Genomic DNA, 55,313 nt, shown 5'->3' with positions numbered 1-55,313 from the left:
GATGTCGTCGCCCTGATCCACGGCGGCGACGAGCTCCATGTCACTTGCCGCCTCGACGGCCCTGCACACCTCGACGCCCACCCGCCCGCGTGCGCCCAACACCCCTACTCTGATCACGTCCCTTAGCCTATCTATCTCTCTGTTACGGCAAGCCCAGCCACCGCCACCCGCCGTCGTGGGTATCCGCCGATCGTGGGGATCGCTTCTCACGTCGGACGTGGTACCCGCCGCAACGGCCCCCCTTGACCAGCCACCGTGCCCCGGCCCGGCCACCTGCCAAGGCGCCGAACCCCACCGCCCAACACCCCGCCGTCCCGGCGCCCTGCCGTTCCGGCCCACCCACCGTCCCGGCATCCGGCCGTTCAGGCACACCCCACCGTCCCGGCACCCCACCGGCCTACGCTCCCGCTGTCTCAGCCCGCCGCCGTCCCGGCACCCCGCCCTTTCGGGCGTGCGTCCCCGGGCGGGCTGTGTCCGCCTTGATGTCGGTTCCGGCGGCGTGTGCCGTACCGGCGAGGAAATGGCGGAGCCCCGCACTGCCCGGAGAGGGCCGTGCGGGGCTTCGGCGTTTGGTCAGGCGATGGCCCGGGCGAAGTCCTTGTCGCCGTACGGGCCGATGACCGCCAGTGTCAGGGGCCGCTTCAGGACGTCGGCGGTCACCGAGGAGATCTCCTCCGGGGTCACCGCGTCGATGCGCTGCAGCACCTCGTCCACCGACATGAGCTCGTCGTAGACCAGTTCGTTCTTCCCGATTCTGGACATCCGGGAGCCGGTGTCCTCCAGGCCGAGGACCAGGCCGCCGCGCATCTGGCCCTTGCCCCTGATGATCTCCTCGGGGGTCAGGCTCTCGTCGATCACGCGGGCCACCTCGTCGCGGCAGATCTGGAGCACGTCGTCGATCTTCGAGGGCAGGCAGCCCACGTAGATCCCGAACTGGCCGGTGTCGGCGTACGCCGAGGTGTAGGAGTACGCCGAATAGGCCAGCCCGCGCTTCTCCCTGATCTCCTGGAACAGGCGCGACGACATGCCGCCGCCCAGCGCGGCGTTGAGCACGCCCAGGGCGAAGCGGCGGTCGTCGGTGCGGGACATGCCCGTCGTGCCGAGGACCAGGTTGGCCTGCTCGGTCGGACGGTCGATCACGCGCACCTCGGAGCGGGTCGCCGCGCCGGGGCCGCTGGTGCGCGGCGGTGCGCACTCCAGCGAGCCGCCGAGGGCGCCGGCCCGTTCGTAGGCGCGGGCCACCAGTTCCACCACGTGCTCGTGGCGGACGTTGCCCGCCACCGAGACGACGGTGCGCATGGGGCGGTAGTAGCGCTGGTAGTACTCGAGGATGCGCTCCCGGCCCAGGGCGTTGATCGAATCGACCGTGCCCAGGATCGGGCGGCCGATCGGCGAGTCGCCGTACAGGGCGGCGGAGAACTGCTCGTGCACCACGTCCGACGGGTCGTCGTCGTGCATGGCGATCTCTTCGAGGATGACCCCGCGCTCGGACTCGACGTCGTCGGCGGTGATCAGCGAGCTGGTCACCACGTCGGAGAGCACGTCGACCGCGAGCGGCAGGTCTTCGTCGAGCACCCGCGCGTAGTAGCACGTGTACTCCTTGGCGGTGAAGGCGTTGATCTCCCCGCCGATGCCCTCGATGGACGCCGAGATCTCCATGGCGTCACGGGTGGGCGTGCCCTTGAACAGCAGGTGCTCAAGGAAGTGGGTCGCCCCGGTGTGCTCGGGGGCCTCGTCACGCGAGCCGATGCCGACCCACATGCCGACCGCGACGGAACGCACGGTCGGCATGGTCTCGGTCACCACGCGCAGCCCACCGGGGAGGACGGTGCGCTGGACAACCCCGGCACCGTCCTTACCGGGATGCAGCGTGGTCGTTGTCACGAGTTTCGGTCGTCCTCACCGCTGCGAGGGGCGGTGCGGGTCCTGGTGCGGGTACGGCGGGGCTTGTCCTCCCGGGGCCGCTCGTCGGAGTCGCCGGCCGACTCGGCGGGAGCAGCGTCGTCGGAACCGCCGCCACCCTCGGCCTTCTCCGCGGCCTCCTTCTCGATGACCTCGACCGGGACCAGGGACAGCTTGCCCCGGCCGTCGATCTCGGCGATCTCGACCTGGATCTTCTCCCCGACGCTCATGACGTCCTCGACGTTCTCGATGCGCTTGCCCCCGTGGAGCTTGCGGATCTGCGAGACGTGCAGGAGGCCGTCCTTGCCCGGCATGAGCGAGACGAACGCGCCGAAGGCGGCGATCTTGACGACCGTGCCCAGGTAGCGCTCGCCCACCTCGGGCATGTGCGGGTTGGCGATCGCGTTGATCGCGGAACGGGCGGCCTCGGCCGAGGGCCCGTCGGTGGCGCCGATGTAGATCGTGCCGTCGTCCTCGATGGTGATCTCGGCGCCCGTGTCGTCCTGGATCTGGTTGATCATCTTGCCCTTCGGGCCGATGACCTCGCCGATCTTGTCTACGGGGACCTTGATCGTGATGATGCGCGGCGCGGTGGCGTTCATCTCCGCCGGGGAGTCGATCGCCTCCTGCATCACGTCGAGGATGGCCAGGCGGGCGCCCTTGGCCTGCTTGAGCGCGGCGGCCAGCACGGAGGCGGGAATGCCGTCGAGCTTGGTGTCGAGCTGCAGGGCGGTGATGACGTCCTTGGTGCCGGCCACCTTGAAGTCCATGTCGCCCATGGCGTCTTCCGCGCCGAGGATGTCGGTCAGCGTGACGTAGGTGTCACCCTCGCCGATGAGGCCCATCGCGATGCCCGCGACCATCTCGCGCAGCGGCACACCGGCGTCGAGCAGCGACATCGTGGAGGCGCAGACCGAACCCATCGAGGTGGAGCCGTTGGAGCCCAGTGCCTCGGAGACCTGGCGGATCGCGTAGGGGAACTCCTCGCGGGCCGGCAGGACCGGGATGAGCGCCCGCTCGGCGAGCGCGCCGTGGCCGATCTCGCGGCGCTTGGGCGAGCCCACGCGGCCGGTCTCACCGGTGGAGTAGGGCGGGAAGTTGTAGTTGTGCATGTAGCGCTTGGTCCGCTCGGGGTTGAGCGTGTCGATGACCTGCTCCATGCGCAGCATGTTCAGCGTGGTGATGCCCATGATCTGGGTCTCGCCGCGCTCGAACAGCGCCGAGCCGTGCACCCGCGGGATCACGTGGACCTCGGCCGACAGCGCGCGGATGTCCTTGGTGCCGCGGCCGTCGATGCGGATGCCGTCCTTGACGACGCGCTCGCGCATGAGCTTCTTCATGAGCGAGCGGTAGGCGGCCGACAGCTCCTTCTCGCGGCCCTCGAAGGCCTCGGCGAGCTTCTCGACCATGATGCCCTTGACCCGGTCGAGTTCGAGCTCGCGCTCCTGCTTGCCGGCGATGGTGAGCGCGGAGGCCAGCTCGCTCTTGATGGCGCCCTCGACGGCGGTGTAGGCGTCTTCCTGGTAGTCGAGGAAGACGGGGTACTCCGCGGTCGCCTTGGCGGCAACCTTGGCGATCTTGTTCTGCGCCTCGCAGAGGACCTTGATGAACGGCTTGGACGCGTCCAGGCCCTGCGCGATGGTCTCCTCGTTGGGCCCGACGGCGCCTTCGGCGACCAGCTTCAGCGTGTCCTTGGTGGACTCGGCCTCGACCATCATGATCGCGACGTCGCCGTCGTCGAGCACGCGGCCCGCGACGACCATGTCGAACGTGGCCCGCTCCAGCTCGTGGTGCGTCGGGAAGCCGACCCACTGGCCGTCGATCAGCGCGACGCGCACGCCGCCGATCGGACCGGAGAAGGGCAGCCCGGCCAGCTGGGTGGACAGGGAGGCGGCGTTGATGGCGACCACGTCGTACAGGTGCTCGGGGTTGAGCGCCAGGATGGTCGCGACGACCTGGATCTCGTTGCGCAGGCCCTTGACGAACGACGGGCGCAGCGGCCGGTCGATCAGGCGGCAGGTGAGGATGGCGTCCTCGGAGGGACGGCCCTCACGCCGGAAGAACGAGCCGGGGATGCGGCCCGCGGCGTACATGCGCTCCTCGACGTCCACCGTCAGCGGGAAGAAGTCGAGATTGTCCTTGGGATTCTTCGACGCGGTGGTCGCGGACAGGACCATCGTGTCGTTGTCGAGATAAGCGACGGCGGAACCCGCCGCCTGACGCGCGAGGCGGCCGGTCTCGAACCGGATCGTGCGCGTGCCGAATGCGCCGTTGTCTATGACGGCTTCAGCGGTGTGGACACCCTCCACGGGGGACCTCCTTGGTCGGTCGGTCTCCCGCGCCCTCTTTTCTTCACCGGCACCCTCGTTAGGTGCAGCGCCGGTCTTCGATCGAAGCGCCCGGTTCTTGACCGGAAGCCACTACCGAGGACCGGCCCGCAGGCGTCGCGGGTCGCATGGTGCTTGACGGACGCGGGGGCTCTCAGTGTCTCTGATGTTCAGTTGTCCGGCCCGGCGCGACGCGCCGGGGCCGATATGAGAAGGGAGCGGCCGCTCGGCCGCTCCCTCACCATTCTATCGACGCAGGCCGAGCCGCTCGATGAGCGAACGGTAGCGCTGGATGTCGGTGTTCTGCAGGTACTTCAGCAGGCGGCGCCGGCGACCGACGAGCAGAAGCAGGCCACGACGGCTGTGGTGGTCGTGCTTGTGCGTCTTCAGGTGCTCGGTGAGCTCGCTGATGCGCTTGCTGAGCAGCGCGATCTGCACCTCGGGCGACCCGGTGTCGCCTTCAATGGTCGCGTACTCGGCGATGATTGCCTTCTTGGCAGCGGTGTCGAGGGACACGGCTCTCCTTCAATCTACGGACACGCGGTGAATGGTTCGAATGATGCGAACGACCGTGCGTGCCTACAGTCGCCGCAGCGAAGGCCTCTCAAGGCAGCGCGAGGCGCCGCCGATACAGAGCCGACACCACAGGCTACCACCAGTTGAAGGGGTGCGTACTCCGCGTGATCTCACGTGCCAAGGTCAGGCCGTGAGTCTGCGGGCTTCGTCCACGTCGGCGTGGATCTGGGCGACCAGCGCCTCGATGGAGTCGAACTTGGTGTTGCCGCGCAGCCTGGCCGCGAAGTCGACCGCGACGTGCGCGCCGTACAGCTCAAGGTCGTCGCGATCCAGCGCGTACGCCTCGACGGTACGCGGCACGCCCTCGAAGGTGGGATTGGTGCCCACCGAGATGGCGGCCGGCCAGCGGCAGCCCTCGTACAGCGCGGGCAGGTTCCCCACGGCCACGCACTGCAGCCAGCCCGCGTACACGCCGTCGGCCGGGATGGCGGTGTGCGGCGGGGTCTCCACGTTGGCGGTGGGGAAGCCGAGCTGGCGCCCGCGCTGGTACCCGCGCACCACCACGCCCTCCACCCTGTGGGGCCGCCCGAGCTCGTGGGCGGCGGTGGCGACGTCGCCGCCGGCCAGCAGTTCCCTGATCGCGGTCGAGCTGACGCCCTCCACCAGCGGCACGACTTCTACCGAAAAATCGTACTTCTCGCCGAGCGCCCGGAGCGTCTCCACATCACCCGCCGCCTTGTGACCGAACGCGAAGTTCGCCCCCACCACGACGCTCACCGCCCGCAGCCGGTCGGCCAGCACCTGCTCGGCGAAGTCGGCCGGGGTCAGCCGCGAGACGTCCAGTGAGAACTCCAGCACCTCCACCGCGTCCACGCCAAGCTCGGTCAGCAGTTCGGCGCGACGGCGCGCGCTCGTGAGCCGGGGCGGATGCGAGCCCGGCCTGACCACTTCCGCCGGGTGCGGCTCGAAGGTCAGGGCGACCGAGCGCAGGCCGCGCTCCTCAGCGACCTCGACGGCCCGTGAAACCACCCGCCGGTGCCCGCGGTGCACGCCGTCGAACACGCCGATCGTGACGACGGACCCTCCAGAACGCTGCACGCCCGGCCCCATTCGTATCCCGTGACGAGTTGGTCAGCGACAAGCCTGCCATGCCCGCCGGGACTACCGGCAATCGAGGGGTAACATCGGTCGCACCATGCCTCGATACGCACTGCTGATCCTGCCTGCCTTCAACCGGGTCTACGGTGAGGCCTCCGTCCGTCTGACCCGATCCGAGCTGGAGGTCTTCGGGCTCCGGGCGCTGGAGGGCGAGGTGTCGGGGGTGGAGGAGGCGGTCGTCGGCGGCGTGCCGTACATCTGCTTCGAGACCACCGCGCCCCTGTCCGGGGGCGACGTGGCGCTGCTGTCGAACCTGTCGTCGGCCTACGCGCTGTTCGGCATGGAGGGCGACCTGCTGCGCCCGCTGACCGTGACCCCGCTCGACCGGCTGAGCAGCGACCTGATCACCATCCAGAAGTACGCGGGCAAGACCAACGAGCACTTCACCAAGCTCCTGCTGAACGTGACCGTCCTCGCCTCCGACTTCGCGCTCGACGGGCATCTGTCGGTGTTCGACCCGATGTGCGGGCGCGGCACCACGCTCAACCAGGCGCTCATGTACGGCTACGACGCCTACGGCATGGACCTGGACGCCAAGGACTTCGAGGCGTACTCAGGGTTCCTGAAGAAGTGGCTGCGTGACCGGCGGCTCAAGCACACCGCCGAGACGGTGCCGGTCCGGCGCGAACGCGCGCTGATCGGGCGCCGGTTCAACGTCTCGTTCGCGGCGACCAAGGAGGCGTTCAAGGGCGGCGACACGCAGCGGGTGGGCGTGGTCAGCGCCGACACACTGCGCGGGCGCGACTTCTTCAAGCCCCGCACCTTCGACGTCATCGCCACGGATGCCCCGTACGGCGTGCAGCACGGCAGCCGCAGCGGTGGCAGCGCGTTGTCCAGGAGCCCGCTGGAGCTGATCCGCAAGGCGGTGCCGGTCTGGGCCGAGCTGCTGAAGCCGGGGGGCGCGATGGGCATCTCCTGGAACACCTACGGCGGAACCCGCGACGACCTGGCCGCGATCCTTGAAGCCAGCAGTCTCGAAGTCCAGAAATTCCCCGACTTTGAACACTGGGTCGACCAGGCCATCGTCCGCGACATCCTGATCGCCAAAAAGCCCGCCTAACCCAACCACCCTCCCCACCCGAGCCACACGCCACAAGCCCATGGCCCGGGGCCAGGCATACCCGGCACCCGCCTGCCCCTGCTCTGCCTCGCCCGAGCAGCCTCCTGCCGGAAGCCGGTGGCAAGGCCGCCAGGAAAACGGTGAAGGCCGCCGAGCGGTGATGAGGCTGCTGGCCGGCCGGATGGCGACCGGTTGGGTGGTTGGGAGGGGGTCAGGCGAAGACGGCGAGGGGTTTGGCGCTGTTGCCCTGCTCTTCCACGAGCGCCAGCAGTTCCCCCTCCGGCCCGAACACCCCGATAGGCCCAGCACCCAGCCCCACGGAGGCAACCCGCCCCCCATGCGAGATCACCCGAGCCTGCTCGGCCGTCACGTCCATCCGGGGAAAGGCGGCCGAAACGGCCTCCCCGATCGGCAGCACCACGCACGACTCGGCCAACTGCTCAACGGTCCGCGCGAGGGACAGGTCATACGGCCCCACCCGGGTACGCCGCAGATACGTGAGATGCCCGCCCACCCCGAGCCCGGCGCCCAGGTCCCGGGCCAGCGAGCGGATGTAGGTCCCGGACGAGCACCGCACCGTGGCGTCGACGTCCACGACGTCACCCGAGTACCGCACCCCGGTCACCTCGAAGGCGTGCACCGTCACCGGCCGCGCCTTCAGCTCCACGTCCTCACCGGCCCGCACCCGCTTGTAGGCGCGCTCGCCGTTCACCTTGATCGCGCTGACCTGCGGCGGCACCTGCATGATCGGCCCGCTCAGCGCCGCGACCCCGGCCAGCACCGCCTCCTGGGCCACTCCGGCGGCCGAGGCAGAGGTCAGCACCTCGCCCTCGGCGTCGTCGGTGTTGGTCGTGGCGCCCAGCCGGATCGTCGCCTCGTACACCTTCTCGGTCAGCGCCAGGTGCCCCAGCAGCCGGGTCGCCTTCTCCACGCCGATCACCAGCACGCCCGTCGCCATCGGGTCCAGCGTGCCCGCGTGGCCGACCCGCCGGGTGCCGGCGATCCGGCGCAGCTTGCCGACGACGTCGTGCGAGGTCCACTCGGCCGGCTTGTCCACGATGATCAAGCCGCTCTCGGCCATCAAGCCTTCCTCGGAAGTAGTGCCCGGATCCTGTTCATGGTCGTCTCGACGCTGTCGTGGGAGGTGAAGCCGGCCGCGCTGCGGTGGCCGCCGCCGCCCAGCGCCGAGCAGATCGCCGCCACGTCCACCGCGCCCTTGGAACGCGTCGACACCTGCCAGGCCCCCAGGTCATCCTCCTTGAGCACGACCGCGACCTCGGCCTCGTCGGTGCGCCTGATCACGTCGATGATGGCCTCCACCTCCTCGTACGGCAGGCCGTACGAGGCCCGGTCGAGGTGGGTGACCGACGTCCAGACCAGCCCGTCCTCCAGCGTGACCCGGTCGAGGGCGGCCGCGAGCACCTTGAGGTAGCCGAACGGCGAGCGGTCCCACAGCTCCCGCGCGATCTCGTCGGTCCGCAGCCCGGTCGCCACGAGCCTGGCCGCCATCTCGTGCGCGGCCGGGGTGGTCGAGGAGTGGCGGAAGGAGCCGGTGTCGGTCACCAGCCCGGCGTACAGGCACGTCGCCACGTCGCGGTCGAGCGTGCCGCCGAGCCGGTAGATGAGCTGCTCGGCCAGTACGGCGGTCGCCGCCACGTCAGGGTCGATGAGGCTGACCGTGCCGAACCCGGTGTTGGACGGATGATGGTCGATCACCACGACCTCGCGCGCCTTGCCCGCGTTGGCGGACAGCAGTCCGAGCCGGTCGAGCGTGGACGAGTCGAACGTGATCATCAGCTCGGGCTCGGCGGGAAAGGCGGCGGGCGGCACCAGCAGGTCCTGGCCGGGCAGGAAGCGCAGCAGCCTCGGCACCGAGAACCGCCGGTCGCCGAAGGAGGCCACGACCTTCTTGCCCAGCGAACGCAGCACGGCGCCGACGGCCAGCATCGAGCCGAGCGCGTCCCCGTCGGGCGAGACGTGGCAGGCCAGTGCCACCTCGTCGGCCTGCTCGATCAGCGTGAGCACCCGGGTCCAGGCCGTCTCCCCCACGGCCTGGTGACCGGGACGGTCCGCCGTACCGTCATCGGGAGGAGGAGCCGGGGGCGGGGCCCCCGGGCGGTCCGTCCTGTCGCGCACGTCGGGCGTCATGTCGTCGGGTGCCCTGCGCGGCCAGAGGGTTCGTCCTCTTCCTCGTCCTCCGCGTCGGGCTTCTTGTAGGGGTCGGGTTCGCCGGCGTAGGCGGCGTTCTCGGCCTGGCGGGCCAGTTCCTGGTCCTTGGCACGGGCAGCGTTGATCAGGTCGTCGAGCTGGCGGGCGCTGTCGGGCAGCGGGTCGTGCTTGAACGTCAGCGTCGGCGTGAAGCGCACGCCGGTCTGCTTGCCGACCTCCGAGCGGATGATGCCCTTGGCGCTCTCCAGCGCGGCGGCGCTGTCGGCCCGCTCGGCCTCGGAGCCGAAGACCGTGTAGAAGACCGTGGCCTCGCGCAGGTCGGCGGTGATCCGCGTGTCGGTCACGGTCACGAAGCCGAGGCGTGGGTCCTTGATCCGCCGCTCCAGCATCTCGGCGACGATCTGCTGGATGCGGTCGGCGAGCTTACGCGCTCGTGCGGCGTCGACCATGTCAGTCCCCCTTTGTCTTACTCTTCGTCGTTGTAGATCCGCTGCCGGGCGGACAGCAGCTCGATCTCAGGGCGGTAGGCCACCAGCCGTTCGCAGGCGTCCAGCACCTCTTTGCAGTTGCCGGCGGAGGCGGAGACGACGGCGATGCCGATCTCCGCGCGCCGGTGCAGATCGAGGTGGCCGGTCTCGGCCGCGGCGGCACTGGGGTAGCGCCGCAGAACCTCGGCGACCAGAGGCCGCACGACAGATCGCTTCTGCTTCAGCGAACGCACGTCGCCGAGCAGGATGTCCAGGGTCAGAGCACCCACATACATCGTTGGCAACCACCGCTTCGCTCGAGTTCAGAACGCGCGTCCGGCTCCGCTGCGGTGGAAAAGCCCGCCGGGCGCGCGAGAGGCGCCCGGCGGATGGTCCGCCGGGCGCCCGGCCGCGTGTTACGCGCGCGGCTTCTCCCGCATCTCGAACGTCTCGATGACGTCGTCGAGCTTGATGTCGTTGTAGCCGACACCGATACCGCACTCGAAGCCCTCGCGGACCTCGGTCGCGTCGTCCTTGAAGCGGCGCAGCGACGACACCGTGAGGTTGTCGGCGACCACGACACCGTCGCGGATGATCCTGGCCTTGCTGTTGCGGACGATGACGCCCGAACGGACCAGCGAACCGGCGACGTTGCCGATCTTCGGCACCTTGAAGACCTCGCGGACTTCGGCGGTGCCCATCTGCACCTCTTCGAACTCGGGCTTGAGCATGCCCTTGAGTGCCGCTTCGATCTCCTCGATCGCCTGGTAGATGACCGAGTAGTAGCGGATGTCGACGCCCTCGCGCTCGGCGAGGTCGCGCGCCCGGGGCTCAGGCCGGACGTTGAAGCCGATGATGACCGCGTTGTCGTCGGCCACGGCCAGGTTGACGTCGTACTCGGTGATGGCGCCGACGGCGCGGTGCAGGACACGGAGCCTGACCTCGTCGCCAACGTCGATCTTGAGCAGGGCGTCTTCCAGGGCCTCCACCGAACCGGACACGTCACCCTTGATGATGAGCTTGAGCTCGTCGACGCGACCCTTCTCAAGGTCACTGAAGAGCTCTTCGAGGGTACGGCGGCGCGAGGACTTGGCCATGTCGGCGCTGCGCTTGCGCGCGGCCCGCTGCTGGGCGATCTGGCGAGCCATCCGGTCGTCGGTGACCACGATGAAGTTGTCACCGGCGCTCGGCACGGCCGTCAGACCCATGACCAGGACCGGACGCGACGGGTCGGCCTCTTCGACCGGCTCCATGTTGTCGTCGAGCAGCGCCCGGACGCGGCCGAAGGCCTCGCCGCAGACGATGGAGTCGCCGACGCGCAGCGTGCCGCGCTGGACCAGGACGGTCGCCACCGGACCGCGCCCCTTGTCGAGGTGCGCTTCGATCGCGATGCCCTGAGCGTCCATCGTCGGGTTGGCGCGCAGGTCGAGCTCGGCGTCGGCGGTCAGGATGATCGCCTCCAGGAGCTGGTCGATCCCGGTGCCGTTCTTCGCGGAGATGTCCACGAACAGCGTCGAGCCGCCGTACTCCTCCGCCACCAGGCCGTACTCGGTGAGCTGGGCACGGACCTTGTTGGGGTCGGCGCCCTCCTTGTCGACCTTGTTGACCGCGACCACGATCGGCACGTCCGCCGCCTGGGCGTGGTTGAGCGCCTCGATGGTCTGCGGCTTCACACCGTCGTCGGCCGCGACCACCAGCACCGCGATGTCGGTGGCCTTGGCACCACGGGCACGCATGGCGGTGAACGCCTCGTGACCCGGGGTGTCGATGAAGGTGATCTTCCGGTCTTCGCCCTCATGCGTGGCGCCGACCTGGTAGGCACCGATGTGCTGGGTGATGCCACCGGCCTCGCGGGCCACCATGTTGGTCTTGCGGATGGCGTCGAGCAGCTTCGTCTTACCGTGGTCGACGTGACCCATGACGGTCACGACGGGCGGACGCGCGGCCAGGTCGGCCTCGTCGCCCTCGTCCTCGCCGAACTCGATGTCGAAGGCCTCGAGGATCTCGCGATCCTCCTCCTCCGGGCTGACGACCTGGATGTTGTAGTCCAGTTCCTGGCCCAGAAGCTGCAGGGCGTCCTCGTTGACCGACTGCGTCGCGGTCACCATCTCGCCCAGGTGCAGCATGATCTGCACGAGCGAGGCGGGGTTCGCGCCGATGCGGTCGGCGAAGTCGGACAGCGACGCACCGCGCGGAAGGCGGATCGTCGCACCGTTGCCACGAGCGACCTGCACGCCGCCGATCGCCGGCGCCGACATGTTGTCGAACTCCTGGCGCCTCTGCCGCTTGGACTTGCGCCCACGCGTGGGACGGCCACCGGGACGGCCGAAGGCGCCGGCGGTGCCGCCACCACGACCGCGGCCACCGCCACCGGGACGACCGGCGAAGCCGCCGCCACCGCCACCGGGACCACCGGTGCCCGTGCGCGGACCGGCGCCGCCGCCGCCACCGGGACGACCGGCGAAACCGCCGCCGCCACCGGGACGACCGCCGCCGCCACCAGGACGACCGCCACCGCCGCCACCGCCGCCGGGACGACCGCCGCCCCCACCGGGACGACCGCCACCGCCACCGCCGCCACCACCGGGACCGGCGGGACGACCCTGCGGCATCATCATCGGGTTGGGACGCGGACCGCCGGGACGCGGGCCACCGGCGCCGGGACCCGGACGCGGACCGGCCGCACCGGGCGGGCCGGGACGCGGACCCGCGGCACCCGCGGGACCGGGACGGCCCTGCGGCGGACGCGGACCGGCGCCGTCGCGCGGCGGACCGTCACGACGGTCGCGCGGGCCACCCTGACCACCGTCGCGGCCGGGGCGGTCGCCACCGGGACGCGGCGGACGGGACTGGCCCATGCCGCTGGCGTTGGACGAGAACGGGTTGTTGCCAGGACGCGGGCCGCGCGGACCCGGCTTGGGTCCACCGGGGCCCGGACGCGGGCCACCGCCGGACTGGGCGCCTGGGCGCGGGCCGGACTGACGGTCGCCGCCGGACTGACGGTCACCGCCGGAAGGACGCTCGCCACCGCGCTCGCCGCCGGATCCACCGGGACGGGACGCGGGACCGGGCTTCGGCCCGCCGGGCCCGGGACGGGCGGCGGGACCGGGGCGCGGGCCGGGAGCCGGCCGCGAGCCGGAGGGCCCGCTCGGGGTGCTCGGAGCACTCGGAGCGCTCGGGGCACTGGTGCCACTGTCGAAATGCGCCTGCGGAGCCTCGGAGCGCGGAGCTTCGGGCTGCGGCTGGTGCGGCATCGGAACCGGACCAGGGCGCGGGCCCGGCTTGGGAGCCGGACCAGGCTTGGGCCCCGGACGCGGGGCTGATGGAATCGGCGACTCAGCGCCGTTGCCGGCTTGGCTGTCAGCCGGCCGAGGAGCAGCCCTTGGCGGCTGCGGCTTGTTGGACGACGAACCGCCGCCCTTACTGGACCCACCCTTCGATGCGCCCAGAGCTTCGGTGAGCCTGCGGACCACCGGCGCCTCGATGGTGGAGGACGCCGAACGGACGAACTCCCCCATCTCCTGGAGCTTGGCCATGACGACCTTGCTCTCGACGCCGAACTCCTTAGCGAGCTCGTATACCCGGACCTTCGCCACTGCACTCCCTTACTCGGCCCGGGAGGCTGGCTGTGCCGTCCGGACCGTCGCTACCTTGACGTCTTCATCGCCGCGTGCTCATCAGGCGCTCATAGCAATCTGACTCCGCCCATCAACTCGGCGTCCTACATGACATTTCGTGGTTCTCCTCTTTCAGGTGCGCCCGCACACGCGAGACGTCAAGCGGCCCCGGCACGCGGAACGCGCGCGGAAACGCTCGGCGACGCTCGGCAAGCTCCAGACAGCTCAGGTCGGGATGCAGCGATGCACCCCGGCCGGGAAGCCGTCCTCGCAGGTCGGGGACTATGTGATCCTCAACCAGCACCAATCGGAGCAGCTCGGACTTAGCCGTGCGAACCCTGCAGCCCACACATGTTCTCTGCGGGGCTGCCAGGCCACCATATTCCAGCTTACCGTGTTGACGCATCTACGGAACCGGCGGCATCCTCTGCCTGTGCGTCGGAGCGGATGTCGATCCGCCATCCCGTGAGGCGGGCGGCGAGCCGGGCATTCTGCCCTTCCTTGCCGATGGCCAGCGAGAGCTGGTAGTCGGGCACGATGACGCGCGCGACCCTCCCCTGCAGATCCAGAACCTCGACGTTGGAAACACGGGCGGGCGACAGGGCATTCCCCACGAACTCCGCGGGGTCCTCCGACCAGTCGATGATGTCGATCTTCTCGCCGTGGAGCTCGGTCATCACGTTGCGCACCCGCGAGCCCATCGGCCCGATGCAGGCGCCCTTGGCGTTGACGCCCGGCTTGCGCGAGCGCACCGCGATCTTGGTACGGTGCCCCGCCTCCCTGGCCACGGCGGCGATCTCCACCGTGCCGTCGGCGATCTCGGGCACCTCCAGCGCGAACAGCTTCTTCACCAGCCCGGGGTGCGTGCGCGACAGCGAGACCGACGGCCCCTTGTGCCCCTTCTTCACCTGCACGACGTAGGCGCGGATGCGCTCGCCGTGCACGTAGTCCTCGCCCGGGACCTGCTCGTTGTGCGGGAGCACGGCCTCGATCTTGCCCAGGTCGACCAGCACGACGCGGGGATCCTTGCCCTGCTGGATGACGCCGGAGACCAGCTCGCCCTCCCGGCTGGCGAACTCGCCGAAGTTGATCTCGTCCTCGGCGTCGCGCAGCTGCTGCAGGATCACCTGCTTGGCGGTCGTCGCCGCGATGCGGCTGAAGTTGCCCGGGGTGTCGTCGAACTCCCGGACGACCTCGCCCTCCTCGTCGAGCTCCGCCGCCCAGATGCTGACGTGGCCGGTCTGCCGGTCGAGTTCGGCCCGTGCCTTCTGGGCCGCGCCGTCGGTGCGGAAGTAGGCGATCAGCAGCGCGTCCTCGATCGCCTTGACCACCAGGTCGAAGGAGATGTCCTTCTCCCGCTCCAGGCTGCGCAGGACGCTCATGTCGATGTCCACGAGGCTTCCCCCTTAGCCTTCGTCGCCGTCTGGGTCTTCGTCGTCCAGACGGCGGAATTCCACCTGCACCCGTCCGCGGGTGAGGTCCTGATAGTCGAGCCGGCGCTCAGCGCCGTCAACGGAGAGGTCGACGCCGGCGTCGTCGGCGGTCAGCACCCGGCCCTCCACGACGGAGCCGTCGCGCAGCTCCGCCTTCACCAGCCGCTTGGCCGCGCGGCGCCAGTGGCGCGGCTCCGTCAGCGGCCGGTCGACGCCTGGAGAGGACACTTCGAGCGTGTAGGCGGATCCGCCCATCGCATCGTCCTCGTCGAGGGCGGTGGAGACGGCCTGGCTCACCTCCGCCACGTCGTCGAGGCTCACGCCGCCGTCGCGGTCGACGACCACGCGCAGCAACCGGCGCTTGCCGGCCGTCGTGACCGTGACGTCCTCCAGATCGAGACCCTCCGCGGCGACGACGGGCTCAAGGAGCTTCATCAGGTGGTCGCGGGATGATGCGCTGCCCATATCGACCTCCCCTATTGTCATGTTTCCAGCCGGGCGTACCTCGCCGTCGGCTGTCGGCGTCCATGGCAGCACTGCCAGCGACGACAGTTGACACCCTATCCGTACCAGGGCCCGAAAAGAGCGCCACTCGGCACGCTCGGGTGGCGAGCCGCCGGTGGCGGCGATCGCGGGCGCGAGCCCGTACGATGCTGTCTGCGTCCTGTTTCCCGGAGGTCTCACCCGTGCGCCGTCCACTGTCCCGCCGTGCCGTTCTCGCGGGCGGGGCGAGTCTCGCGGGCGCGACGGCCCTGGCGGGGTGCAGCGGCTCGGGCGCCCCGGAGACCACGACCCCCAAGCCGGAGGACCCGGAGCACGTCCTGGCGCGCGAGCTGATCGCCGACAAGGAGCGCACGATCGGCCTCTACACCACGCTGATCACCGCGGGCGGCGAGAAGCTGACGCCCTTCCGCGAGCGTCACCGGGCCCACCTGGCCGAGCTGCGCCGCCGCTTCCCCGACGCGGCCAAGCTCCCCACCAACCCGCCGACCACCCCGCCGTCGCCGCCGCCGAAGGTCTCTCTGACGCGGCTGCGCGACGTGGAGCGCAAGGCCGCCGCCCTGCGCCCGCGCCAGCTCGCCGACGCCTCACCCGCCCTCTCCCAGCTGATCGCCAGCATCGGCGCCTGCGAGGCCCTGCACGTCCTGTCGCTGCCGAGGTCCCTATGACGCTCTCCACACAGACATCCCGCTCCGATCTGGAACGGCTCCGCAAGGCACTCGCGGCCGAGCACGCGGCGGTCTACGCCTACGGCCTGATCGGCGCGAGGACGACGGGCGCGCTGCGGGCCAGGGTGACGTCGGCGTTCGACGGCCACCGGGCCCGCCGCGACCAGCTACGCGGCCTCATCACCGCCCGCCGGGGCCGCCCGGCCGAGCCGGAGCCCTCCTACGCGCTGCCGGTGACGCCCGGCAACGCCACGGAGGCGATCCGCCTGGCGGTCCACGTGGAGCAGGGCATCACCGCGACCTACCTCGAACTGGCCGCCTGCGAGGACGCGGCCCTGCGCCGGTACGCGGCCCTGGCCATGCAGGAGTCGGTGACCCGCTCCTACGGCTTCCGCCCCTCGGCGCCGGCGTTCCCCGGCATGCCCGCCCCGCCCAAGCCGGCCCCCTCCCCCACCACCAGTCCGTCTCAGTAGCGGTAGTGGCGGGTACGGCCGCGCCCCAGGGTCTTGGTCACGTGGAGCCCACCGGGCAGGCGGACGGAAAGGTGCCGGCGCCCGTCGGGGGTCGTCTGGATGTGGAAGCGGCGGTTGCCGAAGCTGTGGCCGACACCGTGGCGTGAGAGGTTGATGCGGAATGGGCCTACCTTGATGGACTTCCGGTAGTGCCAGCCCATGGAACCCTCCTCGGGATCGGTTACGCCCTGATAACGAGCGACCGGGCGAGGAGAGTTCCGGAGCGTGACGGTCAGGAGCAGGCGGCGAGGATGCGGGCGCTCGCCTCGGCGAGGGGGATCTCTTCCTTGGTGCCGGAGGCGCGGTCGCGCAGTTCCACCACGCCGGAGGAGAGGCCGCGGCCGATCACCAGGATCGTCGGCATGCCCAGCAGTTCCGCGTCCTTGAACTTGACGCCCGGCGACACTCCCGCCCGGTCGTCGACCAGGACGCGCAGGCCCTTGGCGGTCAGTTCGTCGGCCAGTTGCAGGGCGACCTCGATCTGGTTCTCCTTGCCGGTGCCGACGATGTGCACGTCGGCGGGGGCCACCTCGCGCGGCCACACCAGGCCGAGCTGGTCGTGGGCCTGCTCGGCGATGACGGCGACGGCGCGGGAGACGCCGACGCCGTAGGAGCCCATGGTGATGCGGATGGGCTTGCCGTCGGGGCCGAGGGCGTCGAGGCCGGCGGCGTCGGCGTACTTGCGGCCGAGCTGGAAGATGTGGCCGATCTCGATGCCGCGGTCGATCGACAGTTCGCCGCCGCAGCGCGGGCAGGCGTCGCCGGCGCGTACCTCGGCGGCCTCGATGGTGCCGTCTGGGGTGAAGTCGCGGCCGGCGACGACGTCGACGGCGTGCTTGCCGGGCTCGTTGGCACCGGTGACCCAGGCGGTGCCGGTGACGACGCGGGGGTCGACCAGGTAGCGGATGCCGAGGTCCTTCAGGACCTGCGGGCCGATGTAGCCGCGGACCAGGCCGGGGTGCTTGGCGAAGTCCTCGGCCTCGAAGATCGCCGGCTCGCCGGGGGCCAGCGCGGCCTCCAGGCGCTTGAAGTCGACGTCGCGGTCGCCGGGGACGCCGACGATGAGCGTCTCGACCTTGTCGGAGCCGGGCGTGGTGATCTTGACGACGATGTTCTTGAGGGTGTCGGCGGCGGTGATCGACAGGCCGTGGACCGTGTTGACGTGCTCGACGAGGGTCTCGATCGTCGGGGTGTCCGGGGTGTCGAGCACCTGCTGGGCGCCGGCCTCCGCCACCGGGCGCGCGGCGGGCGCGGGGGTGGTGACGGCCTCGGCGTTGGCGGCGTAGCCGCAGGAGTGGCAGGCGACGAAGGTGTCCTCGCCGGTGGGCGTGGGGGCCAGGAACTCCTCGGAGGCCGAGCCGCCCATGGCGCCGGAGGTGGCGAAGACGATCTTGTAGTGGATGCCGAGCCGGTCGAACAGCTTGATGTAGGCCTCGCGGTGCTGCTCGTAGGAGCGCTTGAGGCCGTCGTCGTCGAGGTCGAAGCTGTAGGAGTCCTTCATCAGGAACTCCCTGCCGCGCAGGATGCCGGCGCGGGGGCGGGCCTCGTCGCGGTACTTCGTCTGGATCTGGTAGAGCGTGACCGGGTAGTCCTTGTAGGAGGCGTACTCGCCCTTCACCATGTCGGCGAAGAGCTCCTCGTGGGTGGGGCCGAGCAGGTAGTCGGCGCCCTTGCGGTCCTTGAGGCGGAAGAGCGTGTCGCCGTACTCGGTCCAGCGGCCGGTGGCCTCGTAGTACTCCCTGGGCAGCAGCGCGGGGAAGAGGACCTCCTGGCCGCCCATCTTGTTCATCTCGTCGCGGACGATCGACTCGACGTTCTTGAGCACGTGCATGCCCAGGGGCAGCCAGGAGTAGATGCCGGGCGCGACGCGGCGGACGTAGCCGGCGCGGACCAGGAGCTTGTGGCTCGGGACTTCCGCGTCTGCCGGGTCGTCCCGCAGGGTGCGAAGAAACAACGACGACATGCGCAGCAACACGGCTACTCCTTGCTCGAACCCGGAAGTGAAGGACTACAGGCTATCGACTCGGGGGGCCGCGCCGCGCGGGCTTGCCGCCTCGGCGCCTTCACGCTCAGGTCACGAACAACGCGAAGAGCCCCGCCAGCACGGCCGTGACCCCCAGCGCGCGCAGCCGTCCCACGGTGGTACGGCGCAGCCACAGCACGGCCATGACGGTCAGCACGCCGACGACCACGGCCGGGACCGGCCAGAACGTGGCCTCGGTGTCGAGGAACCCGGGCGTCGCCCGGTCGATGACGTCGGCCAGCACCAGGGCGCCGATGCCGCCGGCGGCCAGGTCGCCCCAGAGATCGTTCCTGCGGGTGAGGTAGCCGAGCATGCCCAGGCCCACGAGCAGCACGAGCAGCACGTTCAGCGCGACGGGCCCGCCGCCCACGACGTCGATGTTGAAGCGGCCCTGGATCGCGCTGCCGCCCATGGCGGCCACCAGCGACGAGACGGTCGCCAGGAACGTGGTCAGCAGCGCCCATCCGAACCCGGTGCTCGTGGCGCCGAGCGCGATGGTCAGCGCGAGGTAGACGTACGGGTCGTAGAGGTCGGCGAGCAGGGCCGGCGCGTTGTCGGTGACGAACATGCCGAGAAGGCCGACGGCCAGCCCTCCGAGGAAGGCCGCGAGAACGTGGCGTTCGATGCCGCGCTGTCGCCGGTCGTACTCGGCGAAGTCGGCATAGTCGACGGCGCTCGTCTTCTTCTCCATCTCCATTCCCAGGCCACCCTTTCCCCCAGTAACCACTAAAGGCGGCCATTACTCACAGTATGCGGACTTACAGAAAAGGCAAAATTCGGTCAACCGAAGCTAACGGCGAAGCAAGTGCTTGGTTAGTCTTGGAGCATGGATCTGCTGCGTGACACCGTCCGGTCGTACCTGTCCCGCCGCCCGTCCGCGTCGTGGGCGGACTTCGCGCGGGAACTCGGCATCGCGGGACTGGCCGTGCCCGAGGAGTACGGCGGCGCGGGCTGCGGGCCCGAGGAGGTCGCGGCCGTGGCGTGGGAGGTGGGGCGGGCGCTGTCGGCGCAGCCGTTCCTGCAGACGGCGGTACTGGCGGTGGCGGCGCTCAGGCTCGACGGGGATGCGGCGGCCCGCTCGCGCCTGCTCCCGCCGCTGGCCGAGGGCGCGATGAGCGCGACCGTCGTGTTCGGCCCTGAACTGTCGCTGGAGGACGGGCTGCTGAACGGGGAGGCGCCGTATGTCCTGGACGGGGATCTGGTGCTTCTCTACGCCGGCGGGCATCTGGTCGAGGCCCGGCCCGCGGTGCGGGAGCCGTACCGGACCATGGACCTCACGCGGCCCCTGACCAGGCTCGTCTTCGAGCGGACGCCCGCCACCGTCCTGGGCGGGGACGAGCACCGGGACGCGGTCCGCACGCTCGGGATCGCCGCGCTCGCGGCCGAGCAGGCGGGCGGGGCGGAGCGGTGCCTTGAGGCGTCGGTGGAGTATGCCAAGCAGCGGCGGCAGTTCGGGCGGCCGATCGGGTCGTTCCAGGCGATCAAGCACAAGCTGGCCGACGTGGCGCTGCTGGTGGAGTCGGCCAGGTCGGCGGCGCTGGCCGCGCACGAGTCGGACGTGACCGCCGCCGTCGCCGGGGCCTACTGCGGAGAGGCCTATCTGCGCGCGGCGGGTGAGAACATCCAGGTCCACGGCGGCATCGGGATCACCTGGGAGCATGACGCCCACCGCCATCTGAAGCGCGCCACCTCCGACGCCCAGCTCTTCCGCACCCCGCTGGGGCATCGCGGGGAGCTGGCCGCGCACGTGTTCGGCGGCTAGCCGCCGAGGAGTTCTTCCCAGGGCTGGCGGGCGTTGGTGCGGCGGGTGGTGTCCAGGGCCTCGGCCAGGCGCCAGAAGCCGGGGCGTACGTGCACGCGGGCCGAGCCCATGGGGTCGACGGCGTGGAGTTCGAAGCGGACGCCCATGACGTCGAGGACGGCCGAGGCGTCACTGCCGGGACCGGCCGCCGTGACCAGGCTGCCGTCGAAGTCGGGGTCGCGCACGTGCTCGGCGAGCAGCGCGGCCACCTCGGCGGCGTAGGGGCCGTCGCGCCACTCGATGTGCCAGCTGTGGTCGGCGCCCCGCCACCAGGTGAGGTCGCGGCACGCCTCGATGAAGTCCGCCTTGGTGGCCAGGACCGCCATGACCCGGCCGAACGCCTCGTAGCGGCGCGCGCTGGAAAGCTCGTCGTCGCTCGACCGAGTCCGGCGGAAACCCCTCATGTCTGGGAGCGTGCCATCTTTCTGCCGCCGCAGCGCGTGCTTTCGCCTCACGATCACCCACTCTGATCGCCGTACCACGTATCCCGCAAGTCCCGGACGCACAGCCGCACTTCCCGCCGGACAGCCGCCCTGATAGTCTCTACCAAGCGAGCGCTTGGTTTACTTGGAGGATGAATGCGGATCAGCCTCGGTTACGAACTGGAGGTTCGCGGGCGTACCCGCGAGGTCGAGCAGCAGGCGTTCCGGAATGTGATCGACCAGGTGGTCCTGGGCGACCAACTGGGCTTCGACACGGCCTGGTTCGTCGAACACCACTTCACCAGGGGTTTCTCCCACTCCTCCGCGCCGGATCTGGTGCTGGCCGCGATCTCTCAGCGCACCGAGCGGATCCACCTGGGGCTGGGCGTGGTGCTGCTGCCCTTCCAGTCGCCCATCCGTACGGCGGAGCGCGTGGCCACCCTCGACGTCCTGAGCGGCGGCCGGGTGGAGTTCGGGACCGGCCGCGGCGCCTCGCCGCTGGAGTACCAGGCGTTCCAGAAGCCGTTCGAGAAGTCGCGGCAGATCTGGGAGGACTCCCTGGAGGCCACGCTGGCCATCTGGCAGGCGGACGGCGAACCGGTCAGCCGGTCGAACGAGTTCTTCGAGATTCCGGACGTGTCCGTGTACCCGCGGCCGGTCCAGGAGCCGTATCCGAGGGTGTGGGTGGCGTCCACGTCCCTGGAGGGCTACCTGGCGGCAGCCAAGCACGGCTACAACCTGCTCGGGATGACGATGCTGAAGGGCATCGACGACGTCGCCGCCGACATCGCGAAATACCGGGAGTGCCTGGCCGACCATGGCTTCGACCCCGCCAGCCGGCGGGTGGCGCTGATGATCCCCTGGTACGTGGGGCAGGCGCGGGACGAGGCGGCCGACGCCGTGCTCTGGTATATCCGGCGCCAGGTCAACCTGGTCACGCCGCCCGACTACTACGACGCCCGCCACGCCACCCATCGCGTCCTGGGACAGCTCGCGGCCGGCATGCCGCCCGACGAGGCCATGGCGACGCTGCGCGAGCACCTCATGGTCGTGGTGGACGACGTGGAGGGCTCACGCAAGGCGGTCGCGCGCATCGCCGAGGCCGGCGCCACCGACCTGATCCTGCAGTGCCAGGTGGGTGGGCTGGCGCATCCGCTGGTCACCGAGTCGATGCGCACGTTCATGACCGAGGTGGTGCGCTGATGCGCCGCTGCGGTCTCAGGGAAGGGATGGGGGTGGCCTTCGATGCGATGGCTCACACGTGACGACCTGGGCGCCGCCGGGCGGTCGGCGTCCGGGCTGCTGGTGGTCTCGCCGGACGCGGCGAGCGTGTTCCCGCTCGGGCCCGGGGAGCGCGCCGACGCCGCCGCGATGACCGGGGCGGCGCTCAAGGCTGCGGGCGTCGGCGCGCGGGACCGCGTGGTGGTGGCACTGGCCGAACCGGCCGGCGCCCTGTGGGCCGGCGCGGCGGCGGACGTCGCGCGGGCCGGCGCCTCGGTCGGGCCCAGAGGGCGGATGCGGCTGCACCACGCGCTCACCTCGGTCGGGGCCACGGCGCTGGTGGCGACGCCGACCGGGGCCATGGACTTCCTGTCCCGCCTGCACCTGGAGTTTCTGCTTGACCCGCTGGACCTGGGGCTGCGCACGATCGTGCTGACGGGTGAGAACGCGGCCAAGCGGACGATGGCGTATCTGGCCAAGGAGTTCGACGCCGCGGTGACCGAGGTGTACGCGAGCCCGTTCACCGGGGCCGCGCTGGCCTGCCGTACCGCGGAGGAGGAGCCTTTCGTGCCGCTGGCCGAGGGGCTGGTCGGGCTGGCGGCGCTGGGCAAGGACGCGCTCGATCCCGGTGCGGGCGAGCTCGCCGAGGTGGTGATCACGCCGCGCGGGCACGCGGCGCTGGGTGACGCGGTGCTGCGTACCGGGCAGGTGTCGCGGGGCGGGCTCGCGCCCGCGCACACGGTCGGCGAGCACGTGCTCGTGCGCGGGGTGTGGGTGTCGCTGCTCCGGATCCAGAAGGCGCTGGCCAAGGTGGACGGGGTGTCGGGCTGGAAACTGACGGTGAGCCGCCAGGGCACGCTGGACGCCGCCGTGCTCACGGTCGTCTTCAACCGGGCGAGCCTGATCAAGAACCCGATGTGGAAGTCGCGCATCCAGCAGGCCGTGCACGGGCTGACGCCGGTGCAGATCGGGGTGGAGGTGGCGCCCGAGGTGTCGGAGGCCGTCACGCCCGGTGTCGTGGCGGACCTGCGCGGCCACCACCTGGGCCGCGATCGCAGCCTGGCCGGCTGAGGAGGCGCGATGGAGAGTGTGCCCGGCTGGGGGACGCTCCCCCGCATGCTGCGCGCGCGGGCCGCGGCGTATCCGGACACCCTCGTGGTGGACGGGCCGGTCCGCCTCACCCTGCGCGAGCTGCGCGAACGGGCCGCCGCGGTGGCGCGCGGGCTGATGGCGCTGGGCGTCGGGCCCGGCGACCGTGTGGCGGTGTGGGGGATCAACGACGCCGCGTGGGTGGCGCACGCCTTCGGCGTCTGGGACGCGGGCGCGGTGATCGTGCCGCTCTCCTCCCGGTACAAGGGCTTCGAGGCCGCGGAGATCATCGCGAAGACGGGCGCGGAGGTGCTGGTCACCGGCCCTGGCGCGGGCGGCGCCGTCCTGGCCGACCTGCTGCCGCCCCTGCCGGTCCTGCGCCACGTGATCGTCCCCGACGGGGTACGGCGGGCCGCCACGCTGACCACCTCCGAGCTCCTGGAGACCGGCGAGGGCGACGTCGAGACCAGGGCGCTGGCGGTGAGACCGGACGACCTGTGCGAGATCATGTCCACCTCCGGCACCACCGGCACCCCCAAGGGCGTCATGCTCGACCACGCCCAGGTGCTGCGCGGCTACTGGGACTGGGCCGAGATCGTCACCCTGGGCCCGGACGACCGCTATCCGGTGATCGCGCCGTTCAACCACGGCTTCGGGCTCAACGCCGGGCTGATCGCCTGCGTCCTGCGCCGGGCGACGATGATGCCGGTCGGGGTGTTCACCCCCGATGCCCTGATGGCGCTGGTGGAGTCCGGGAAGGTGAGTATCCTGGCGGGTCCGCCCACGTTGTTCGCCCGGCTGCTTGACGAGCTCGACCGGCGCGACTGGGACGTCTCCTCGCTGCGGGTGGCGATCTGCGGGGCGGCGTCGGTCCCGGCGCCGCTGATCACGCGGCTGGTCGAGCGGGTGGGCCTGGAACGCATGATCAACGCGTACGGGCTCATGGAGGGCACGGTCGTGTCCATGACGCGGGCCGGCGACCCGATCGAGGTGATCGCGACGACCACCGGGCGGGCGGTGCCGGGGATCGAGGTGAAGATCGTCGACCTGGCGGGCGAGGAGGTGCCGCCCGGGGAGCGGGGCGAGGTCCTGCAGCGCGGGTACGGGGTGATGCGCGGCTACTGGGACGAGCCCGGCAAGACGGCGGAGGCGATCGACGCCGACGGGTGGCTGCACACGGGCGACGTCGGCGTGCTGGACGAGGCGGGCAACCTCAGCATCGTGGACAGGAAGAAGGAGCTGTTCATCGTCAACGGCTTCAACGTCTCGCCCGCCGAGGTCGAGGCGCTGCTGCTGCGGGAGGGGTCGCTGGCTCAGGCCGCGGTGGTCGGGGTGCCGGACGACGACTCCGGCGAGGCGGGGTGGGCGTTCGTGGTGCCACGGTCCGGTGCGCGGGTGGACGGCGAGGCGCTGCGGGCGTGGGCGCGGGAGAACATGTCCAACTTCAAGGTGCCGAAGCGGGTGATCGTGGTAGAGGAGCTGCCCGCCAACCCGAACGGCAAGACCGACAAGATCGCCCTCCGCCGGATGGCCGCAGGGAATATTTCCTGACCTGCGGTTTTGGTCGCGCTTGCCGGTCTTTCGCGGATTAGGGTGGAAGTGCGCCGCCTGCCTCAGGGCGGTGCGCGGATCCGTCGCAACCGCTACGTTGACACCGAGGCCGCGCTCGGGATCATGCCCGAACTCTGCCGGAATTGCGGGTGTTCGCGAAAGATGGGTTCGTACGCACGAGCGACCGGGGATACCTCGTTGAGGTTGGCCGGTCGCACCTACTAGGACGTGTCCCCCGCTCCTGAGGAGGCAGGCGTGTCGTTGCGCGTGGCGGTAGTCGGGTCGGGCCCGGCGGGCATCTACACGGCGGAGGCGCTGGTCAAGCAGTCGGCCGAACCAGTCGAGGTCGACGTGCTGGAGCGGCTGCCCACGCCGTACGGGCTGGTCCGTTACGGGGTCGCCCCCGACCACACCTCGATCAAGTCCATCGCCAACTACCTGCGCAAAGTGCTCGAACTCCCCCAGGTGCGCTTCCTCGGCGGCGTCACCCTCGGCGAGCACCTGTCCGTCGAGGATCTCCTGGCGAGCTACGACGCCGTCGTCTACGCCACCGGCGCCATGGTCGACCGGCGCATGGGCATCCCCGGCGAGGACCTGCCCGGCAGCGTGGCCGCCACCGACTTCGTCAACTGGTACTGCGGCCACCCCGACGTCGACCCCGGCCGCTTCGTGATCGACAGCCCCGAGATCGCCGTGATCGGCGTCGGCAACGTGGCCGTCGACGTGGTGCGCGTCCTGGCCAAGACGGCGGAGGAACTGGCCGCCACCGACGTCCCCCACGACGTGCTCGAACGCCTGGCCGACAGCCAGGTCAAAGCCATCCACATGATCGGCAGGCGCGGTCCCGAGCACGCCAAGTTCACGCTCAAGGAGCTGCGCGAGCTGGGCGAGCTGGCCAACGCCGACGTGTGCGTACGCCCCGACGAGGCCGTCGTGCTCGGCGCCGACTTCCCGCGCCAGATCCGCGGCAACATCGACGTGCTGCAGTCATGGGCGGCCCGCGCCCCCGTCGGCCGCCCGCGCCGCCTGGACGTGCGGTTCTGGCTGCGCCCGGTGGAGATCCTCGGCACCGACCGGGTCGAGGGGCTCAAGCTGGAGCGCACCCGCCTGGAGGACGGCCGCGTCGTCGGCACCGGCGTGTACGAGACGCTGCCGGTCGGCATGGTGCTGCGCTCGGTCGGCTACCAGAGCGTGCCGCTGCCCGGCGTGCCGTTCGACACGGGCTCGATGACGGTTCCGAACGAGGCCGGCCGGGTGCGTGAGCGCGAGTACGTGGCGGGCTGGCTCAAGCGCGGCCCCACCGGGGTGATCGGCACCAACAAGTCCGACGCCGCCGAGACCGTCCGCACGCTGCTGTCCGACCTCGCCGGCCACGACAGGGTACGGCCCGCCTCCGTCGAGGACCTGCTGCGCTCGCGCGGCGTCGAGCCGGTCACCTACGAGCACTGGCTGCGCATCGAGGCCGCCGAGGAGGCGCTGGCCAGGACGCTCGGCCGCGGCGAGCGGGTCAAACTGGTCGGACTTGCCGCGATGCGCGACGCAGTCCGAGGCTGAGCACGACGATCCCGAGGGCGAGCACGAGCGTGGTCGCCACACCGCCCTCGGGGCCGAACACGCCGCCGGTGACCACGTCGGGGCCGTTCTCCTTCAGGTCGACGATCGCCATCATGCCCGTGTCGGTGCCGCTGACCTCGAAGCCGAAGACGTTGCCCTGGGCCCAGTTCCACGCCGCGTGCCACAGGCACACGCCCCAGAGCGCGCCCTCCCACAGCGCGTACAGGCCGAGGAGCACGCCGACGAGCACCAGGTTGACCAGGCTGAGCGCGTTGACGCCGGGGTTGAGCAGGTGGAGGGCGGCGAAGAGCATCGAGGACAGGCCGACGCCTACCACGGCCCCGTAGCGCGCGCCGACCACCGGCAGCAGGAAGCCGCGGGTGACGATCTCCTCGGTGGAGCCCTGCACGACCCAGCCGGCGAACACCAGGATCGCCGGGCCGATCGCCGCCAGGCCCTGGGGCACGTTGTCGGTCAGCGTGAAGCCCGGCACGACGAGGATCGCGGTGACCAGGCCGAAGGACAGGACGCCGGTCAGCAGGCCGAGCGCCGAGCGCCGGACGGCGTGCTCGCGGGTGAACCCGAGCGTACGGAAGCCGCGTGCCTCGAACAGCCCGATCCACAGCCAGATCAGCAGCGCGACCGGCGCGAACCCGGTCACCAGGGTCACCAGCATGCGCAGGGACGGGTCGGCGGGCAGGCCGGTGAACGCCAGGATGATCGCCCCGATGAGCCCGCCCAGCAGGATCGCGGCCACGGCGACGACGAGGGCGAGGATCGGATGGGTACGCCGCCTGCCCGAGGTGGCCAGGGCGAAGAGCGGATTGTCCGTCACGGTCAGGAACCCTACTTCCTGGAGCGCCGCCTGCGGGCGACATAGGAGACAGCGGCCACCAGGGTTCCGGCGCCGACCACCACGAGCCCGGCGAAGAAGGCCATGCCGAGCACGTCCAGGGGGTCGACGGGCAGGTTCAGCCGCCAGATGCGCCAGGCGAACCAGCCCGAGGCGAGCATCCCCAGGAGCGACAGGCCGGCGATCACCAGGCCCCAGTAGAGGATGCGGACGGCCCACCCGCCCACGGTCGGCTTCGGATGCTCGAGCACGGGGGCGGGCTCGGGAGCGGCTTCCGCGCGGGCGATGGGCAGGCCGGGCTCGCGGATCTCGACGACGGCGGCCGGGAGCCCGGCGAAGGCGGCCGCGGTGACGAGGCGGCCGGTGCGCAGGGTCTCGACCAGCGCCGGGGTCAGCTTGGAGTGGACGCCCCTGCCGCGGATCATGCCCTGGTCGAGGACGTACTCGACGCGGTCGGTGGCGCTGAGGAAGACCTGGGCGGGCGCGGACAGACCGGACAGGTCGATCGGGGCGCGCCCGGCGCCGCTGAAGCAGCAGTCGAGGATGAGCACGACGTGCCCGGCGGCGGTCCCGGCCAGCGCCCGCTCGACGGCGGCGACCGGCACCGAGGTCGCGGCCGGGTCCTCGCGGCCGGTCGTGGAGGTGGTCAGCAGCAGGCCGCCGGGGGTGGCGACGGCGTGGCAGGCGACGTAGAGCAGGAGCACGTCGTCCGGCTCCCGGCCGGCCAGGAAGGCGGTGATCTCGGCCAGCACCTCGCCCGGGGTGCCGTTGATCAGTTTCCGCAGGGCAAAGCCCGCGAGCAGTGCTTCGCCGAGCGCGTCGGTATCACTCGCGGGCGTCCGTAATTGGGCCATCCCCGGGTCGGTCTGGGTGACGGTCACGATCATCAGCGCCTCACGGGCTGCCGGCATGGGCCCTCCCAAGCTGTGAGATGCTCGGCGAGCTTGCCAGCGCCGCGTTTCCGGAGGAGAACATGCGTGTCACCGTTGGGCATCGGCCGATCACCGGGTTCGCGGAGGAGTACCGGCTGCAGCAGAGCCGCTACCCGATGACCCCGGCCGGCTGGCAACCGGTGCACACGGTCTATGTTCCGGCCGACCGTTTCTCGGCCGACACGGTCGCGACGTGGGGCGGGCAGGCGCTGGAGCTGGCAGAGACCCACCTGCCGGGTCCCGGCGAGCTGGCCGCGGTGTTCGGGGTGAGCGAGGAGCTGGCTCCCGCCGTGCACCGGCGGCTGCTGGGGAAGCTGGCCGCCGAGCCGGTCGAGGACCTGCGCATCGACTTCGAGGACGGCTACGGCGTGCGTCCCGACGACGAGGACGGCCACGTCGAGCAGGCCGCCGCCGCGGTGGTGGCGATGCACGAGGAGGGACGGCTGCCGCGCAGGTGGGGCCTGCGGGTCAAGTCGTTCGCCGACGCCGACCCGGAACGCTCGGTCCGCACGCTGGACGGCTTCCTGACCGAGGTCGTGTCCCGGATCGGCGCCCTTCCGCCGGGTTTCGCGCTGACGTTCCCCAAGGTCCTGATGGAGAACTACCTCGGCCAGTTCACCGCCTTCCTGGAGGATCTGGAGAAGGGGCTCGGTCTCGGCCCGCTGCGCTTCGAGATCCAGGTGGAGGCGCCGCAGACGCTGCCGTTCCTGCGTGCCGGCCTGGCCGAAGGCCGGTTGGCCGCGGCCCACTTCGGCGTCTTCGACTACACCGCCGCGATCGGGCTGCCGCCGCACGAGCAGCGCCTGGACCACCCGGCCTGCGACCACGCCAGGCACGTGATGCAGACGGCGTTCGCGGGCACCGGGGTCGAGCTGTCGGACGGCTCGCTGGCCGCCGCCCCCGCGTCGTCCGCGACGGCCGACGTGCACGCGCTGTGGCGCCGGCACGCCGAGCTGGTACGCCACTCGCTGGCCCACGGCTTCTACCAGGGCTGGGACATGCACCCGTCGCACCTGGTGAGCAGGTTCGCCACCGTCTACGCCTTCCACCTGGCCACCTACGAGGGCTACGCGGCCCGGGTGGCGGCCTGGGAACAGCAGCGGCAGGTGGAGGGCGTCATGGACGAACCGGCCACCGTCAAAACTCTTGTGACGGCACTTTCGCGGGCCCGGTCCGCGCTGGGGGACTTCACCGGAAACCCCGCCTGAACCGGCCTTGTAGGGCAACCTTGACTGGAGGGTTGTCCGCGGGCTGTCTGGATTGTCAGGGAATCGGGTGCAGTGGACGGGTAGCGCACCATATAGCCTCAGCTCCATGACCGGATCCCTCCTTGAGGTGATCGCGCTCAATGTGCGCGACGCCGTGGCCGCCGAACGTGGTGGTGCCGACCGCCTTGAGGTCGTCTCCGACATGGCCGCCGACGGGCTCACCCCAGCGCCGGAAACGGTCGCCGCCATCGCCGCCGAGTGCGCGCTCCCCCAGATGGTGATGCTGCGCGGCGAGGCCGGGTTCACGGCCGACGCCGAAGCGCTCGACCGGCTCAGGAACGACGCCAAGGCGCTGGCCCAGGCCGGGGCCGCCGGATTCGTGTTCGGGTTCCTCGACGCCGACGGCGCCGTCGACCTGGACGCCACCGAGGCCATGATCCACGCGGTGTCGCCGCTGCCGTGGACCTTCCACCGCGCGGTCGACCACGCCGCCGACACCTCCGCGAGCTGGCGCGCCGTCCGGCTGCTGCCGAACCTGGCCACCGTGCTCACCTCCGGCTCGCCCTCCGGGGTGGGCGACGGGCTGCCGGTGCTCAAGGCCCGGTGCGAGGCGGGCGACGCGGGGCTCATCCTCGCGGGGGGCGGCCTGAAGCCGCCGCACGTGCGGGCCCTGCTCGACTACGGCATCCGCGCCTTCCACGTCGGCAGCGCCGTCCGCACCTCCTGGACCGAACCGGTCGACCCCTCGCTCGTCGCCCGCTGGCGCTCCCTGCTCGACCGCGACTAAACCTCACCACCCCGGCCAGAAGACCCACCGGTGGGGCACCCCCTGGCCACCCCAGGCAGCCTCCCCTAAGACAGGCCCAGACAGGCCCAGACAGGCCCGACCAGGCCCCTGAAAGTCGGCTTGGGACCCCGGGGTTTGCCTTGGGCGCCGTCGGGTGGCCCAGGGGGCGCTCGTCGCGGCGGGATGTGCGTGAGCCTTCACGAGCGGCCAGGACAGAGGCCCGCCCGTTACGGCGAGGGGGGTGGGCGCGGCTTCGCCGTAACGGGGAGGCGCGAGAAAGCACGAACGAGCGCGAGCGCGCCGTCAGAACGCGCCTAAGGCCCGCGAACGGTCAGGCGCTCAGCAGGTGCGGCACCGTGAGGTCGCGGAAGGCCGTCGACAAGGCAGGGCGGGTCAGGCGTTGGAACAGGGCGCCGGACGCGCGGTGCGGGAGGTCGACGGTGCGCAGGTGGCGGAAGCCGCGCTTGCGGTAGTACTCCTGCAGGCCGGGGTTGGACTTGGCGCAGTCCAGGCGGAGCCAGGGCAGGCCGACGGCGTGGGTGGTGGCGCCGGCCCAGTCCAGGAGGGCGTCGCCGAGGCCGCTGCCCGACCAGGGGCGGGCCACCGCCAGTTTGTGGACGTAGAGGGCGGCGCGGGGGCGGTCGGCCGGGGTCCAGAACTCGGGGTCGGCCTGGGCGTCGAGGGCGATGGTGGCGACGGGCGGCGCGGCTTCGTCGAAGTCGAGGTAGCGCAGCTCGTCGTCGACGAGGTAGAGGACGTGGGAGTCGATGAGGGGGGCGATGCGCTCGGGGCCGAAGCCGCCTCGGGGCCACTGGCGGATTCCCCGGGAGTGGAGCCAGTCGGCGGTGTCGGCGAGCAGGGTGAGGACTCCGCCCAGGTCAGCGGGTACGGCTCGGCGCAGGGTGAGCGGGTGAAGGAGGGTGTTCGAGTGCATGGGTCTACCCTTCGTTGCGCTGGGTGTCCGGGAGAACACATCTCGTGTGCGCTTCACGGCACGCGGCAGCTAAACGGATATGTCTGGATAAATTACGATTTAGGGGAGCATGCACCACTCCCCCGCCCAGCGAAGTCAGATCTCGCTGCGCGCGGCCGTTGGGATCACCCCCAACCGAGCTCGATCAGCGGCTGCCGAGCTCGTATCTGATCAAGTGCTTGTCGGCGGGAAGCACCGACACCGCGACACGGACCGGCGTGTCCTCCCGGTCGTAGCCGACTCGGACATACACGACGACCGGCGTCCCCAGCTCCAGCTGGAGCCGTTCGACCTCCGCCTGGTTGGGCATCCTGGCCCAGATGTCGTCGACCACGCGGATCTGCGCGTGCCCGAGTTCCTCGAGTACCCGGTTCGCGCCGCGCCCGATGTCGCCCGGCCTGGCGATCTCGGACTCGGCGACCAGGTCATGCGGGAAATAGGAATCGTTGGTGTTGTAGGGCTGGCCGTCGACGAAACGCAGGCGCCGCCGTACCACTGCCAGTTTTCCGTCGTCGAGCTCCAGCCTGCTGGCGATGTCCTCAGCCGGTTGGACCGTCAACACTTCGATGAGCTGGGAGGGCTGGCGGCCTTCCTGGCTGACGGCGTACGCGAAGGCCTCCCGGGGAACTCCCGTGGGTTGCGGCTCCAGTTCGCGTTGCGGATGCATCAGCAGGGCGCGTCGTTCTCTGACGATCGTGCCGCGCCGGGGTGCGCGCGTGACGAGGCCTTCGTTGACCAGTTCCGCGACTGCGAGCCTGACCGTGTTCCGGCTGACGCCGTGGCGCGCGCGGAGCTCCTCTTCGGTCGGCAGCTGCGCCCCGGGGCCGTAGTCGCCGGAGTAGATGGCTCTGCGAAGCTCCGAAGCCACCTGCTGATACAGCGACGGTCTTGCCACTTTCACCCCTTTTGTTCCAACAATTTAGACGATCTGGTTCTAGCAGGCCACAACCCCTTGACCGAACGGCCTTGACAGCCGCATCATCCATTCGTTGGTACAAATCCATCGAAAGGCCGGTGAGGGGGTGAGGGCCGGTGTTGCCGGTCCGCGCGGGTGCGCCGTTTGCGAAGCAAGCGAGCTTGCGAAGCTACCCGCCCTGGCACGATCCCCGTGAGGCAACACGTTTACTGCGTTACGCGTTGCATCGCCAGGGGTTCACCCACACCTACCAGAGCAACGGGAACGGTATGTCCGTGCTGTCCGTGCTAACCGAGTTGACCGTGTGGTGCAGAGACGATTTCTTTGTCTGGCATGAGGAGGGCGTCGAAGTCAGCCACCCCATCGACGACCCGGTTGGCGCAGCACAACGGATCGCCGACCGCCGTCGGCGACCACAGTCCTCTCCCTCGGAGCGTTCCCTAGCGGAACACTCCCCCACCGACTCCGCACGCGAACACTCGGCCTAGGACTCCATCCCTCGCCGGAGTCCTGGCGCCGCCCGCGTCGGAGAAAGGAAACGCACCCTGGCGGGTCCCCCACGCCCGCCAGGGTGCGTTCTCCTGTCTGCGTGTCTTCCCCCTCATCCGAGCCTTCCCGCCCGCACGGACCTTCCCCTTCGTGCGGGCCCTCTCGGCTGTGCGAGCTTCTCTCACCGCCATGATCCGTTACGGCAAGCCGCCCCACCCCCACCCGCCGACCGTGGCCGGGCCCCGTCCAGGGGCACGGTCGTCCAGCGTGCGGGGCGGGCCGCCGTTACGCCCGCACCGTTGACCCGGACCTGATATACCGGGGCCACGAGGCCGGCCTTGACAGGCGGTTTCGGTTGGACGGTAAGTGGGTTGCAAGGACGGTCTACAAAGGTCTGGCGGCATGCGAGTTCCTCTTCGAGCATCCGGATTACTGGCTGTGGCCGTGCTGGCCTGCGGGTGCGGGTCTACTGGTGAGCCCGTCCGGCGGGTGGATCCGGTGCCGCCCTCGCCCGGCGTCACCGCGTCACCAAGTCCCCGCGTTTCCGGGTACGGAACCGAGGGGTTGGTGGGGTACTACTCGGCGGAGCCGTTCAAGATCGACATCAAGGGTGTGGAGCGGACGTCCAAGCTCACGGTGCTGCGCATGGAGATCATGACCACCGCGAACCGGAACACCAAGGGTGATTTCGGGTATGGCAGTGTGCCCAGCGACTTCGCGCGGTTCCGGTTGTTCGATCCGGTGGGCAGGAAGGTGTACTTCACGCTGCGGGCCAAGAGCGGCGACGAGGCGTTCGGGACGCGGCACACCATGGAGGGCAACGGGTTTCCCGAGGACTTCGTGCCTGGAGTGCGGTATCCGGTCGAGGTGTACTTTCCCTTGTTGCCGGCCGGGGTCGAGGCGGTCTCCGTTGTGCCTGATCTGCCGATGGGGCCGATGACCGGGATTCCCGTCGCCGATGCCGCGAGCGAGCCCGTCGCCCGCGAGCGTGGGGCTTCCGGGAGGCCCAAGGCGGGTCAGGTGTTCCAGTGGCCGGTCGTGCTGCCCGAGGGTGACGTCTGGTCCGGCGTCTCCGACGTGAACGAGCTGGTCGAGACGCCGAAGAGGACCACCCTGCAGGAGGGCGCCAAGGAGACCATCGGCCTGCGCACCGACGTGCTGTTCGCCTTCGACCAGGCCGAGCTCGGTGCCAAGGCCGCCGCCGTGCTGGACGAGGTCGCCGAGGAGACCCGCAGGCGCGCCGACCCGGCCAAGCCGCCGGTCGCGATCGTCGGCCACACCGACACCAAGGGCGAGGACGCCTACAACCAGACGTTGTCGGTCCGGCGGGCCGAGGCGGTCAAGGAGTATCTGGCGGCGAAGCTGGGCGCCGGCTACCGGTACGTGACCGAGGGCAAGGGCGAGAGCACCCCGATCGCCAAGAACGACAAGCCCGGCGGCGGCGACAACCCCGAGGGCCGGGCGCGCAACCGGCGCGTGGAGATCTCCTACACGATCAAGCAGCAGGCCCCGGACGTGACCACCACCACGGGGCCCTCGGCCGGCGAGGTACGCGGCCCGACCGGCCCGAACGCGCCGTTCCGCCCGGATCCGGGCGCGCCGGTGGCCGACTTCACCTGGACGTTCGCCAACAAGGACGATCGGCTCAAGGTCGAGGTGCTGCCGCTCTACCGCGACGGGGCCTATCTGGTGGCGTCCTTCGACGTCTCGGCCGTGCGGACCAACATGGTGTTCGTGCCCGCTCCGGCGCCGTTCTCCGGGTGGGAGCACGAGTTCTCGGCGGCGGCCGACTTCGGCGCGTTCACGCTGGAGGATCCGGCCACCAAGGCGCGCTATCACCCGCTGAAGATGGCCACCGAGTTCGTCGAGAACCACGTTCCCGCGCTGCAGACCGGCGAGAAGAGCCGCGCCTACGTGTACTACCCGGCGCCGCCGGACGACCGCACGTCCCTCACGCTGCGGGTGGCCAACGGGCCGTCTCCCAGCGTTCCCATCACCCGGTGATCATCCGCCAGCCGACCAGCGTGAGGGTGTCGTCCACGGCCGTGAACACCGCGCTCACCCGCGATCCGCCCTCGGGCTCGCCGGTCCCTTCCCACGAGCCGTGCACCAGGGCGTCCGGCACCTCGTCCAGGCGGACCATGACCACGATCTCGCCCTGGCCGAAGGGCCGGTGGCTGACCACCCAGCTCTCCACCGTCCCGACCGGCCGGACCGCCACCCAGTGACGTCCCTCGCCCCGGCACCGGGGGCAGAAGGCCCGCGCGGGGAAGCGCCGCAGCCCGCACCCGTCACACTCCTGGACGGCGAACTCCCCCGTGGCCACCCGCTCCCACCACTCCCGCGAGTCCCGGTCGGGCGTGGGCCTGGGATGTGCGGGCATTCACGGGCTCCTCAGGATCAGGGCGGAGGTGGCGGGGAGGATGTAGCCGGGCTGGGAGGTCGACAGCGCCACCCGGGCCCCGGGCACCTGCCGGTCCCCGGCGTCGCCGCGCAGTTGGGAGACGGCCTCGGCGATGTGGTTGATGCCGTGGACGTAGCCCTCCGACAGGAAGCCGCCGTGGGTGTTCACCGGCGGGCCCTCGCCGGAGGCCGCGAAGGGGCCGCCGTCGCCCTTGGCGCAGAAGCCGTAGTCCTCCAGCTGGACCAGGACCGAATAGGTGAAGCAGTCGTAGAGCTGGGCGACGTCGATGTCGGCAGGGGTGAGGCCGGCCTGGCCGTACAGGCGGGGGGCGAGGGTCGCGGCGGCGCTGACGGTGGGGTCCGCGCCGGACAGGAACGACTGGCCGCCGCCCCAGGCGGCGGCCGAGATCAGCACAGGGGTACGGCGCAGCGACCGCGCCCGCTCCGCGGTGGTGATGACCAGCGCGCACGCCCCGTCGGTCTCCAGGCAGCAGTCCAGCAGCCGGAACGGCTCGGCGATCCGGCGACTGGCGAGGTAGTCGTCCAGGGTGATGGGCGTGCGCATGAGGGCGCGCGGGTTCTTGGCGGCGTGGGCGCGCTGGCGGACGGCGATCTGCCCGAGGTGTTCCTCGGTGGTGCCGTATCGCAGCATGTGGGCGCGGGCGGCGAGGGCGAAGTGCTGGACGGGGGCGGTCAGGCCATAGGGGGCCTGGTACTGGACCTCGGGGCTGGGGTTGGCGGCCTGGCCCATGCGGAACTCGGAGCGGGCGTTGATGGCCCGGTAGAAGACGACGGTGTCGGCCAGGCCGGCGGCCACGGCGAGCGCGGCCTGGCCGGCGACGGCGTGGGAGACGCTGCCGCCGCCGAACTGGTCCAGGTACCAGGTCGGGTCGCCGAGGCCCAGGGCCGGGCCGACGAGCGAGGGCGGGACCGAGTCGCCGACGCGGTGGGTGGCCAGGCCGTCGACGTCGGACGGGTCCAGGCCGGCGTCCGCCAGCGCTGCCATGATCGCGCGACAGGCGAGGGTGAGGGTGCTGACCTGGGAGTCCTTGGTGAAGGGGGTGTAGCCGACGCCGACGACGGCGGTGCGGTCCGTGAAGTTGAGCAAGCGCTTGGCCACAGCTCCGAAGCTAGGCTCGCCGTGCGCCGCGTGTCAACGGGATCAGAAAAGGCTCTGCCCATCCAAGCAAGCGCTTGGTAAGCTGGTCTCAGCATCCACGACGAGGAGGCCACGGATGAGCACACACGCAGCCCGGCTGATCAGGCCGGACGGGTGCGACGCCCACTCGTCGTACAAGCGCGGGATTCACAACGGAGCCGCCATGCCGAACGGCCACAACGGGCAGCACGACAGCCGGCGCTTCCGGAACGTGCTCGGCAGGTTCGCCACCGGCGTCGTGGCCATCACGGCGCTCGACCCCGAGAGCGGCGAGCCGTGCGGCCTGGCCGCCAATTCCTTCACCTCCGTCTCCCTCGACCCGCCGCTGGTCGCCTTCTGCGTGGCGCACACCAGTACGAGCTGGCCGAAGGTGCGCGGCGGCAAGGTGATCACCGTGAACGTCCTGGCCGAGCACCAGCAGCCGGTCTGCGCCCAGCTGGCCAACCGGGGCGGCGACAAGTTCGCCGGGCTGGAGTGGACCGGCTCCCCCTCCGGCAATCCGGTCATCGAGGGCGCGCTGGCCTGGATCGACTGCGTGGTCGAGGCCGAGCACCTCGCCGGTGACCACATGATCGTGGTGGCCCGGGTGCTGCAACTGGACACCCACGCCGAGGGCGGGCCGCTGGTGTTCTTCCGCGGGGGCTACGGGAGGTTCAGTGAGCCTTCGTGAGCAGGCGCGGGCCTGGCTGGAGGAGCAGCTGTCCACGACGTTCGCGCACGTGCGCGGCCTCGGCGGGCCCGGTCGCGAGCACGAGGGCCACGAGGAACGTCACGCGTGGGAGCGGCACCTGGGCAAGGCGGGCTGGACCTGCCTGAGCTGGCCCACCCGGTACGGCGGGCGCGCGGCCTCATTGGCCGACCAGATCGCCTTCTACGAGGAGTACGCCAGAGCCGGCGCCCCCGCCCGCGTGGGCCACATCGGCGAGGGCCTGATCGGGCCGACGATCCTGGAGTTCGGCACCGAGGAGCAGAAGGCCCGCTTCCTGCCGGGGATCCAGTCGGGCGAGGAACTGTGGTGCCAGGGGTACTCGGAGCCGGAGGCGGGCTCGGATCTCGCCAACGTCCAGACGAAAGCGGAAATGTCGGGTGATGAGTGGGTCGTCACCGGGCAGAAGGTGTGGACCTCCCTGGCGCACGTGGCCGACTGGTGCTTCGTGCTGTGCCGTACGGAGAAGGCGGAGAAGAAGCATCACGGGCTGTCGTACCTGCTCGTGCCCATGGACCAGCCGGGCGTCGAGGTCCGGCCGATCGTCCAGCTCACCGGCACCTCCGAGTTCAACGAGGTCTTCTTCGACGGCGCCCGCACGCACCGCGACCACGTCCTCGGCGCGCCCGGCGACGGCTGGCGGGTGGCGATGGCCACGCTCGGCTACGAACGCGGCGCCTCCACGCTCGGCCAGCAGATCGGCTTCCGCCGCGAGCTCGACCGGGTCATCGAGGCCGCCAAGCGCACCGGCGCGGCCGGCGACCCGGTGATCCGCGACCTGCTCGTGCGGTCGTGGCTGGAGCTGGAGGTCATGCGGCTCAACGCGCTGCGCGACCCGCAGCTGCCGATCACCAAGCTCTACTGGTCGGAGTGGCACCGGCGGCTGGGCGAGCTGGCCCAGGAGGTCCAGGGCCGGGCCGGGCTGGTCGCCGAGGGCGGGGAGCTGAACGACCTCCAGCGCCTCTACCTGTTCAGCCGCGCCGACACGATCTATGCCGGATCCAGCGAAATCCAGCGCAACCTCATCGCCGAGCGCACCCTGGGACTACCACGATGACGACTCCCCCTCCCTACCCCAGCGCGCACGGCCTGCTCGACGGCAAGGTCACGCTCGTGACCGCCGCGGCCGGGGCCGGGATCGGCTATGCCACCGCGCGCCGCTGCGCCGAGGAGGGCGCCACGATCGTCATCTCCGACCGGCACGAGCGCCGCCTGTCGGAGGCGGCCGAGGCGCTGACCGGGCTGACCGGGGTGAAGCCGCTGGCCGTACCGTGTGACGTGACCTCGCAGGCGCAGGTGATGGCGCTGTTCGACGCGGTGGTCGAGGCGCACGGGCGCCTCGACGTGGTGGTCAACAACGCCGGACTCGGCGGTACGGCGAGCCTCGCGGAGATGACCGACGAGGAGTGGCACGCGGTGATCGACGTGACGCTCAACGGCACCATGCGCTGCACCCGGGCCGCGCTCCAGCACATGATCCCGCAGGGCCGCGGCGTGATCGTCAACAACGCCTCCGTGATCGGCTGGCGGGCCCAGGCCGGCCAGGCCCACTACGCGGCGGCCAAGGCCGGGGTCATGGCGTTGACCAGGTGCGCGGCTCTCGAAGCCGCCACGGACGGCGTCCGGATCAACGCGGTCGCGCCCTCGCTGGCCATGCATCCGTTCCTGGCCAAGGTCACCAGCGACGAACTGCTCGCCGAGCTCACGGCCAAGGAGGCCTTCGGCCGTTCGGCCCAGCCGTGGGAGGTGGCCAACGTGATCGTCTTCCTGGCCAGCGACTACTCCACGTACATGACCGGCGAGGTCGTCTCGGTCTCCAGCCAGCACCCCTGACGCATATCCTGTCTCTCAGGATATAGTGGGGGCATGAATATCACGGAGCCCATGTTCCTGGCGCTGACCGCGCTGGTGGACGAGCCCCGGCACGGCTACGGCATCGTGCGGGAGGTCTCGGGCCTGTCCGGCGGCCGGGTCCAGCTGAAGATCGGCACGCTCTACGGCGCGCTCGACCGGCTGGCCGCCGAGGAACTGGTCGAGCTGGACCGTGAGGAGGTCCTGCAGGGACGGCTGCGCCGCTACTACCGGCTGACCGACAAGGGAGCCGAGGCTCTCCGGCAGGAGGCCGACCGGGTCACGCGCACCGCCGCCCTGGCCACCTCCAGGCTGCGCGCCAGGAACACCGCCATCGGGGGGACGGCGTGAGCCTGCTGGAGTTCCACTACCGCAACGTCCTGCGGATGCTGCCCGCCTCCTACCGCGCCGAGCGCGAGGAGGAGATGGTCGCGGCCTACCTGGAGTACGCGGGGGACGTCCCCGACGAGGTCAACCCCCGGCCGCGCTGGGGCGAGGTGTTCAGCGTCATGGGGCTGGCACTCAGGGTCCGCCTGGCGGGGGCTTCCGGGCCGCCGGTCTACTTCGCCTGGGGCGAGACCGTGCGCATGATCGCGTTGTTCGGGCTGGCCCTGCAGGCGATGTTGTCGGCTCCCTCGCTGCCGCTCCTGCCGGTGATGAGCGAGAACGAGCAGTTCTTCGGCGCGCCCGGCTCGGCCGACCGGCTGTTCGGCATCGGCGAGGTTCTGCTCCACAACCTGTGGCTGGTCGCCTACGTCGCCCTGGCGCGAGGGGCCGTGCGTACGGCCAGGACGGCGGCCGTGCTGGTCTTCGGCTGGTCGTTTCTGGTGCCCCTGGTGAGCGACTGGCGCGCGATGGAGACCGGCTACACCGTGCTGTCGGCGGTGCCGGTCCTGGCCCTGCTGCTCGGTTATCACCGCGACGTGCCGACGCCGCGCCGGTCCTGGTGGGTGGCGCTGCTGCCGCCCGCGGTCGCGGCGGCGGCCCTGTACGCGGTCAACCGCTATCTCACGGGCCGCCTGGCGGCCGGCGACACGACGACGCTGGACACCCTCTCGGCCTGGGCCGGCGTGCACGGCATCATCGTCATCGCCCTCACCGCCGCTGCGGTGGCGGCGCTGACGCTGGGGGCGGGCGGACCCGCACTGCTGGCGCTGGCCTTCTACGCGATGGTGTCGCTCCTGGCCAGGGTGCCCGACCTCTACCACTACCACGGCGGCGACGAGGAGATCTGGCAGGTGGCGGCGCTGCAGTGCTGGGTGCTGGGCGGGCTGACGCTCATCCTGGCGGTGGTGGGAGTGTGGAGGCTGCCGATTCATAGGAGACTCCAGGAAAGATCGGTCTAGGCGACCGGGCCGCGCGGACTTACCTTCCCATGTATGGGCACCACGGGCCGCGCGGCCCACATCCTCGACGTCCTGATCACCGAATTCGGCGATTCCATCAAGCGCGACCCGCACGCCTTTTCCCGAAAATTCAGGAAAATGGCGGCTTCGCCGTTCGCGTTCTACCGCGGCAGCGCCAGCGTGTTCTACGCGGACATGACCGCCGAGTACGCCGACGACGCCTACCTCGACGAGCTCACCAGCCGGGTCTGGATCCACGGCGACCTGCACGCCGAGAACTTCGGCACCTACATGAACGCCTCCGGCTCGCTCGTCTTCAACGTCAACGACTTCGACGAGGCCTACGTCGGCCCGTACACCTGGGACCTGAAGCGCTTCGCCGCCAGCGTGGCGCTCATCGGGTACGGCAAGGCGCTGTCGGACGAGGCGATCACCACGCTGGTGACCGAGTTCGGGACCGCGTACCTGGCCGAGCTGGGCGGCATCGCGCACGGCGGGGACGACGCGATCGGCTCCCTCACGCTCGACACCACCAGCGGTGTGCTGCACCGCGTACTCCAGACGGCCCGGCTGAGCACTCGCGTGGCCATGCTCGACGTGGAGACGGTGATCGACGACTATGACCGGCGCTTCGCCCTCATGGAGGGCCGTACGGCGGTCTCGCCGCACGACAGGGAGCGGGTGGTGGCGGCCTTCCAGGACTACCTGCACACGCTGCCCGGCGGCGCGAACCCGGTCGAGCACCACATCAAGGACGTCGCGCTGCGCAAGGGCGTGGGCATCGGCTCGGCCGGGCTGCCCTCCTACAACCTGCTGCTCGAAGGCCGCTCGCAGGCGCTGGAGAACGACGTCATCCTCTACATGAAGCAGGCCCAGGTGCCCGCCGTGGCCAGGCACATCACCGACGAGCGGGTCGCCTCCTACTTCCTGCACCAGGGACACCGCACCGCCGAGTCGCAGCGCGCGCTGCAAGCCTACGCCGACCCCTGGCTCGGCTACACCAGCCTCGACGGCGTCGGCCAGCTCGTCGCCGAGGTCTCGCCCTACTCCGCCGACCTCGACTGGGACGACGTGAACGAGCCGGAGGAACTGCGCTCGATCATGCGCGATCTTGGCCGGGCGGTGGCGCGCATGCATTCGGTGGCCGACGACGAGAGCAGCCACGACCTGGTGGACTTTTCAACAGAAGAGTCGATTGTGGCCGTAGTCGACAACGATTCTTCAGGATTTGTTGCGATGTTGGTGAATTTTGCACACCAATACGGGGCACAAGCCCGCAAGGACCATCAAACGTTCGTCGATCTCTTCAGGAACGGCCGAATCCCCGGACTATGATCCGCTTCTCCCTTCCCGATCCTGCCCACCGGCTGGCCGGTGTCCGCCTGTGGCAGGAGCTCGGGCTGCCCTCGGTCGACTTCATGTACGGCGCCGCCGGCTGGACCCTGGCCATCCCCCGCCCGCCCGTGCACCGGATGGAGTACCTCCTGGAGCTGCGCCACCGCGCCGGCGGCGTGGAGACCATCCTCGACCCGAGCAACCCCTTACGCGTACGCGGCGTCTTCGGGCCGAAGAGCGTGCTGGAGTTCCCCGAATACTCCCCGCCCGGCTGGCTCGCCTTCCCCGCCTCCTCCGGCGGCACCAGCGTGTGGGCGCCGGAGGGCGTCGGCGGCGACTTACCCCTGCTCGTGGTCCACGACGGGCCCGAGTACGACGACCTGGCCGGTCTCACCCGCTACCTGGCCGCCGGGGTCGCCGGTGGCTGGCTGCCGCCGCTGCGCGCGATCCTGCTGCACCCCGGCGACCGCAACGCCGACTACTCGGCCAACCCGGACTACGCCGACTTCCTGGCGGCGCAGCCGTACCGGAGCGCGACCGTGCGCATCGGGATGGGAACCAGCCTCGGCGCGCTGGCCATGCTGCACGCCCAGTGGCGGCATCCCGACCTCTTCGACGCGCTGTTCCTGCAGTCGGGCAGCTTCTTCCAGCCGCGCTTCGACGCCCACGAGCGCCGCTTCCCCTACTACGAGCGGGTCACCCGCTTCGTCGAAGAGGTGCACAAAGGTACGGCGGTGCGGACCGTACCCACGGCGATGACCTGCGGCGGCATCGAGGAGAACATCCACAACAACCGCGCGATGGCCGCCTCCCTGCGCACCCAGGGGTACGCGGTGACCCTGCGCGAAGTGCCCGACGTGCACAACTACACCGCCTGGCGCGACGCCTTCCATCCCCACCTGACGCGGCTGCTGCAGGACGTGTGCTCATGAGACGCGAGCTGATCGACGGCGTCCTGGCCTACGGTCACTGGGGGCGGCCGATGCTGGTCTTCCCCTCCGAGCAGGGACGGCCCTCGGACTTCGAGGACAACGGCATGCTCGGCGCGATCTCCGACCTGGTCGAGGCCGGGCGGGTCAAGGTGTACTGCGTGCCGAGCAACGACCGCGAGTCCTGGTCGAACCGGTCGATCCCGCTGGAGGAACGCGCCCGGCGGCACGCCGGCTACGAGCGGTGGATCGTGGAGAAGGTCGTCAACGCCATCGACGAGGACTGCGCGGGCGCCGACGACATCATCACGTTCGGCTGCAGCCTCGGCGCCTACCACGCCGCGAACTTCGCGCTGAAACGGGCGGATCTGTTCCCGCTGGCGATCGGGCTGTCGGGCAACTACGACCCCTCCGCGTGGCACGGCTGGGGCGAGCGCGGCGAGGCCGCGTACTTCAACAACCCGCTCGACTACGTGCCGCACCTGCACGGCGACCACCTCGACTGGCTGCGCGGGCGGCTCAGCGTGCTGCTGGTGTGCGGGCAGGGCCAGTGGGAGGACACCACCGGCTCGCTGGAGAGCACCAAGCGGCTGGCCGCCGCCCTGACCGGCGTCGGCATCAGGCACGAGCTCGACCTCTGGGGCCGCGACGTGCCGCACGACTGGCCGTCCTGGCGGGCGCAGCTCGCCCACCATCTGGGGAGGTTCGTGTGAAGCACCTGGTCGGACTGCTGCTGGGGACCGAGGAGGACTGGCCGGCCGCCTTCGAGGAGATCATGCGTAGGGCCATGCCCGCCTACGAGGTGGAGCGGGTCACCATCGAGCCGTTCGACCTGCGCGACGAGCCGCGCTACGACGTCGTCATCGACCGGCTCGCCTACTGGTACTACCACCCGCGCGAGTGGCTCAAGAAGATCGCGATGATGGACGACGTCTACCTGCTCAACAGCCCGTTCACGTTCCAGTCGATGGAGAAGCACACCGCCTACTGCGCGATGATGCGCCTCGGGCTGAAGGTGCCGGACACGGTGCTGGTGCCGTACAAGAATCCGCTCGACAACGCGCGGTACGCCTACACCTCGGCGCGCTACAACAAGGCCTTCGACCTCGACGCGATCGCCGAGCGGATCGGCTACCCGCTGTTCATGAAGCCCTACGACGGCGGCGCCTGGCGCGGGGTCTCGCTCGTGCGCGACGCCGACGAACTGCACCGCGCCTATGACGAGAGCGGCGAGATGCTCATGCATCTGCAGAAGGCCGTCGACGGGTACGACGCCTTCGCCCGCTCGCTGTCCATCGGCGCCGAGACCATGGTCATGCGCTTCCACCCGGAACAGCCGATGCACTCGCGGTACTCGGTGGACCACTCCTTCCTCTCGCCCGAGGTCGGCGAGGAGGTGGTGACCATCGGGCGGCTGGTGAACGCGTTCTTCCGCTGGGAGTTCAACTCCTGCGAGACCCTGGTCAAGGGCACCGACGTGCACCCGATCGACTACGCCAACGCCTGCCCCGACGTGGCGCTGACCAGCCTGCACTACTACTTCCCCTGGGCGATGAAGGCGCTGGTGAAGTGGACGGTGTTCTGCGCGGAGACCGGCCGCAAGCCGCGCATCGACCTCGACACCCGCGAGTACTTCGCCGTCGAGGGCACCTACGCCGAACGGCTGGCGGCCTACCGCGGGCTGGCCGACGCCTACTTCGAGACCGAGCGCTACCACGAGTTCTGCGCCGAGCGCCTGGCCCACCTGGACGAGGCGGTGCTCGACTGGGTGGCGGGGCCGTCGTTCGACCGGCTGCTGATGAACGCGGTGACCGCCACCTACCCGGCGCACGAGCACGACCGGTTCATCGCGCACTTCCGCGGGCTGCTGGCGTTGTGGGTGAAGGACAACTCGTGAGCTGGTGACCGACCGGTCGGTATGGCATGCTTCCGGAACATGACTCTGTTCTCGGTGGAAGGCAAGAAGGTCGTCGTCACGGGCGGCTCCCGCGGCATCGGCCGGATGATCGCGGCCGGGTTCGTGGCGGCGGGGGCGGAGGTGTACATCTCCGCCCGCAAGGCCCACGAGGTGGCCAAGACCGCCGCCGAGCTGGGCTGCACCGGGGTGCCGGCCGACCTGTCCACGCCCGAAGGGGTGGACGAGCTGGTCTCCGCCGTGGACGGCCCGCTCGACGTGCTGGTCAACAACGCCGGCGCCACGTGGGGCGCGCCGCTGGAGGAGTTCCCGCCCGAGGCCTTCGACAAGCTCTGGAACATCAACGTCAAGGGCGTCTTCTACGTGACGCAGCGCTTCCTGCCCCAGTTGCGCGCCGCCGCCAGCGCCGACGTGCCCGCCCGGGTGATCACGATCGGGTCCATCGACGGCATCCGCGTGCCCGGCCTGGAGAACTACGCGTACTCGGCCGCCAAGGCGGGCGTGCACATGCTCACCCGGCACCTGGCCCGCCAGCTCGCGCCCGCCCACATCACCGTGAACGCGATCGCGCCGGGGCCGTTCGAGTCCAAGATGATGGCCTTCGCCCTGGACGACCCGGCCACCCGCACGCTCATCGCCTCCCAGGTGCCGATGGGCCGCATCGGCCGTCCCGACGACATGGCGGGGGCCGCCATCTTCCTGGCCTCCCGCGCGGGCGCGTACCTGACCGGGACGGTCATCCCGGTGGACGGCGGCATCTCCTGCTGACGCCTTCGCCGGGTAGTCTCGGCGCGCGTGAACGTCTACGTGGGGAACGCCGGCCGGGACGCGGCGCTGGACAAGGGCTGGCTGCTCGGGCACTTCAAGGAGGCCGGGCTCCGGCACAGCGAGGATGTCGAGATCAAGTGGGGCGTCCACGCCGCCGGGGACAAGCGGCCCGCCTGGGTGCGCGGGGAGGTGCGCACGGCGTTGCTGGTGCTGATCAGCGGGCGCTTCCGGGTCGAGCTGCCCGGCCGCGACGTCCTGCTGGAGCGGCAGGGCGACTACGTGGTCTGGGGCCGCGGCGTGGACCACTCGTGGGTGGCCGAGGAGGATTCGGTGGTGCTGACCGTCCGCTGGCCCTCGGTGCCGGGGTACGCGTGACGCCCGGCACCGGTGCGTAGCGTCAGAGCAGTTCGCCCAGGGCGACGGCGAGATTCTTGGCGGCCCGCGGGGTGTGGCTCAGGTAGAGGTAGGGCTCGGTGAGCTCCAGCTCGATGATCGCCGGCCGGCCGTCAGGGAGCCGGACCAGGTCGACGCGGGCGTACAGAAGGGCCTGGGGGATGGCGGCAAGCACCTTCTCGGCCAGTTCGACCTGGTCCGGGGCAGGATCGCGCAGCTGCGCACGGGCGTTGTCGGCGTTGGTCATGCCCGGGGCGAGCATGGGCGTGCGCCGGACGGCGTGGCTGAGGCGGCGGTTGAAGTACAGCAGCGAGGTCTCGCCCTCGCTCTCCACCATGTCGAGGTAAGGCTGGACCATAGGCGTACGGCCCGCGGCCTCCAGAGCTGCGGCGTGGGACTGGGCGGCGGCGGCTTCGGTGGTTCTGATGGTGTCGCGGGCGCCCGCGGAGACGGCGGGCTTGACGACGAACTCCTCCCAGTCGGGCAGGTCGTGCGAGGACCAGTGGGTCGGCACGATGGGGACACCGAGATCCCGGAGATAGGTCTTGTCGGTGTTGCGCTCCAGGACGTCGGCCGGGTTGAGCAGCCGGGTCACCGCTTCGGCCCGGCGCGCCCAGGCCAGGAAGTCGGCCCTGCGGTCGGTGTAGTCCCACACCGAGCGCACGACCGCCGCGTCGAAGGCGCTCCAGTCGACGTCGGGGTCGTCCCACCGGACCGCGCGGCCCTCGATGCCGTGCTCCCGCCAGGCGGCGAGGGCCGGGTCACGCTCGTCGTCGTGGTTCTCGGGGTCCGCAAAAGTCACATAAGCGCACGTAATCATCCAGGAATGCTAATACGGCGCGAGCCGGGCCTTATACGGACCCGGCTCGCACGCTCACGTCCGGGCTAGTCGTCGATGGCGATGCCGGTGTGGCTGCCGTTCGCGCTGGTCACGGCGTTGCCCACGATGTTGTTGACGTTCGTGGCGCCGTGGCCGCCGACGTTGCTGGCGACGACGTTGTTCACGTTGTTGCCCGACTGCTGGGAATCGGAGTTCCGGCTCGCGTTGTAGTTCGCGTCCGCGTGAGCGGGGGCTGCCAGAAGCGTGGTGCCCGCGGCAGCGGCGACGACGAGACCGGTCATGCAGAGCTTCTTGAACATGCCTGTGTCCTTCCGAGGAGGATTACTGGGACCGTGCTCCGCCGGCTCGCCTGTGGCCGGACGGATGGGGAAGTTCGACGGTGAGCGTCTAGTAGAAGACGTAGATGACCGTGATGCTGCCGTTCGTCGTGGTCACGGCGTTGCCGCCGAGGTTGTTGACGTTGGTCGAGCGGCCGCCGCCCGCGTTGACGGCAGCGATCTCGTTGAAGTTGTTGCCGGACTGCGAGGAATCGCTGTTGCTGCTCCCGTTACCGTTCCAGCTGTCCGCGTGCGCAGGGGCCGCCAGCAAAGTGACGCCCGCCACCGCGGCCACAACGGCACCGGTGGCACACAACTTCTTGATCACTTCTGCTCCTTCATCGTCTTGTGACAGGCCGCACGCAGGGCCCAGGCATGCGACCGCCCCTTTGACTCACCTTGACCCGGAGGGGTCAAAGCCAATGTGATCGTATAACCGAGAGTGGTGTTTGGGTAGCTGTTAGTAATCAGAAGATTATTCTGGGGCTCCCGCTGACAGAGGATGTCAGCGGGGCGGTCCTAGCGTGCGCGCATGATCTACGAGCTGCGCCGCTACACACTGTGGCCCGGAGCGCGCGACACCCTCATCGAGTTGTTCGAGCGCGAGTTCATCGAGACACAGGAGGAGGCCGGGATCGAGGTGGTCGCGCTGTTCCGCGACCCGGGCGCGCCCGACACCTTCACCTGGATCCGCGCCTTCCCCGACATGGAGCGCCGGTTCCGGTCCCTCACGGACTTCTACACCGGAGCCGCGTGGAAGGCGCACGCGGAGGCCGCGCGGGCCACGATGGTCGACACCGACGACGTGCTGCTGCTTCGGCCCGTGCTGGTTCCGCCGTTCGCCGGGGTGAGCGGGGGCTCCGGCCAGGCTTCGCCGTACCGGCTGACGGTCTTTCCCGTCGCGGAGGGGTCCGTCGCGCGCTTCGCCGGGCTGGCGGAGGGGGCGGCGGCCTGCTTCGAGAGCGAGCACGCCGTGAACACCTACGCTCAGTTGCCGGTCAGGGAGGGGGAGAACGTCTTCGTCCGGTTCACCAGGGGCGAGGAAGCTCCTGCCGTGCCCGCCCTCGACGGCCATCTCACCGGGCCGCCGCGGCACTTCCTCCTGCATCCCACGGAACGCGGCCGCGTGCGCTGAAGGGGCCTCGGGCGGAGTGGATAGGTTGGGCTGATGGACGGGATCGTGGTGGTGGTCAGCGGGCCGCCGGGGGCGGGCAAGAGCACGGTGGGGCGGCTGCTGGCCGACGATCGCGAGCTCAGCGTCCATCTGCACACCGATGACTTCTGGGCCTACATCAGGAAGGGCGGCATCGCGCCGTACCTGCCCGGGGCGCGGCGGCAGAACGCGACGGTGATGAACGTCCTGGCCGGCTGCGCGTTCGGCTATGCGGCGGGCGGCTACTACGTGGTCGTGGACGGCGTGGTGGGGCCCTGGTTCGTGGAGGCGTTCACGCGGCGCGCGCAGGGGACGCCGCTGCACTATGTAGTCCTGCGGCCCTCCCGGGAGACGACGCTCACGCGGGCGACGGGCCGGGGCGCCGGCGCGCTGACCGACCCGGAGCCCGTGCTCAGCATGTACGCGCAGTTCACCGACCTGGGTGAGCTGGAGCCGCACGCCTTCGACTCCTCCGCGCTCACCCCGGCCGAGACCGCGGACGCCCTTGGCAAGGCCCTGGCGGAGGGCGGCTACCTGCTCACGTGAGCAGCGCCTCCGTCCCGGCGACCGTGGCACCCACCATCGTCTCCCGGCTCAGGCGCCATAGACCGGTTCCGGGGGCGGGGCCTGGGACAGGAGGGTGGCGACGGCGGGGCCGAGGTCGGCGGGGTTCCAGCGGGCGGTGGTGGTGACGGCGGGGCCGTGGTGCCAGCCGGTGGCCAGCGCGACCGTGCCGCCCTCGACCTCGAAGACCCTGCCGGTCACGGCGGCCGACTCCACCGAGCCCAGCCAGACGACCAAGGGGGCGATGTTGGCCGGGTCCATGGGGTCGAAACCGGTCTCCGGTCGCGCCATCGTCGTGGCGAAGACCTCCTCGGTCATGCGGGTGCGGGCGGCGGGGGCGATGGCGTTGACGGTGACGCCGTAGCGGCCGAGTTCGGCGGCGGCCACCTGGGTCAGGGCGGCGATGCCGGCTTTGGCGGCGGCGTAGTTGGACTGGCCGACGCTGCCCAGGAGACCCGCGCCGGAGGAGGTGTTGATGACGCGGGCGTCGACCCGGTCGCCGGACTTGTGGCGTTCGCGCCAGTGGGCGGCGGCGTGGCGTAAGGGCAGGAAATGGCCTTTCAGGTGGACGCGCAGGACGTCGTCCCATTCCTGCTCGGTCATGGACACCAGCATGCGGTCGCGTAGGATACCGGCGTTGTTCACCAGCACGTCGAGGCGGCCGTAGGCGCTGACGGCCGACTTGACGAGGCGGGCGGCGCCGTCCCAGGTCGCGATGTCGTCGGCGTTGGGCACGGCCTGGCCGCCCTCGTCGCGGATCCGGGCGACGACCTCGTGCGCCGGGCCCGAGGAACGGCCGGCGCCGTCGCGTTCCGCGCCCAGGTCGTTGACGACGACGCGGGCGCCCTGGCGGGCGTACTCCAGCGCGTGTTCCCGGCCGATGCCGCGACCGGCGCCGGTCACCACCACGACGCGACCCTCACAAATGCCCACACGACCTCCAATGATCCTTTTATCGCGCTATTTCAGCAGAAGTTAGCCAGCTCCAGGCAGGGGTCTCGCCGCCTCCGTGTACCTGGATCTGGGCGCCGGTCACGTAACCCGGCGCGGCCAGCCACAGGCAGGCCGCCGCCACGTCCTCGGGCCGGGCCATCCTCCCGGCCGGGATGGTGGCGCCGACCTGCCCGAACGCGCCGCCGTAGTGGCCGGCCGCGTTCTCCGTGGCGGCCAGGCCGACGACGACGGTGTTGACCCGGACCTCGGGCGCCCACTCGGCGGCCAGGCACGCGGCCAGATGGTGCAGGCCCGCCTTGGCCGCTCCGTAGGCCGAGGTGCCCGGGGACGGACGGACCCCGCTGGAGCTGCCGATCATGATCACCGAGCCGCCGGAGTCCTTCAGCAGCGGGTGGGCCCGCTGGCTCATCAGCAACGGGGCGACCAGGTTGAGCTCGATCACCCGGGCATGGAGCCTGGGCGAGGAGCCGGCCAGCGGCGCGTGGGGCGAGCCGCCCGCGTTGTTGACCAGCACGTCCAGCCGGGAGAAGCCGCCCAGCAACCGCTCGACGTCCTCGGGGTCGCGCACGTCCGCCCGCACGAACCGCACCGGGCCACCGGGCGCCGAGCCGGACGGTGAGCCGGGCGGGGGTGTGCGGGCGCAGACGGTCACGGTGGCGCCGGCGGCGGCGAAGGCGTGGGCGATGCCGGCGCCGATGCCCTTGGTGCCGCCGGTGATCAGTACATGGCGGCCGGTGTAGTCGTAAGTGGCGGTCACGGGTGCTACCGTACCAAGCAAGCGTTAGGTGCGACTATGGGAGCGCTATGGGGATCACGGTGCGCGGCGGGCCGGTCGCCGAGGTGGTGGTGGAGGTGCCGCCGGTCAACGCGCTGGCCGTGCGTGACTGGCACGACCTCGCCGACGCGCTGACCGCGACGGGCGCCGACGCGGCGACCCGCGCGGTCGTGCTCAGGGCAGAGGGCCGCGGCTTCAACGCGGGCGTCGACATCAAGGAGATGCAGCGGACCGACGGCCACGCGGCGCTGGTGGGCGCCAACCGGGGGTGCTTCGCCGCCTTCGCCGCCGTCTACGACTGCCAGGTGCCGGTGATCGCGGCGGTGCACGGGTTCTGCCTGGGCGGCGGCGTCGGCCTGGCCGGCAACGCCGACATCGTGGTGGCCAGCGACGACGCCTACTTCGGGCTGCCCGAAGTGGATCGCGGCGCGCTCGGCGCGGCCACCCACCTGGCCAGGCTGGTACCGCAGCATCTGATGCGCGCCATGGTCTACACCTGCAGGAACGTCACCGCCCAAGAGCTCCACGCCTTCGGCTCCGTCCTGGAGGTCACCACCCCGGACAAGCTCCGCGAAACCGCCCTGGAGGTCGCCGGCCGTATCGCCGAGAAGGACCCCCACGTCATCCGGCGCGCCAAGGAGTCGCTCAACGGCATCGACCCCGTGGACGTCAAGCGCAGCTACCGCTTCGAGCAGGGCTTCACCTTCGAGCTGAACCTGCTCGGCGCCGGCGACGAGCACAGGGAGAGGTTCCTGCGGTGACCAAGGTCATGACGATCGAGCGGGTCGTCGCCGAACTGGAGAGCGGGATGACGATCGGCGTCGGCGGCTGGGGCTCGCGCCGCAAGCCCATGGCGCTCATCGGCGGCATCCTGCGCTCACCCCTGAAAGACCTCACGATCATCTCGTACGGCGGCGCCGACGTCGGCCTCCTGTGCGCGGCCGGCAAGGTACGCAGGGTCGTCGCCCCGTTCGTCACCCTCGACTCGATCCCGCTGGAACCCCACTTCCGCCGGGCCAGGCAGGAGGGAACGGTCGCGTTCACCGAGTACGACGAGGGCATGTTCATGTTCGGCCTGCTGGCGGCTGCGCACCGGCTGCCGTTCCTGCCGACGCGGGCGGGTCTCGGGTCGGACGTGATGCGGGTGAACCCTGAGCTGCGGACGGTCCGCTCGCCGTACACGGAAGAAGAGCTCGTCGCGGTGCCCGCGCTGGAGATGGACGCGGCGCTGATCCACCTCAACCGGGCCGACACGCGCGGCAACGCGCAGTACCTGGGCCCGGACCCCTACTTCGACGACCTCTACGCGAAGGCGGCGAAGAAGACCTACGTCTCGTGCGAGCGCGTCGTGGACACCGCGGACCTGCTCAAGGCGGGACCGGTGCAGTCGTTGCTGGTCAGCCGGTCGATGGTGGCGGGGGTGGTGGAGGCGCCCGGCGGCGCCTGGTTCACCAGCTGCGAGCCCGACTACGGCAGGGACGAGGCGCGTCAGCGGCGCTACACGAAGACCGATTGGCGGGAGTTCCTCGATGGGCAGAGCTGATGTGTGCGTGGTGGCCTGTGCGGAGGCGTTCAGGGGGGACGGGGAGATTCTCGCGGCGGGGATCGGGGGCGCGGTCACCGTGCTGGCGGCGCGGCTGGCCAGGTCGGTGTTCGAGCCGGACCTGATCACTCATGACGGCGTCTGCCTGCTGACCGGTGACATCCCGGCTCTGGGCGCGGCGCCACGGGTGGTGGAGGGGTGGCTGCCGTTCCGCGACCACCTGTGGCTGGTCCTGAACGGCCGGCGGCACGTCATGCTCGGCGCCTCCCAGATCGACCGGCACGGCAACACGAACATCTCGGCCATCGGCGACTGGGCGCGGCCGAAGGCGCAGTTGCTGGGCGTGCGCGGCGCTCCGGGCAACACGCGCTGCGATCCGACCAGCTACTGGATCCCCCGGCACACCCCGCGGGTCTTCGTGGAGAAGGTGGACGTGGTCAGCGGGCTGGGCACGGACCGGGGCGCGTACGACCTGCGCCGCGTGGTGACGAACCTCGCCGTCCTGGACTTCGGCGGGCCGGACGGGACGATGCGGCTGGTGTCCACGCATCCCGGGGTGAGCGTGGCGGAGGTGGTCGCGGCCACCGGGTTCGCGCTGGACGTGGCCGATGAGGTGCCGCAGACCCGGCCGCCGACCGAGGAGGAGTCCGCGGTGCTGGCCGCCCTCGATCCCGACGGGCTGCGGGAGAAGGAACTCGCGTGAGGACGGCGCTGACCGACCTGGTCGGGTGCCGCCATCCGATCGTGCAGACCGGGATGGGGTACGTGGCCGGCGCCCGGCTGGCCGCGGCCACGTCGGCGGCCGGTGGGCTCGGGATCATCGCCGCCGCCACGATGTCGGTCGGGCAGATGACCGAGGCGATCAGGAGTGTCAAGGAGCGTACCGGGGCGCCGTTCGGGGTGAACATCCGCGCCGACGCCGACGACGCCGCGGAGCGGGCCGAGGTGATGATCAGAGAGGGCGTCCGGGTGGCCTCGTTCGCGCTGGCGCCCAAGCGGGAGCTGATCGCCCGGCTCAAGGACGCGGGCGTGGTCACGATGCCGTCCGTGGGCGCCCGGCGGCACGCGGAGAAGGTGGCGGCGTGGGGCGCGGACGCGATGATCGTCCAGGGTGGCGAGGGCGGCGGCCACACCGGACCGCTGGCGACCACGCTGCTGCTCCCCCAGGTGGTCGACGCGGTGGACGTCCCGGTGGTCGCCGCGGGCGGCTTCTTCGACGGGCGCGGCCTGGTCGCCGCCCTGGCGTACGGCGCGTGCGGCATCGCGATGGGAACCAGGTTCCTGCTGACCAAGGACTCCACCGTGCCCGACGCGGTCAAGCAGGTCTACCTGTCGGCCGCCGAAACCCTCGTCACCACGAACGTGGACGGGGTGCCGCACCGGGTGCTGCGCACGCCGTTCGTGGACTCGCTGCAGCGCACCCGGCTGCTCAGGGCCGTGCTCAACGGCGCCCGCTTCAAGAAGGTCTCCGGCCTGTCCTGGTCCGGGCTGCTGCGCGAGGGCCGGCGCATGAAGCACGGGCGCGAGCTCACCTGGGCCCAGGTGCTCCAGGCGGCCAACACCCCGATGCTGCTGAAGGCCGCCATGGTCGACGGCCGCGCCGACCTCGGCGTGATGGCCGCCGGCCAGGTGGTCGGCGTCATCGGCGACCTGCCCACGTGCGCGGAGCTGATCGAGCGGGTCATGGCCGAGGCCGAGACGACGCTGCGCGGGCTCACACCACGCTGAGGCCGCGGGCCAGCAGGATCGCGGCCGCCTGGGTCTGGTTGATGGTGGCGCCGGCGAACGCGCGCAGCTTGGCGTCGTCCGGCTCGCCGAGGTCGGCGCCGCGCAGGTCGGCGCCGGTGAACACGGCCCTGAGCACCTTCGTGCCGATCAGGCGGCAGTCGCTGAAGACGGCGTCGGTGAAGTCGCAGCCCGACAGGTCAGCCTCGTCGAAGCGCACGCCCTCCAGGAACTGGCCGCGCAGCGAGCAGCCGCCCAGGTTGGCCATCATCAGGTTGCACCTGCTGACCTTGAAGCCGGTGCCGCGCGAGGCGGTCAGCGAGGTGCCGATCATGCGGCAGCCGCTGAACGCGGCGTCGGTCATCAGCGCGCCGCCGAACCTGGCCGATGACAGGTCGACGTCCGTGAAGACCGCGTCGAGCAGGTCCGCGTCGGTGAACACCGCGCCCAGCCCGCCCCCGCCGGTGAACACGGCGCCGTCGAGGTCGGCCTTGCGGAAGTCGGCGCCGTCCAGGACGCAGGACTCGAAGCGGGCGCCGCCCAGCGAGGCGCCCCAGAAGTCGGCGCCGGTCAGGTCGCACTCGCGGAAGACGTGCGTCTCCTCCGCGGCGAGGCGTTCGGTCAGGGCTTGCCGGGAAAGGTCCTCGCCGTCGAAGTTCACGACGTCATAGGGTACCGGTGATCGCTTCGGCGGCGGCCTGTCCGCAGACGCGGGCGGAGCCGTACGTGGCGATGTGGACGGAACCCAGGTCGGTGCGGGCGGGCAGGCCCATCTCGACCACCACCGCGTCGGGACGGGCGCTGAGCAGGTGGCGCAGCGCCTCGCCCTGCCAGTCGTAGCGATGCGCGTCGCGCACCACGATCACCAGCGGGCGGTCCTCGGCGTCCTGCAGCAGGCTTTCCAGGGCGGCGCCGGTGGCCTCGCCGGCGGCCAGGCGGGTCACCGCGGTGCCGGGCAGCATCCTGGTCAACGGCTCGCCGACGCCCCACGGGGTGCCCTTGTCGATGGCCAGGTTCATCTCCGGCGACAGCTCGATGACCTGGGCGGGCCGCTTGATCGGCAGCGTGGGCGCGGCCGACCTGCGGGTGATGCGCAGGGCCCGGCGGGCGGCGTCCAGGCCGATGCGCTCGCCGGAGCCGTTGACGCGGCCGGAACCGGCGACCGGCCCGCCGGACAGGGTCCTGGCGCGGGCGGCGACGGTCCAGTCGGCCAGTTCCGTCACCCGGCGGGCGGCGTCGGCCAGGCGCTCCTCGGGCAGCAGCCCGTCGGACACGGCCGCGGCGATGGCGTCGCGCACCGAGATCGCGGTGGCCTCGTCGGCGTGCTCGCCGCCGACGCAGATGGCGTCGGCTCCGGCCGCGATGGCGCGGGCCGAGGCGCCGCCGATGCCGTACGCGCCGGAGACCGCGGCCATCTCGATGCCGTCGGTCACGATCATGCCTTCGAAGCCCAGCTCGTTCCTGAGCAGCCCGGTCAGCACCTTCTGGCTCAGCGTGGCGGGGGCGTTGGGGTCGTGGGAGGGGACGAGCAGGTGGCCGGTCATGACCGCGCGCACCCCCTCGTCGATCGCCGCGGCGAAGGGGGCGAGCGCCTCCTCGATCTCGCCGCCCACGACGGGGACGCCGTGGTGGGAGTCGACGGAGGTGTCCCCGTGGCCGGGGAAGTGCTTGGCGCAGGCGGCCACGCCGGCCGACTGCAGGCCGCGGACGAAGGCTCTGGTGTGGCGGGAGACGAGATCGGAGTCGGCGCCGAAGGCGCGCAGGCCGATGACGGGGTTGTCGGGGTTGGAGTTGACGTCGGAGGAGGGGGCGAAGTCGACGGTCACGCCGGCGGCGGCCAGATCGCAGCCGAGGTCGCGGGCGAGCGCCTCGGTGAGCTCGGGGTCGTCCACCACGCCGACCGCGTAGTTGCCCGGCCGGCTGCTGCCGGTGGCGACCTCCAGCCGGGTCACCTCGCCCGACTCCTCGTCGGTGCCGACCAGGACGGCGGGGTTCTCGGCGCGCAGGGCGGCGGTCAGTTCGGCCACCTGGGGGACGCTCGCGATGTTCCGGGAGAAAAGCACGACGCCGGCCAGTCCGTCACCGAGCCTGCGCAGCAGCCAGTCGGGGGGCGTCGTGCCTTCGAAACCGGGCAGGAGGACGGCGTCAGCCAGGCGCAGGAGGTCACGGCTCAAGGGCATGACCCGAAATCTAATAGGAAAGTTTCCTATTTGCTAGAGGCATTTTCAGACGTCAACACGGATGATCCGAAGACCGTCCGTGATGAATTCGGCGACAGTACGGACTCCTGAGGCTTCCAGCCCCTTGTGGGACACACGAAATCCGGTCGCGCCGGCCGTACCGGAGAGGTATCCGCGGTGTCCGTCGAAGTGCCGGATGTGCGGGTTTGCGGCCAGAACGGCTTCCGCGTCGGTCTCGGGCGGCCGGCTGGAGACGGCCGAGCAGACGAACTCGGCGCCCACCGAGGGCGAGGAAGGATCAAGAAAG

Annotated in this window: 59 protein-coding genes (1 of these 59 running past the window's edge); 28 read left to right on the top strand and 31 right to left on the bottom strand. The window is 70.8% G+C overall.

The annotated features are described in order from the left end of the window. The 5 genes from dapB to ACFWY5_RS29240 form a co-directional block, all read right to left on the bottom strand. Positions 1-117, bottom strand: partial view of a 4-hydroxy-tetrahydrodipicolinate reductase gene (dapB, locus tag ACFWY5_RS29260; protein WP_379618112.1) — the beginning only. It extends 621 nt beyond the left edge of the window; the window shows 117 of its 738 coding nt (coding positions 1-117); it begins with the start codon at positions 115-117; its stop codon lies off the left edge, out of view. Between the two features lie 456 nt (positions 118-573). Beyond that, positions 574-1,884, bottom strand: coding sequence for a M16 family metallopeptidase (locus ACFWY5_RS29255; RefSeq protein ID WP_379635657.1), 1,311 nt, complete (start codon positions 1,882-1,884; stop codon positions 574-576). Continuing rightward, a complete protein-coding gene (locus tag ACFWY5_RS29250; RefSeq protein WP_379618108.1) occupies positions 1,881-4,211 on the bottom strand; it encodes a polyribonucleotide nucleotidyltransferase in 2,331 nt (776 codons plus the stop codon). Before ACFWY5_RS29250 ends, ACFWY5_RS29255 begins: the two co-directional genes overlap by 4 nt. Before the next feature lie 264 nt (positions 4,212-4,475). Beyond that, positions 4,476-4,745 (bottom strand): 30S ribosomal protein S15, encoded by a 270-nt coding sequence (gene rpsO, locus ACFWY5_RS29245; protein ID WP_184966993.1) that lies wholly within the window; start codon positions 4,743-4,745, stop codon positions 4,476-4,478. Between the two features lie 183 nt (positions 4,746-4,928). Beyond that, on the bottom strand, positions 4,929-5,855 hold the full coding sequence (locus ACFWY5_RS29240) for a bifunctional riboflavin kinase/FAD synthetase (RefSeq protein ID WP_379618105.1): 927 nt from the start codon (positions 5,853-5,855) through the stop codon (positions 4,929-4,931). Between the two features lie 85 nt (positions 5,856-5,940). On the opposite strand from ACFWY5_RS29240, the gene ACFWY5_RS29235 reads away from it, so the two are divergent. Continuing rightward, positions 5,941-6,963 (top strand): TRM11 family SAM-dependent methyltransferase, encoded by a 1,023-nt coding sequence (locus ACFWY5_RS29235; protein WP_379635655.1) that lies wholly within the window; start codon positions 5,941-5,943, stop codon positions 6,961-6,963. Positions 6,964-7,174: 211 nt separating this feature from the next. On the opposite strand, the gene truB is transcribed toward ACFWY5_RS29235, so the two are convergent. The 8 genes from truB to rimP form a co-directional block, all read right to left on the bottom strand. Next, on the bottom strand, positions 7,175-8,044 hold the full coding sequence (gene truB, locus ACFWY5_RS29230; protein WP_379635653.1) for a tRNA pseudouridine(55) synthase TruB: 870 nt from the start codon (positions 8,042-8,044) through the stop codon (positions 7,175-7,177). Continuing rightward, on the bottom strand, positions 8,044-9,099 hold the full coding sequence (locus tag ACFWY5_RS29225; protein ID WP_379635651.1) for a bifunctional oligoribonuclease/PAP phosphatase NrnA: 1,056 nt from the start codon (positions 9,097-9,099) through the stop codon (positions 8,044-8,046). Before ACFWY5_RS29225 ends, truB begins: the two co-directional genes overlap by 1 nt. 8 nt (positions 9,100-9,107) lie before the next feature. Beyond that, complete coding sequence (gene rbfA / locus ACFWY5_RS29220; RefSeq protein ID WP_379618097.1) at positions 9,108-9,581, bottom strand: 30S ribosome-binding factor RbfA; 474 nt, start codon at positions 9,579-9,581, stop codon at positions 9,108-9,110. A 17-nt stretch (positions 9,582-9,598) separates the two neighbouring features. Continuing rightward, complete coding sequence (locus ACFWY5_RS29215; protein WP_379618095.1) at positions 9,599-9,895, bottom strand: DUF503 domain-containing protein; 297 nt, start codon at positions 9,893-9,895, stop codon at positions 9,599-9,601. Positions 9,896-10,015: 120 nt separating this feature from the next. Next, the gene (gene infB, locus ACFWY5_RS29210; protein ID WP_379618093.1) at positions 10,016-13,195 is read right to left on the bottom strand and encodes a translation initiation factor IF-2; all 3,180 of its coding nucleotides are present in this window, start codon (positions 13,193-13,195) and stop codon (positions 10,016-10,018) included. Between the two features lie 112 nt (positions 13,196-13,307). Beyond that, positions 13,308-13,622 carry a YlxR family protein gene (locus tag ACFWY5_RS29205; protein ID WP_379635649.1) on the bottom strand — a complete coding sequence of 105 codons (315 nt, stop codon included), beginning with the start codon at positions 13,620-13,622 and terminating at the stop codon, positions 13,308-13,310. Beyond that, on the bottom strand, positions 13,606-14,610 hold the full coding sequence (gene nusA / locus ACFWY5_RS29200) for a transcription termination factor NusA (protein WP_379618089.1): 1,005 nt from the start codon (positions 14,608-14,610) through the stop codon (positions 13,606-13,608). Before nusA ends, ACFWY5_RS29205 begins: the two co-directional genes overlap by 17 nt. A gap of 12 nt (positions 14,611-14,622) precedes the next feature. Then, positions 14,623-15,114, bottom strand: coding sequence for a ribosome maturation factor RimP (gene rimP, locus ACFWY5_RS29195; protein WP_379618087.1), 492 nt, complete (start codon positions 15,112-15,114; stop codon positions 14,623-14,625). Positions 15,115-15,335: 221 nt separating this feature from the next. Between rimP and ACFWY5_RS29190 the strand changes: the two genes are divergently transcribed. Next, positions 15,336-15,818 carry a hypothetical protein gene (locus ACFWY5_RS29190; protein WP_379635647.1) on the top strand — a complete coding sequence of 161 codons (483 nt, stop codon included), beginning with the start codon at positions 15,336-15,338 and terminating at the stop codon, positions 15,816-15,818. Then, positions 15,815-16,291, top strand: a complete 477-nt coding sequence (locus tag ACFWY5_RS29185) for a ferritin-like domain-containing protein (protein WP_379635645.1) — start codon at positions 15,815-15,817, stop codon at positions 16,289-16,291. Before ACFWY5_RS29190 ends, ACFWY5_RS29185 begins: the two co-directional genes overlap by 4 nt. On the opposite strand, the gene ACFWY5_RS29180 is transcribed toward ACFWY5_RS29185, so the two are convergent. The 3 genes from ACFWY5_RS29180 to ACFWY5_RS29170 all read right to left on the bottom strand — a co-directional run bounded on the left by ACFWY5_RS29180 (position 16,285) and on the right by ACFWY5_RS29170 (position 19,050). After that, positions 16,285-16,491: a DUF4236 domain-containing protein gene (locus tag ACFWY5_RS29180; RefSeq protein WP_184967012.1), complete on the bottom strand. Its 207-nt coding sequence runs from the start codon at positions 16,489-16,491 to the stop codon at positions 16,285-16,287. The two genes, ACFWY5_RS29185 and ACFWY5_RS29180, sit on opposite strands and share 7 nt — an antisense overlap. 71 nt (positions 16,492-16,562) lie before the next feature. Next, complete coding sequence (locus tag ACFWY5_RS29175) at positions 16,563-18,305, bottom strand: proline--tRNA ligase (protein WP_379635643.1); 1,743 nt, start codon at positions 18,303-18,305, stop codon at positions 16,563-16,565. A gap of 94 nt (positions 18,306-18,399) precedes the next feature. After that, on the bottom strand, positions 18,400-19,050 hold the full coding sequence (locus ACFWY5_RS29170; RefSeq protein WP_379618078.1) for a hypothetical protein: 651 nt from the start codon (positions 19,048-19,050) through the stop codon (positions 18,400-18,402). Positions 19,051-19,179: 129 nt separating this feature from the next. Between ACFWY5_RS29170 and ACFWY5_RS29165 the strand changes: the two genes are divergently transcribed. Beyond that, positions 19,180-20,115: an acyl-CoA dehydrogenase family protein gene (locus tag ACFWY5_RS29165; RefSeq protein ID WP_379635641.1), complete on the top strand. Its 936-nt coding sequence runs from the start codon at positions 19,180-19,182 to the stop codon at positions 20,113-20,115. Here the strand turns inward: ACFWY5_RS29165 and ACFWY5_RS29160 are convergent. After that, positions 20,112-20,558 carry a hypothetical protein gene (locus tag ACFWY5_RS29160; protein ID WP_379635639.1) on the bottom strand — a complete coding sequence of 149 codons (447 nt, stop codon included), beginning with the start codon at positions 20,556-20,558 and terminating at the stop codon, positions 20,112-20,114. The genes ACFWY5_RS29165 and ACFWY5_RS29160 overlap by 4 nt on opposite strands. A gap of 174 nt (positions 20,559-20,732) precedes the next feature. On the opposite strand from ACFWY5_RS29160, the gene ACFWY5_RS29155 reads away from it, so the two are divergent. The 4 genes from ACFWY5_RS29155 (at position 20,733) to ACFWY5_RS29140 (ending at position 25,991) form a co-directional block, all read left to right on the top strand. After that, entirely contained in the window at positions 20,733-21,779 is a 1,047-nt protein-coding gene (locus tag ACFWY5_RS29155; RefSeq protein ID WP_379618072.1) for an LLM class flavin-dependent oxidoreductase, read from the top strand. A 42-nt stretch (positions 21,780-21,821) separates the two neighbouring features. Continuing rightward, entirely contained in the window at positions 21,822-22,868 is a 1,047-nt protein-coding gene (locus tag ACFWY5_RS29150; RefSeq protein ID WP_379635637.1) for a hypothetical protein, read from the top strand. A 9-nt stretch (positions 22,869-22,877) separates the two neighbouring features. Further along, positions 22,878-24,437 (top strand): AMP-binding protein, encoded by a 1,560-nt coding sequence (locus ACFWY5_RS29145; protein WP_379635635.1) that lies wholly within the window; start codon positions 22,878-22,880, stop codon positions 24,435-24,437. Positions 24,438-24,692: 255 nt separating this feature from the next. Further along, complete coding sequence (locus tag ACFWY5_RS29140; RefSeq protein ID WP_379618066.1) at positions 24,693-25,991, top strand: FAD-dependent oxidoreductase; 1,299 nt, start codon at positions 24,693-24,695, stop codon at positions 25,989-25,991. Here the strand turns inward: ACFWY5_RS29140 and ACFWY5_RS29135 are convergent. Further along, positions 25,945-26,826, bottom strand: coding sequence for a type II CAAX prenyl endopeptidase Rce1 family protein (locus ACFWY5_RS29135; RefSeq protein WP_379618064.1), 882 nt, complete (start codon positions 26,824-26,826; stop codon positions 25,945-25,947). The two genes, ACFWY5_RS29140 and ACFWY5_RS29135, sit on opposite strands and share 47 nt — an antisense overlap. An 11-nt stretch (positions 26,827-26,837) precedes the next feature. Continuing rightward, a complete protein-coding gene (locus ACFWY5_RS29130) occupies positions 26,838-27,755 on the bottom strand; it encodes a caspase domain-containing protein (RefSeq protein ID WP_379635633.1) in 918 nt (305 codons plus the stop codon). Positions 27,756-27,817: 62 nt separating this feature from the next. On the opposite strand from ACFWY5_RS29130, the gene ACFWY5_RS29125 reads away from it, so the two are divergent. Together ACFWY5_RS29125 and ACFWY5_RS29120 are read left to right on the top strand one after the other, a co-directional pair. After that, the gene (locus tag ACFWY5_RS29125; protein ID WP_379618059.1) at positions 27,818-28,984 is read left to right on the top strand and encodes a DUF6986 family protein; all 1,167 of its coding nucleotides are present in this window, start codon (positions 27,818-27,820) and stop codon (positions 28,982-28,984) included. Positions 28,985-29,090: 106 nt separating this feature from the next. Next, positions 29,091-29,771, top strand: coding sequence for a copper homeostasis protein CutC (locus ACFWY5_RS29120; protein ID WP_379618057.1), 681 nt, complete (start codon positions 29,091-29,093; stop codon positions 29,769-29,771). A gap of 331 nt (positions 29,772-30,102) precedes the next feature. On the opposite strand, the gene ACFWY5_RS29115 is transcribed toward ACFWY5_RS29120, so the two are convergent. Both ACFWY5_RS29115 and ACFWY5_RS29110 read right to left on the bottom strand, forming a co-directional pair. Then, positions 30,103-30,705, bottom strand: coding sequence for a GNAT family N-acetyltransferase (locus ACFWY5_RS29115; RefSeq protein ID WP_379618055.1), 603 nt, complete (start codon positions 30,703-30,705; stop codon positions 30,103-30,105). A gap of 184 nt (positions 30,706-30,889) precedes the next feature. Continuing rightward, positions 30,890-31,639 (bottom strand): GntR family transcriptional regulator, encoded by a 750-nt coding sequence (locus ACFWY5_RS29110; protein ID WP_379618053.1) that lies wholly within the window; start codon positions 31,637-31,639, stop codon positions 30,890-30,892. A gap of 1,077 nt (positions 31,640-32,716) precedes the next feature. Here ACFWY5_RS29110 and ACFWY5_RS29105 point away from each other — a divergent pair. Continuing rightward, a complete protein-coding gene (locus ACFWY5_RS29105) occupies positions 32,717-34,153 on the top strand; it encodes an OmpA family protein (protein WP_379635631.1) in 1,437 nt (478 codons plus the stop codon). Here the strand turns inward: ACFWY5_RS29105 and ACFWY5_RS29100 are convergent. Then, complete coding sequence (locus ACFWY5_RS29100) at positions 34,143-34,532, bottom strand: Zn-ribbon domain-containing OB-fold protein (RefSeq protein WP_379635629.1); 390 nt, start codon at positions 34,530-34,532, stop codon at positions 34,143-34,145. The genes ACFWY5_RS29105 and ACFWY5_RS29100 overlap by 11 nt on opposite strands. After that, positions 34,533-35,672 carry an acetyl-CoA acetyltransferase gene (locus ACFWY5_RS29095; RefSeq protein WP_379635627.1) on the bottom strand — a complete coding sequence of 380 codons (1,140 nt, stop codon included), beginning with the start codon at positions 35,670-35,672 and terminating at the stop codon, positions 34,533-34,535. A 202-nt stretch (positions 35,673-35,874) separates the two neighbouring features. Here ACFWY5_RS29095 and ACFWY5_RS29090 point away from each other — a divergent pair, with 202 nt between their 5' ends. Genes ACFWY5_RS29090 through ACFWY5_RS29040 form a run of 11 tightly spaced genes read left to right on the top strand, consistent with a single transcriptional unit; the run spans position 35,875 to position 44,936 of the window. After that, a complete protein-coding gene (locus ACFWY5_RS29090; protein WP_379618252.1) occupies positions 35,875-36,381 on the top strand; it encodes a flavin reductase family protein in 507 nt (168 codons plus the stop codon). Next, positions 36,368-37,474: an acyl-CoA dehydrogenase family protein gene (locus ACFWY5_RS29085; protein WP_379618045.1), complete on the top strand. Its 1,107-nt coding sequence runs from the start codon at positions 36,368-36,370 to the stop codon at positions 37,472-37,474. Before ACFWY5_RS29090 ends, ACFWY5_RS29085 begins: the two co-directional genes overlap by 14 nt. Continuing rightward, complete coding sequence (locus ACFWY5_RS29080) at positions 37,471-38,250, top strand: SDR family oxidoreductase (protein WP_379618043.1); 780 nt, start codon at positions 37,471-37,473, stop codon at positions 38,248-38,250. The genes ACFWY5_RS29085 and ACFWY5_RS29080 overlap by 4 nt, the downstream gene beginning before the upstream one ends. Before the next feature lie 33 nt (positions 38,251-38,283). After that, positions 38,284-38,619 (top strand): PadR family transcriptional regulator, encoded by a 336-nt coding sequence (locus ACFWY5_RS29075; protein WP_379635625.1) that lies wholly within the window; start codon positions 38,284-38,286, stop codon positions 38,617-38,619. Further along, positions 38,616-39,614, top strand: a complete 999-nt coding sequence (locus ACFWY5_RS29070) for a hypothetical protein (protein ID WP_379635623.1) — start codon at positions 38,616-38,618, stop codon at positions 39,612-39,614. The genes ACFWY5_RS29075 and ACFWY5_RS29070 overlap by 4 nt, the downstream gene beginning before the upstream one ends. Before the next feature lie 33 nt (positions 39,615-39,647). Beyond that, positions 39,648-40,949 carry a DUF2252 domain-containing protein gene (locus ACFWY5_RS29065; protein WP_379618037.1) on the top strand — a complete coding sequence of 434 codons (1,302 nt, stop codon included), beginning with the start codon at positions 39,648-39,650 and terminating at the stop codon, positions 40,947-40,949. Then, positions 40,946-41,881, top strand: coding sequence for an alpha/beta hydrolase (locus tag ACFWY5_RS29060; RefSeq protein WP_379635621.1), 936 nt, complete (start codon positions 40,946-40,948; stop codon positions 41,879-41,881). The genes ACFWY5_RS29065 and ACFWY5_RS29060 overlap by 4 nt, the downstream gene beginning before the upstream one ends. Beyond that, positions 41,878-42,591: an esterase family protein gene (locus ACFWY5_RS29055; RefSeq protein ID WP_379635619.1), complete on the top strand. Its 714-nt coding sequence runs from the start codon at positions 41,878-41,880 to the stop codon at positions 42,589-42,591. The genes ACFWY5_RS29060 and ACFWY5_RS29055 overlap by 4 nt, the downstream gene beginning before the upstream one ends. Continuing rightward, positions 42,588-43,775 (top strand): hypothetical protein, encoded by a 1,188-nt coding sequence (locus tag ACFWY5_RS29050; RefSeq protein ID WP_379618031.1) that lies wholly within the window; start codon positions 42,588-42,590, stop codon positions 43,773-43,775. Before ACFWY5_RS29055 ends, ACFWY5_RS29050 begins: the two co-directional genes overlap by 4 nt. Before the next feature lie 39 nt (positions 43,776-43,814). After that, positions 43,815-44,561 carry an SDR family oxidoreductase gene (locus tag ACFWY5_RS29045; RefSeq protein ID WP_379618029.1) on the top strand — a complete coding sequence of 249 codons (747 nt, stop codon included), beginning with the start codon at positions 43,815-43,817 and terminating at the stop codon, positions 44,559-44,561. 27 nt (positions 44,562-44,588) lie between these two features. After that, positions 44,589-44,936, top strand: a complete 348-nt coding sequence (locus ACFWY5_RS29040; protein ID WP_379618027.1) for a signal peptidase I — start codon at positions 44,589-44,591, stop codon at positions 44,934-44,936. A 22-nt stretch (positions 44,937-44,958) separates the two neighbouring features. Here the strand turns inward: ACFWY5_RS29040 and ACFWY5_RS29035 are convergent, their stop codons facing one another. The 3 genes from ACFWY5_RS29035 to ACFWY5_RS29025 all read right to left on the bottom strand — a co-directional run bounded on the left by ACFWY5_RS29035 (position 44,959) and on the right by ACFWY5_RS29025 (position 46,440). After that, complete coding sequence (locus tag ACFWY5_RS29035; protein WP_379635617.1) at positions 44,959-45,756, bottom strand: RimK family alpha-L-glutamate ligase; 798 nt, start codon at positions 45,754-45,756, stop codon at positions 44,959-44,961. Positions 45,757-45,839: 83 nt separating this feature from the next. After that, positions 45,840-46,094 carry a hypothetical protein gene (locus ACFWY5_RS29030; RefSeq protein ID WP_379618023.1) on the bottom strand — a complete coding sequence of 85 codons (255 nt, stop codon included), beginning with the start codon at positions 46,092-46,094 and terminating at the stop codon, positions 45,840-45,842. An 88-nt stretch (positions 46,095-46,182) separates the two neighbouring features. Beyond that, the gene (locus ACFWY5_RS29025; RefSeq protein WP_379618021.1) at positions 46,183-46,440 is read right to left on the bottom strand and encodes a hypothetical protein; all 258 of its coding nucleotides are present in this window, start codon (positions 46,438-46,440) and stop codon (positions 46,183-46,185) included. 204 nt (positions 46,441-46,644) lie between these two features. Here ACFWY5_RS29025 and ACFWY5_RS29020 point away from each other — a divergent pair, with 204 nt between their 5' ends. Continuing rightward, positions 46,645-47,247: an NIPSNAP family protein gene (locus tag ACFWY5_RS29020; RefSeq protein WP_379635615.1), complete on the top strand. Its 603-nt coding sequence runs from the start codon at positions 46,645-46,647 to the stop codon at positions 47,245-47,247. A gap of 33 nt (positions 47,248-47,280) precedes the next feature. Further along, positions 47,281-47,811: an AAA family ATPase gene (locus ACFWY5_RS29015; RefSeq protein ID WP_379635613.1), complete on the top strand. Its 531-nt coding sequence runs from the start codon at positions 47,281-47,283 to the stop codon at positions 47,809-47,811. 48 nt (positions 47,812-47,859) lie between these two features. Here ACFWY5_RS29015 and ACFWY5_RS29010 read toward each other — a convergent pair whose 3' ends face one another. Both ACFWY5_RS29010 and ACFWY5_RS29005 read right to left on the bottom strand, forming a co-directional pair. Further along, positions 47,860-48,762 (bottom strand): SDR family oxidoreductase, encoded by a 903-nt coding sequence (locus tag ACFWY5_RS29010; RefSeq protein ID WP_379635611.1) that lies wholly within the window; start codon positions 48,760-48,762, stop codon positions 47,860-47,862. Positions 48,763-48,781: 19 nt separating this feature from the next. Then, a complete protein-coding gene (locus ACFWY5_RS29005; protein WP_379635609.1) occupies positions 48,782-49,540 on the bottom strand; it encodes an SDR family oxidoreductase in 759 nt (252 codons plus the stop codon). Positions 49,541-49,587: 47 nt separating this feature from the next. Here ACFWY5_RS29005 and ACFWY5_RS29000 point away from each other — a divergent pair, with 47 nt between their 5' ends. The 4 genes from ACFWY5_RS29000 to ACFWY5_RS28985 are packed head-to-tail and all read left to right on the top strand — an operon-like array spanning position 49,588 to position 52,829. Continuing rightward, a complete protein-coding gene (locus tag ACFWY5_RS29000; protein ID WP_379635607.1) occupies positions 49,588-50,319 on the top strand; it encodes an enoyl-CoA hydratase family protein in 732 nt (243 codons plus the stop codon). 8 nt (positions 50,320-50,327) lie between these two features. Beyond that, entirely contained in the window at positions 50,328-51,101 is a 774-nt protein-coding gene (locus ACFWY5_RS28995; RefSeq protein WP_379635884.1) for a CoA transferase subunit A, read from the top strand. Next, positions 51,088-51,804 (top strand): CoA-transferase subunit beta, encoded by a 717-nt coding sequence (locus tag ACFWY5_RS28990; RefSeq protein WP_379635605.1) that lies wholly within the window; start codon positions 51,088-51,090, stop codon positions 51,802-51,804. The genes ACFWY5_RS28995 and ACFWY5_RS28990 overlap by 14 nt, the downstream gene beginning before the upstream one ends. Continuing rightward, positions 51,801-52,829 carry an NAD(P)H-dependent flavin oxidoreductase gene (locus ACFWY5_RS28985; RefSeq protein ID WP_379635603.1) on the top strand — a complete coding sequence of 343 codons (1,029 nt, stop codon included), beginning with the start codon at positions 51,801-51,803 and terminating at the stop codon, positions 52,827-52,829. Before ACFWY5_RS28990 ends, ACFWY5_RS28985 begins: the two co-directional genes overlap by 4 nt. On the opposite strand, the gene ACFWY5_RS28980 is transcribed toward ACFWY5_RS28985, so the two are convergent. The 3 genes from ACFWY5_RS28980 to ACFWY5_RS28970 all read right to left on the bottom strand — a co-directional run. Continuing rightward, complete coding sequence (locus ACFWY5_RS28980; RefSeq protein ID WP_379618005.1) at positions 52,816-53,487, bottom strand: pentapeptide repeat-containing protein; 672 nt, start codon at positions 53,485-53,487, stop codon at positions 52,816-52,818. The genes ACFWY5_RS28985 and ACFWY5_RS28980 overlap by 14 nt on opposite strands. Positions 53,488-53,491: 4 nt before the next feature. Further along, the gene (locus ACFWY5_RS28975) at positions 53,492-55,006 is read right to left on the bottom strand and encodes a glycoside hydrolase family 3 protein (RefSeq protein ID WP_379618003.1); all 1,515 of its coding nucleotides are present in this window, start codon (positions 55,004-55,006) and stop codon (positions 53,492-53,494) included. Positions 55,007-55,051: 45 nt separating this feature from the next. Beyond that, positions 55,052-55,313 (bottom strand): hypothetical protein (locus ACFWY5_RS28970; protein WP_379635601.1); only part of this gene is annotated, 262 nt, incomplete at its 5' end.

Origin of the sequence: Nonomuraea sp. NPDC059007, assembly GCF_042740555.1 — a bacterium.
Classification (GTDB): Bacteria; Actinomycetota; Actinomycetes; order Streptosporangiales; family Streptosporangiaceae; genus Nonomuraea.
This window is presented reverse-complemented; position numbering and strand designations above follow the sequence as displayed.

Excerpts from the sequence above, each read along its gene's own strand:
- ACFWY5_RS29055 (WP_379635619.1), top strand. The coding sequence starts at position 41,878 with ATGAGACGCGAGCTGATCGACGGCGTCCTGGCCTACGGTCACTGGGGG.
- ACFWY5_RS29215 (WP_379618095.1), bottom strand. The coding sequence starts at position 9,895 with ATGTATGTGGGTGCTCTGACCCTGGACATCCTGCTCGGCGACGTGCGT.
- ACFWY5_RS29060 (WP_379635621.1), top strand. The coding sequence starts at position 40,946 with ATGATCCGCTTCTCCCTTCCCGATCCTGCCCACCGGCTGGCCGGTGTC.
- ACFWY5_RS29130 (WP_379635633.1), bottom strand. The coding sequence starts at position 27,755 with ATGCCGGCAGCCCGTGAGGCGCTGATGATCGTGACCGTCACCCAGACC.
- ACFWY5_RS29090 (WP_379618252.1), top strand. The coding sequence starts at position 35,875 with ATGCCGAACGGCCACAACGGGCAGCACGACAGCCGGCGCTTCCGGAAC.
- ACFWY5_RS29020 (WP_379635615.1), top strand. The coding sequence starts at position 46,645 with ATGATCTACGAGCTGCGCCGCTACACACTGTGGCCCGGAGCGCGCGAC.
- ACFWY5_RS29145 (WP_379635635.1), top strand. The coding sequence starts at position 22,878 with ATGGAGAGTGTGCCCGGCTGGGGGACGCTCCCCCGCATGCTGCGCGCG.
- ACFWY5_RS29205 (WP_379635649.1), bottom strand. The coding sequence starts at position 13,622 with ATGCGTCAACACGGTAAGCTGGAATATGGTGGCCTGGCAGCCCCGCAG.
- ACFWY5_RS29065 (WP_379618037.1), top strand. The coding sequence starts at position 39,648 with ATGGGCACCACGGGCCGCGCGGCCCACATCCTCGACGTCCTGATCACC.
- ACFWY5_RS29125 (WP_379618059.1), top strand. The coding sequence starts at position 27,818 with ATGCGTGTCACCGTTGGGCATCGGCCGATCACCGGGTTCGCGGAGGAG.
- truB (WP_379635653.1), bottom strand. The coding sequence starts at position 8,044 with ATGGCCGAGAGCGGCTTGATCATCGTGGACAAGCCGGCCGAGTGGACC.
- ACFWY5_RS29180 (WP_184967012.1), bottom strand. The coding sequence starts at position 16,491 with ATGGGCTGGCACTACCGGAAGTCCATCAAGGTAGGCCCATTCCGCATC.
- ACFWY5_RS29080 (WP_379618043.1), top strand. The coding sequence starts at position 37,471 with ATGACGACTCCCCCTCCCTACCCCAGCGCGCACGGCCTGCTCGACGGC.
- ACFWY5_RS29030 (WP_379618023.1), bottom strand. The coding sequence starts at position 46,094 with ATGTTCAAGAAGCTCTGCATGACCGGTCTCGTCGTCGCCGCTGCCGCG.
- ACFWY5_RS29045 (WP_379618029.1), top strand. The coding sequence starts at position 43,815 with ATGACTCTGTTCTCGGTGGAAGGCAAGAAGGTCGTCGTCACGGGCGGC.
- ACFWY5_RS29120 (WP_379618057.1), top strand. The coding sequence starts at position 29,091 with ATGACCGGATCCCTCCTTGAGGTGATCGCGCTCAATGTGCGCGACGCC.
- ACFWY5_RS28975 (WP_379618003.1), bottom strand. The coding sequence starts at position 55,006 with ATGCCCTTGAGCCGTGACCTCCTGCGCCTGGCTGACGCCGTCCTCCTG.
- rbfA (WP_379618097.1), bottom strand. The coding sequence starts at position 9,581 with ATGGTCGACGCCGCACGAGCGCGTAAGCTCGCCGACCGCATCCAGCAG.
- rimP (WP_379618087.1), bottom strand. The coding sequence starts at position 15,114 with ATGGGCAGCGCATCATCCCGCGACCACCTGATGAAGCTCCTTGAGCCC.
- ACFWY5_RS29075 (WP_379635625.1), top strand. The coding sequence starts at position 38,284 with ATGAATATCACGGAGCCCATGTTCCTGGCGCTGACCGCGCTGGTGGAC.
- ACFWY5_RS28995 (WP_379635884.1), top strand. The coding sequence starts at position 50,328 with ATGACGATCGAGCGGGTCGTCGCCGAACTGGAGAGCGGGATGACGATC.
- ACFWY5_RS29240 (WP_379618105.1), bottom strand. The coding sequence starts at position 5,855 with ATGGGGCCGGGCGTGCAGCGTTCTGGAGGGTCCGTCGTCACGATCGGC.
- ACFWY5_RS29170 (WP_379618078.1), bottom strand. The coding sequence starts at position 19,050 with ATGGAGATGGAGAAGAAGACGAGCGCCGTCGACTATGCCGACTTCGCC.
- ACFWY5_RS29100 (WP_379635629.1), bottom strand. The coding sequence starts at position 34,532 with ATGCCCGCACATCCCAGGCCCACGCCCGACCGGGACTCGCGGGAGTGG.
- ACFWY5_RS28990 (WP_379635605.1), top strand. The coding sequence starts at position 51,088 with ATGGGCAGAGCTGATGTGTGCGTGGTGGCCTGTGCGGAGGCGTTCAGG.
- ACFWY5_RS29155 (WP_379618072.1), top strand. The coding sequence starts at position 20,733 with ATGCGGATCAGCCTCGGTTACGAACTGGAGGTTCGCGGGCGTACCCGC.
- ACFWY5_RS29015 (WP_379635613.1), top strand. The coding sequence starts at position 47,281 with ATGGACGGGATCGTGGTGGTGGTCAGCGGGCCGCCGGGGGCGGGCAAG.
- ACFWY5_RS29115 (WP_379618055.1), bottom strand. The coding sequence starts at position 30,705 with ATGCACTCGAACACCCTCCTTCACCCGCTCACCCTGCGCCGAGCCGTA.
- ACFWY5_RS29160 (WP_379635639.1), bottom strand. The coding sequence starts at position 20,558 with ATGAGGGGTTTCCGCCGGACTCGGTCGAGCGACGACGAGCTTTCCAGC.
- ACFWY5_RS29000 (WP_379635607.1), top strand. The coding sequence starts at position 49,588 with ATGGGGATCACGGTGCGCGGCGGGCCGGTCGCCGAGGTGGTGGTGGAG.
- ACFWY5_RS29165 (WP_379635641.1), top strand. The coding sequence starts at position 19,180 with ATGGATCTGCTGCGTGACACCGTCCGGTCGTACCTGTCCCGCCGCCCG.
- ACFWY5_RS29235 (WP_379635655.1), top strand. The coding sequence starts at position 5,941 with ATGCCTCGATACGCACTGCTGATCCTGCCTGCCTTCAACCGGGTCTAC.
- ACFWY5_RS29185 (WP_379635645.1), top strand. The coding sequence starts at position 15,815 with ATGACGCTCTCCACACAGACATCCCGCTCCGATCTGGAACGGCTCCGC.
- ACFWY5_RS29150 (WP_379635637.1), top strand. The coding sequence starts at position 21,822 with ATGCGATGGCTCACACGTGACGACCTGGGCGCCGCCGGGCGGTCGGCG.